General features: G+C 61.8%; 56 protein-coding genes (2 of these 56 cut by a window edge). 22 read left to right on the top strand and 34 right to left on the bottom strand.

Annotated features, from left to right (window positions below):
* The 6 genes from exbB to JNA92_RS22560 form a co-directional block, all read left to right on the top strand.
* On the top strand, positions 1–819 hold the 3' portion of the coding sequence (gene exbB, locus JNA92_RS22585; RefSeq protein ID WP_241806742.1) for a tonB-system energizer ExbB. Its footprint begins 153 nt before the window's first position; only the last 819 of its 972 coding nucleotides appear in the window; the start codon falls outside the window, past its left edge; the stop codon is at positions 817–819.
* Between the two features lie 3 nt (positions 820–822).
* Positions 823–1,251: a TonB system transport protein ExbD gene (exbD, locus tag JNA92_RS22580; RefSeq protein ID WP_241806741.1), complete on the top strand. Its 429-nt coding sequence runs from the start codon at positions 823–825 to the stop codon at positions 1,249–1,251.
* A complete protein-coding gene (locus tag JNA92_RS22575; protein WP_241806740.1) occupies positions 1,248–1,982 on the top strand; it encodes an energy transducer TonB in 735 nt (244 codons plus the stop codon). The genes exbD and JNA92_RS22575 overlap by 4 nt, the downstream gene beginning before the upstream one ends.
* Before the next feature lie 94 nt (positions 1,983–2,076).
* Positions 2,077–3,003 (top strand): hydrogen peroxide-inducible genes activator, encoded by a 927-nt coding sequence (locus tag JNA92_RS22570; RefSeq protein ID WP_241806739.1) that lies wholly within the window; start codon positions 2,077–2,079, stop codon positions 3,001–3,003.
* Between the two features lie 3 nt (positions 3,004–3,006).
* Complete coding sequence (gene recG / locus JNA92_RS22565) at positions 3,007–5,085, top strand: ATP-dependent DNA helicase RecG (RefSeq protein ID WP_241806737.1); 2,079 nt, start codon at positions 3,007–3,009, stop codon at positions 5,083–5,085.
* Between the two features lie 78 nt (positions 5,086–5,163).
* A complete protein-coding gene (locus JNA92_RS22560) occupies positions 5,164–6,567 on the top strand; it encodes an aminoacyl-tRNA deacylase and HDOD domain-containing protein (protein ID WP_241806736.1) in 1,404 nt (467 codons plus the stop codon).
* 32 nt (positions 6,568–6,599) lie between these two features.
* On the opposite strand, the gene JNA92_RS22555 is transcribed toward JNA92_RS22560, so the two are convergent.
* The 4 genes from JNA92_RS22555 to JNA92_RS22540 form a co-directional block, all read right to left on the bottom strand.
* Complete coding sequence (locus tag JNA92_RS22555; RefSeq protein ID WP_241806734.1) at positions 6,600–6,977, bottom strand: helicase; 378 nt, start codon at positions 6,975–6,977, stop codon at positions 6,600–6,602.
* Between the two features lie 147 nt (positions 6,978–7,124).
* A complete protein-coding gene (locus JNA92_RS22550; RefSeq protein WP_241806733.1) occupies positions 7,125–7,424 on the bottom strand; it encodes an HU family DNA-binding protein in 300 nt (99 codons plus the stop codon).
* A gap of 188 nt (positions 7,425–7,612) precedes the next feature.
* Positions 7,613–8,761, bottom strand: coding sequence for an NAD(P)/FAD-dependent oxidoreductase (locus JNA92_RS22545; protein WP_241806732.1), 1,149 nt, complete (start codon positions 8,759–8,761; stop codon positions 7,613–7,615).
* Between the two features lie 34 nt (positions 8,762–8,795).
* Positions 8,796–8,963, bottom strand: coding sequence for a rubredoxin (locus tag JNA92_RS22540; RefSeq protein WP_012312109.1), 168 nt, complete (start codon positions 8,961–8,963; stop codon positions 8,796–8,798).
* A gap of 131 nt (positions 8,964–9,094) precedes the next feature.
* Here JNA92_RS22540 and JNA92_RS22535 point away from each other — a divergent pair, with 131 nt between their 5' ends.
* A complete protein-coding gene (locus JNA92_RS22535; RefSeq protein WP_241806731.1) occupies positions 9,095–9,652 on the top strand; it encodes a chorismate--pyruvate lyase family protein in 558 nt (185 codons plus the stop codon).
* Entirely contained in the window at positions 9,652–10,542 is an 891-nt protein-coding gene (ubiA, locus tag JNA92_RS22530) for a 4-hydroxybenzoate octaprenyltransferase (RefSeq protein WP_241806730.1), read from the top strand. The genes JNA92_RS22535 and ubiA overlap by 1 nt, the downstream gene beginning before the upstream one ends.
* A 72-nt stretch (positions 10,543–10,614) precedes the next feature.
* Here ubiA and JNA92_RS22525 read toward each other — a convergent pair whose 3' ends face one another.
* Positions 10,615–10,986 (bottom strand): COG4315 family predicted lipoprotein, encoded by a 372-nt coding sequence (locus JNA92_RS22525; protein ID WP_241806729.1) that lies wholly within the window; start codon positions 10,984–10,986, stop codon positions 10,615–10,617.
* A 175-nt stretch (positions 10,987–11,161) separates the two neighbouring features.
* Here JNA92_RS22525 and phoB point away from each other — a divergent pair, with 175 nt between their 5' ends.
* From phoB to JNA92_RS22510, 3 genes are all read left to right on the top strand, one after another.
* Positions 11,162–11,851 carry a phosphate regulon transcriptional regulator PhoB gene (gene phoB, locus JNA92_RS22520; RefSeq protein ID WP_012312105.1) on the top strand — a complete coding sequence of 230 codons (690 nt, stop codon included), beginning with the start codon at positions 11,162–11,164 and terminating at the stop codon, positions 11,849–11,851.
* A gap of 129 nt (positions 11,852–11,980) precedes the next feature.
* A complete protein-coding gene (phoR, locus tag JNA92_RS22515) occupies positions 11,981–13,288 on the top strand; it encodes a phosphate regulon sensor histidine kinase PhoR (protein WP_277818258.1) in 1,308 nt (435 codons plus the stop codon).
* Between the two features lie 117 nt (positions 13,289–13,405).
* The gene (locus JNA92_RS22510) at positions 13,406–14,746 is read left to right on the top strand and encodes a hemolysin family protein (RefSeq protein WP_241806728.1); all 1,341 of its coding nucleotides are present in this window, start codon (positions 13,406–13,408) and stop codon (positions 14,744–14,746) included.
* Between the two features lie 33 nt (positions 14,747–14,779).
* Here the strand turns inward: JNA92_RS22510 and JNA92_RS22505 are convergent, their stop codons facing one another.
* The 10 genes from JNA92_RS22505 to JNA92_RS22460 form a co-directional block, all read right to left on the bottom strand.
* Positions 14,780–15,679, bottom strand: a complete 900-nt coding sequence (locus tag JNA92_RS22505) for a M23 family metallopeptidase (RefSeq protein ID WP_241806726.1) — start codon at positions 15,677–15,679, stop codon at positions 14,780–14,782.
* 152 nt (positions 15,680–15,831) lie between these two features.
* Positions 15,832–16,743 carry a response regulator gene (locus JNA92_RS22500; RefSeq protein ID WP_241806725.1) on the bottom strand — a complete coding sequence of 304 codons (912 nt, stop codon included), beginning with the start codon at positions 16,741–16,743 and terminating at the stop codon, positions 15,832–15,834.
* A gap of 165 nt (positions 16,744–16,908) precedes the next feature.
* On the bottom strand, positions 16,909–17,679 hold the full coding sequence (gene phoU / locus JNA92_RS22495; RefSeq protein ID WP_241806724.1) for a phosphate signaling complex protein PhoU: 771 nt from the start codon (positions 17,677–17,679) through the stop codon (positions 16,909–16,911).
* 167 nt (positions 17,680–17,846) lie between these two features.
* Positions 17,847–18,680, bottom strand: coding sequence for a phosphate ABC transporter ATP-binding protein PstB (gene pstB, locus JNA92_RS22490; RefSeq protein WP_241806722.1), 834 nt, complete (start codon positions 18,678–18,680; stop codon positions 17,847–17,849).
* 102 nt (positions 18,681–18,782) lie between these two features.
* Complete coding sequence (gene pstA, locus JNA92_RS22485; RefSeq protein WP_241806721.1) at positions 18,783–20,453, bottom strand: phosphate ABC transporter permease PstA; 1,671 nt, start codon at positions 20,451–20,453, stop codon at positions 18,783–18,785.
* 17 nt (positions 20,454–20,470) lie between these two features.
* Entirely contained in the window at positions 20,471–22,759 is a 2,289-nt protein-coding gene (locus JNA92_RS22480; protein WP_241806720.1) for an ABC transporter permease subunit, read from the bottom strand.
* Positions 22,760–22,897: 138 nt separating this feature from the next.
* Complete coding sequence (locus JNA92_RS22475; protein ID WP_241806719.1) at positions 22,898–23,896, bottom strand: phosphate ABC transporter substrate-binding protein PstS; 999 nt, start codon at positions 23,894–23,896, stop codon at positions 22,898–22,900.
* A 158-nt stretch (positions 23,897–24,054) separates the two neighbouring features.
* Entirely contained in the window at positions 24,055–25,140 is a 1,086-nt protein-coding gene (locus JNA92_RS22470; protein WP_241806718.1) for a bacteriocin immunity protein, read from the bottom strand.
* Positions 25,130–25,603, bottom strand: a complete 474-nt coding sequence (locus tag JNA92_RS22465) for a hypothetical protein (RefSeq protein ID WP_241806717.1) — start codon at positions 25,601–25,603, stop codon at positions 25,130–25,132. The genes JNA92_RS22470 and JNA92_RS22465 overlap by 11 nt, the downstream gene beginning before the upstream one ends.
* A 1,215-nt stretch (positions 25,604–26,818) precedes the next feature.
* Positions 26,819–28,108, bottom strand: a complete 1,290-nt coding sequence (locus tag JNA92_RS22460) for an MFS transporter (RefSeq protein WP_241806716.1) — start codon at positions 28,106–28,108, stop codon at positions 26,819–26,821.
* Positions 28,109–28,464: 356 nt separating this feature from the next.
* On the opposite strand from JNA92_RS22460, the gene JNA92_RS22455 reads away from it, so the two are divergent.
* Together JNA92_RS22455 and JNA92_RS22450 are read left to right on the top strand one after the other, a co-directional pair.
* Complete coding sequence (locus tag JNA92_RS22455) at positions 28,465–28,863, top strand: acyl-CoA thioesterase (RefSeq protein ID WP_003253317.1); 399 nt, start codon at positions 28,465–28,467, stop codon at positions 28,861–28,863.
* A 71-nt stretch (positions 28,864–28,934) separates the two neighbouring features.
* On the top strand, positions 28,935–29,831 hold the full coding sequence (locus JNA92_RS22450; protein ID WP_241806715.1) for a D-hexose-6-phosphate mutarotase: 897 nt from the start codon (positions 28,935–28,937) through the stop codon (positions 29,829–29,831).
* 109 nt (positions 29,832–29,940) lie between these two features.
* Here JNA92_RS22450 and JNA92_RS22445 read toward each other — a convergent pair whose 3' ends face one another.
* The 4 genes from JNA92_RS22445 to purE all read right to left on the bottom strand — a co-directional run bounded on the left by JNA92_RS22445 (position 29,941) and on the right by purE (position 32,461).
* The gene (locus JNA92_RS22445) at positions 29,941–30,474 is read right to left on the bottom strand and encodes a DUF3299 domain-containing protein (protein WP_418942026.1); all 534 of its coding nucleotides are present in this window, start codon (positions 30,472–30,474) and stop codon (positions 29,941–29,943) included.
* A 48-nt stretch (positions 30,475–30,522) separates the two neighbouring features.
* Positions 30,523–30,768 carry a GlsB/YeaQ/YmgE family stress response membrane protein gene (locus JNA92_RS22440; protein WP_241806713.1) on the bottom strand — a complete coding sequence of 82 codons (246 nt, stop codon included), beginning with the start codon at positions 30,766–30,768 and terminating at the stop codon, positions 30,523–30,525.
* A gap of 108 nt (positions 30,769–30,876) precedes the next feature.
* Positions 30,877–31,959 (bottom strand): 5-(carboxyamino)imidazole ribonucleotide synthase, encoded by a 1,083-nt coding sequence (locus JNA92_RS22435; RefSeq protein ID WP_241806712.1) that lies wholly within the window; start codon positions 31,957–31,959, stop codon positions 30,877–30,879.
* 10 nt (positions 31,960–31,969) lie between these two features.
* The gene (gene purE / locus JNA92_RS22430; protein ID WP_125924414.1) at positions 31,970–32,461 is read right to left on the bottom strand and encodes a 5-(carboxyamino)imidazole ribonucleotide mutase; all 492 of its coding nucleotides are present in this window, start codon (positions 32,459–32,461) and stop codon (positions 31,970–31,972) included.
* A 270-nt stretch (positions 32,462–32,731) separates the two neighbouring features.
* Here purE and JNA92_RS22425 point away from each other — a divergent pair, with 270 nt between their 5' ends.
* Positions 32,732–33,352, top strand: coding sequence for a hypothetical protein (locus tag JNA92_RS22425; protein ID WP_241806711.1), 621 nt, complete (start codon positions 32,732–32,734; stop codon positions 33,350–33,352).
* Here JNA92_RS22425 and JNA92_RS22420 read toward each other — a convergent pair.
* A complete protein-coding gene (locus tag JNA92_RS22420) occupies positions 33,344–34,261 on the bottom strand; it encodes a LysR substrate-binding domain-containing protein (RefSeq protein ID WP_241806710.1) in 918 nt (305 codons plus the stop codon). The genes JNA92_RS22425 and JNA92_RS22420 overlap by 9 nt on opposite strands.
* 182 nt (positions 34,262–34,443) lie before the next feature.
* On the opposite strand from JNA92_RS22420, the gene aspA reads away from it, so the two are divergent.
* From aspA to JNA92_RS22400, 4 genes are all read left to right on the top strand, one after another.
* Positions 34,444–35,868, top strand: coding sequence for an aspartate ammonia-lyase (gene aspA, locus JNA92_RS22415; protein WP_241806709.1), 1,425 nt, complete (start codon positions 34,444–34,446; stop codon positions 35,866–35,868).
* A 156-nt stretch (positions 35,869–36,024) separates the two neighbouring features.
* Entirely contained in the window at positions 36,025–37,017 is a 993-nt protein-coding gene (locus JNA92_RS22410) for an AraC family transcriptional regulator (protein WP_241806708.1), read from the top strand.
* Between the two features lie 111 nt (positions 37,018–37,128).
* Complete coding sequence (locus JNA92_RS22405) at positions 37,129–38,172, top strand: histone deacetylase family protein (RefSeq protein ID WP_241806707.1); 1,044 nt, start codon at positions 37,129–37,131, stop codon at positions 38,170–38,172.
* Positions 38,172–39,275 carry a polyamine ABC transporter substrate-binding protein gene (locus tag JNA92_RS22400; protein WP_241806706.1) on the top strand — a complete coding sequence of 368 codons (1,104 nt, stop codon included), beginning with the start codon at positions 38,172–38,174 and terminating at the stop codon, positions 39,273–39,275. Before JNA92_RS22405 ends, JNA92_RS22400 begins: the two co-directional genes overlap by 1 nt.
* Before the next feature lie 97 nt (positions 39,276–39,372).
* On the opposite strand, the gene JNA92_RS22395 is transcribed toward JNA92_RS22400, so the two are convergent.
* Genes JNA92_RS22395 through JNA92_RS22375 form a run of 5 tightly spaced genes read right to left on the bottom strand, consistent with a single transcriptional unit; the run spans position 39,373 to position 43,254 of the window.
* On the bottom strand, positions 39,373–40,005 hold the full coding sequence (locus JNA92_RS22395) for an SCO family protein (protein ID WP_241806705.1): 633 nt from the start codon (positions 40,003–40,005) through the stop codon (positions 39,373–39,375).
* Positions 40,002–40,895, bottom strand: a complete 894-nt coding sequence (gene cyoE / locus JNA92_RS22390) for a heme o synthase (protein WP_241806704.1) — start codon at positions 40,893–40,895, stop codon at positions 40,002–40,004. The genes JNA92_RS22395 and cyoE overlap by 4 nt, the downstream gene beginning before the upstream one ends.
* Positions 40,880–41,953: a COX15/CtaA family protein gene (locus JNA92_RS22385; protein ID WP_241806703.1), complete on the bottom strand. Its 1,074-nt coding sequence runs from the start codon at positions 41,951–41,953 to the stop codon at positions 40,880–40,882. Before JNA92_RS22385 ends, cyoE begins: the two co-directional genes overlap by 16 nt.
* Before the next feature lie 10 nt (positions 41,954–41,963).
* On the bottom strand, positions 41,964–42,548 hold the full coding sequence (locus tag JNA92_RS22380) for a hypothetical protein (protein WP_241806702.1): 585 nt from the start codon (positions 42,546–42,548) through the stop codon (positions 41,964–41,966).
* Positions 42,514–43,254 carry an SURF1 family protein gene (locus tag JNA92_RS22375; RefSeq protein ID WP_241806701.1) on the bottom strand — a complete coding sequence of 247 codons (741 nt, stop codon included), beginning with the start codon at positions 43,252–43,254 and terminating at the stop codon, positions 42,514–42,516. Before JNA92_RS22375 ends, JNA92_RS22380 begins: the two co-directional genes overlap by 35 nt.
* 51 nt (positions 43,255–43,305) lie before the next feature.
* Between JNA92_RS22375 and JNA92_RS22370 the strand changes: the two genes are divergently transcribed.
* On the top strand, positions 43,306–43,509 hold the full coding sequence (locus tag JNA92_RS22370) for a twin transmembrane helix small protein (protein WP_241806700.1): 204 nt from the start codon (positions 43,306–43,308) through the stop codon (positions 43,507–43,509).
* A 57-nt stretch (positions 43,510–43,566) separates the two neighbouring features.
* Here the strand turns inward: JNA92_RS22370 and JNA92_RS22365 are convergent, their stop codons facing one another.
* From JNA92_RS22365 to coxB, 4 genes are read right to left on the bottom strand one after another with little or no spacing between them, the layout of a single operon-like run.
* Complete coding sequence (locus tag JNA92_RS22365; RefSeq protein ID WP_241806699.1) at positions 43,567–44,454, bottom strand: cytochrome c oxidase subunit 3; 888 nt, start codon at positions 44,452–44,454, stop codon at positions 43,567–43,569.
* 16 nt (positions 44,455–44,470) lie between these two features.
* Positions 44,471–45,037: a cytochrome c oxidase assembly protein gene (locus JNA92_RS22360; protein ID WP_241806698.1), complete on the bottom strand. Its 567-nt coding sequence runs from the start codon at positions 45,035–45,037 to the stop codon at positions 44,471–44,473.
* A 10-nt stretch (positions 45,038–45,047) separates the two neighbouring features.
* Complete coding sequence (gene ctaD / locus JNA92_RS22355) at positions 45,048–46,637, bottom strand: cytochrome c oxidase subunit I (RefSeq protein ID WP_012312075.1); 1,590 nt, start codon at positions 46,635–46,637, stop codon at positions 45,048–45,050.
* Between the two features lie 43 nt (positions 46,638–46,680).
* Complete coding sequence (coxB, locus tag JNA92_RS22350) at positions 46,681–47,808, bottom strand: cytochrome c oxidase subunit II (RefSeq protein ID WP_241806697.1); 1,128 nt, start codon at positions 47,806–47,808, stop codon at positions 46,681–46,683.
* Between the two features lie 369 nt (positions 47,809–48,177).
* Between coxB and JNA92_RS22345 the strand changes: the two genes are divergently transcribed.
* Positions 48,178–48,819 carry a hypothetical protein gene (locus tag JNA92_RS22345; RefSeq protein WP_241806696.1) on the top strand — a complete coding sequence of 214 codons (642 nt, stop codon included), beginning with the start codon at positions 48,178–48,180 and terminating at the stop codon, positions 48,817–48,819.
* A gap of 117 nt (positions 48,820–48,936) precedes the next feature.
* A complete protein-coding gene (locus tag JNA92_RS22340) occupies positions 48,937–50,025 on the top strand; it encodes a hypothetical protein (RefSeq protein ID WP_241806695.1) in 1,089 nt (362 codons plus the stop codon).
* A 2-nt stretch (positions 50,026–50,027) separates the two neighbouring features.
* Here the strand turns inward: JNA92_RS22340 and JNA92_RS22335 are convergent, their stop codons facing one another.
* The 5 genes from JNA92_RS22335 to prlC all read right to left on the bottom strand — a co-directional run bounded on the left by JNA92_RS22335 (position 50,028) and on the right by prlC (position 56,374).
* Positions 50,028–51,554, bottom strand: a complete 1,527-nt coding sequence (locus JNA92_RS22335) for a SulP family inorganic anion transporter (RefSeq protein WP_241806694.1) — start codon at positions 51,552–51,554, stop codon at positions 50,028–50,030.
* Positions 51,555–51,746: 192 nt separating this feature from the next.
* Positions 51,747–52,466, bottom strand: coding sequence for a carbonic anhydrase (locus JNA92_RS22330; protein WP_241806693.1), 720 nt, complete (start codon positions 52,464–52,466; stop codon positions 51,747–51,749).
* A gap of 271 nt (positions 52,467–52,737) precedes the next feature.
* On the bottom strand, positions 52,738–53,796 hold the full coding sequence (locus JNA92_RS22325; protein ID WP_241806692.1) for a PA0069 family radical SAM protein: 1,059 nt from the start codon (positions 53,794–53,796) through the stop codon (positions 52,738–52,740).
* A gap of 212 nt (positions 53,797–54,008) precedes the next feature.
* Positions 54,009–54,290, bottom strand: a complete 282-nt coding sequence (locus JNA92_RS22320) for a YheV family putative zinc ribbon protein (RefSeq protein ID WP_012312067.1) — start codon at positions 54,288–54,290, stop codon at positions 54,009–54,011.
* Complete coding sequence (gene prlC, locus JNA92_RS22315; protein WP_241806691.1) at positions 54,287–56,374, bottom strand: oligopeptidase A; 2,088 nt, start codon at positions 56,372–56,374, stop codon at positions 54,287–54,289. The genes JNA92_RS22320 and prlC overlap by 4 nt, the downstream gene beginning before the upstream one ends.
* 66 nt (positions 56,375–56,440) lie before the next feature.
* On the opposite strand from prlC, the gene JNA92_RS22310 reads away from it, so the two are divergent.
* Positions 56,441–56,593, top strand: partial view of a gamma carbonic anhydrase family protein gene (locus JNA92_RS22310; RefSeq protein ID WP_039603776.1) — the beginning only. It continues 396 nt past the right edge of the window; only the first 153 of its 549 coding nucleotides appear in the window; the start codon lies at positions 56,441–56,443; the stop codon falls past the right edge of the window.

The raw sequence follows: 56,593 nt of genomic DNA, 5'->3' as shown, positions 1-56,593 counted from the left end.
ACCCCTGCCAGCGAAGGCCAGGCCCCTGCTGGCGACGCTCAGGTCGCTACACCGGTCGATGCGCCGGCAGCGGCAGCCCCGAGCACCGAAGCGGTGGTTGAGGACACTTCGCTGGGCATGGCCCATGACCTGTCGCCGTGGGGCATGTACAAGAACGCCGACGTGGTGGTGAAAGCGGTCATGATCGGCCTGGCCATCGCCTCGATCATCACCTGGACCATCTGGATCGCCAAGGGCTTCGAGTTGATGGGCGCCAAGCGTCGTCTGCGCGGCGAAATCGCCCAGCTGAAGAAGTCTGCCAGCCTCAAGGAAGCCAGCGACGTCTCCAACAAGGAAGGTACTCTGGCCCACACGCTGGTCCACGATGCCCTGGAAGAAATGCGCCTGTCGGCCAACGCCCGCGAAAAAGAGGGCATCAAGGAACGCGTCAGCTTCCGCCTGGAGCGCCTGGTGCATGCCAGCGGCCGCAACATGAGCAGCGGCACCGGCGTGCTCGCCACCATCGGTTCCACTGCGCCTTTCGTCGGCCTGTTCGGTACCGTGTGGGGCATCATGAACAGCTTCATCGGCATTGCCAAAACCCAGACCACCAACCTGGCCGTCGTTGCCCCCGGTATCGCCGAAGCCCTGCTGGCCACCGCCCTGGGCCTGGTCGCCGCGATTCCGGCCGTAGTCATCTACAACGTCTTCGCCCGCTCCATCGCCGGCTACAAAGCCCAGGTTTCCGATGCTTCGGCGCAGGTCCTGCTGCTGGTCAGCCGTGACCTGGACCACCAGGGTGGCGAGCGCGTCGCCCCGCACATGGTGAAAGTGGGGTAAGCCATGGGCCTGCATCTCAACGAAGGTGGCGACGACCTCGCCGAAAACCACGAAATCAACGTCACGCCGTTCATCGACGTGATGCTGGTACTGCTGATCATCTTCATGGTGGCCGCGCCGCTGGCCACGGTCGACATCAAGGTCGACCTGCCGGCCTCGACCGCCAAGCCGGCACCGAGGCCGGAGAAACCCGTGTTCGTCAGCGTCAAGGCCGACCAGAAGCTGTATGTCGGTGACGATCAGGTGCCTGCACCCAACCAGCTTGGCCCGATGCTCGACGCCAAGACCAAGGGCGACAAGGAAACCACCATCTTCTTCCAGGCCGACAAAGGTGTGGATTACGGTGACCTGATGGAAGTGATGAACAACATGCGCGCGGCCGGCTACCTCAAAGTCGGTCTGGTAGGTCTCGAGACGGCAGCCAAGAAATGACGAAGACGCGGCACAATCTGGCGCGTTACAGCGGCAGCCTGGTACTTGTGCTGGGTGTCCATGCCGTCGCTGTGCTGCTCACGCTCAACTGGTCGGTGCCCCAGGCCGTCGAGCTGCCCCCGGCAGCCATGATGGTCGAGCTGGCACCGCTGCCCGAGCCGGCACCGCCACCACCACCGAAGGCCGCTCCACAGCCGCCGGCACCGGTCGAAGAACCGCCGTTGCCCAAGGTGGCTGAAGCGCCCAAACCAAAGATCGCCATCGCCAAGCCGCCCAAGCCCAAACCCAAGCCTCAACCTCCGAAGCCTGTGAAAAAGCCTGAGCCGCCGAAGGATGAGCCACCGACCAAAGAACAGGTCGTGGACACGCCGCCAACCAATACGCCACCGCAGAAGTCGGCGGCACCGGCACCAAGCATTGCCGCGAACAGCAAGGCGCTGCCGACGTGGCAGAGCGACCTGCTGCGCCACCTGGCGAAGTACAAGCGCTACCCGGAAGATGCTCGCCGCCGGGGCCTTCAGGGCATCAACCGCCTGCGCTTCGTGGTCGATGCAGACGGCAAGGTGCTCTCGTACTCGATGGCAGGGGGTTCGGGCAGCGCAGCGCTGGACCGGGCAACCATGGAAATGATCCGCAGGGCTGGCAAGGTGCCCAAGCCGCCAGCGGAATTGCTGAACAATGGCACGATTGAAGTCGTAGCGCCGTTCGTCTACTCGCTGGACCGTCGCTGAGACTTTTGTTTCTGTCACACATCGGCAAGTCTGATAACGTGCGTCTATCGATTGCAGCCGCTATGCTGGGCTCGCAACTTCATGGACGCACGTTATGACCCTCACAGAATTACGCTACATCGTCACGCTCGCCCAGGAGCAGCACTTCGGCCACGCCGCCGAGCGTTGCCATGTCAGCCAGCCCACCCTGTCCGTCGGTGTTAAAAAACTTGAGGACGAGCTTGGCGTGCTGATCTTCGAGCGCAGCAAGAGCGCGGTGCGCCTGACGCCAGTCGGTGAAAGCATCGTCGCCCAGGCGCAGAAGGTACTGGAGCAGGCGCAGGGCATCCGCGAGCTGGCCCAAGCCGGCAAGAACCAGCTCACCGCCCCGCTGAAGGTCGGTGCGATCTATACCGTCGGCCCTTACCTCTTCCCGCACCTGATCCCGCAGCTGCACCGCGTGGCCCCGCAGATGCCGCTGTACATCGAAGAGAACTTCACCCACGTGCTGCGCGAAAAACTGCGCAACGGTGAACTCGACGCGGTGATCATCGCCCTGCCGTTCAACGAAGCCGACGTGCTGACCCTGCCACTGTACGATGAGCCATTCTGCGCCCTGATGCCCGCCGACCATCCCTGGACCGCGAAAAAGACCATCGACACCGCCATGCTCAACGACAAGAGCCTGCTGCTGCTCGGCGAGGGCCACTGCTTCCGCGACCAGGTTCTGGAAGCCTGCCCGACGCTGAACAAAGGCGGTGAAGGCGCCAAGCACACCACGGTGGAGTCCAGCTCGCTGGAAACCATCCGCCACATGGTCGCTTCGGGCCTGGGCGTGTCGATCCTGCCGCTTTCGGCGGTGCACAGCCACCATTACGCACCGGGGGTCATCGAAGTGCGCCCGCTTACCGCGCCGACACCCTTCCGCACCGTAGCCATCGCCTGGCGCGCAAGCTTCCCGCGGCCCAAGGCCATCGAGATCCTTGCTGACTCGATTCGCCTCTGCTCGGTAGCCAAGCCCGCTGTGGAACAACCGGCCTGAGTCATGACTGAGTTGTCGAAGGTCTCGGTCACCGCGCTCAAGGGCGTAGGCGAAGCCATGGCGCAGAAGCTCGCCAAGGTCGGCCTGGAAAACCTGCAAGACGTGTTGTTCCACCTGCCGCTGCGCTATCAGGACCGCACCCGTGTGGTGCCTATCGGCGCCTTGCGCCCCGGCCAGGACGCAGTGATCGAAGGCGTGGTCAGTGGCGCCGATGTGACCATGGGCAAGCGCCGCAGCCTGGTCGTGCGCCTGGGTGATGGCAGCGGCGTGCTCAGCCTGCGCTTCTATCACTTCAGCAATGCGCAGAAGGAAGGCCTCAAGCGCGGGACGCACCTGCGCTGCTATGGCGAGGCCCGCCCCGGCGCCTCGGGCCTGGAGATCTACCACCCGGAGTACCGCGCACTCAATGGCGACGAGCCGCCACCGCCGGTCGAGCAGACCCTGACGCCGATCTACCCGTCCACCGAAGGCCTCACCCAGCAGCGCCTGCGCCTGCTCTGCCAGCAAAGCCTGGGTATGCTCGGCCCGCGCAGCCTACCGGACTGGCTACCGGACGAACTGGCCCGGGACTACCACCTGGCACCGCTGGATGATGCCATCCGCTACCTGCACAACCCGCCGGCTGATGCCGACCTTGATGAACTCGCCGAAGGCCAGCACTGGGCCCAGCACCGCCTTGCCTTCGAAGAGCTGCTTACCCACCAACTGTCGCAACAACGGCTGCGGGAAAGCCTGCGCAGCTTGCGCGCCCCCGTTCTGCCCAAGGCCAAGCGCCTGCAGGTGCAATACCTGGCCAACCTGGGCTTCACGCCGACCGGCGCACAGCAGCGGGTAGCCGATGAAATCGCCTACGACCTGAGCCAGGCCGAGCCGATGATGCGCCTGGTACAGGGCGATGTCGGCGCCGGCAAGACGGTGGTTGCCGCACTGGCGGCGCTGCAAGCACTGGAGGCGGGCTACCAGGTGGCGCTGATGGCGCCCACCGAGATTCTCGCCGAGCAGCACTACATCACCTTCAAGCGCTGGCTGGAGCCGCTGGGCCTGGAAGTCGCCTGGCTGGCGGGCAAGCTCAAGGGCAAGGCCCGCGCCAGCGCCCTGGAACAGATCGCCAACGGTGCACCGATGGTGGTGGGGACCCACGCGTTGTTCCAGGAAGAAGTGCACTTCAAGCACCTGGCCCTGGCGATCATCGACGAACAACACCGTTTTGGGGTGCAACAACGTCTGGCCCTGCGCAAGAAGGGTGTTGCAGGCGAACTGTGCCCGCACCAGCTGATCATGACTGCCACCCCGATCCCGCGCACGCTGGCGATGAGCGCCTACGCCGACCTCGACACCTCGGTGCTCGACGAGCTGCCGCCAGGTCGCACACCGGTGAACACCGTGCTGGTCGCCGATAGCCGGCGTTTCGAAGTGGTGGAGCGGGTACGCGCCGCTTGTGCCGAAGGGCGCCAGGCCTATTGGGTCTGCACGCTGATCGAAGAATCCGAAGAACTGACCTGCCAGGCAGCCGAGAGCACCTTCGAGGAACTGGGCAGCGCCTTGGGCGAACTGCGCGTAGGCCTGATTCACGGGCGCATGAAGCCTGCGGAAAAAGCCGCGGTGATGGCCGAATTCAAGCAAGGCGACCTGCAACTGCTGGTCGCGACCACGGTGATCGAGGTGGGTGTGGACGTGCCCAATGCCAGCCTGATGATCATCGAGAACCCTGAACGCCTGGGCCTTGCTCAATTGCACCAGTTGCGCGGCAGGGTGGGCCGGGGCAGCGCGGTGAGCCACTGCGTGCTGCTGTATCACCCGCCGCTGTCGCAGATTGGCCGCGAACGCCTGGGGATCATGCGCGAAACCAATGATGGCTTCGTGATTGCCGAGAAGGACCTGGAACTGCGCGGCCCGGGCGAGATGCTCGGGACGCGTCAGACCGGCTTGTTACAATTCAAGGTCGCCGACCTGATGCGTGATGCCGACCTGTTACCCGCCGTGCGCGATGCCGCACAGGCCCTCATCGCACGCTGGCCCGAGCACGTGAGTCCCCTGCTCGACCGCTGGCTGCGCCACGGCCAGCAATATGGCCAAGTGTGACGCCAGTACCAGAATGGATCCAGCTTTGCGACCAGACTGGTTATACTTCGCGTTTAAAAGAATCAGTGGATACGGACCATGACTGAAGCTGCCCTGGACACCGCAACCCCACACGCACCCTCTGTCATCCGGCTGTTGCTCGAAAAACTGGGCATTGCCTATCGCGAGGTGCCTGAGCATACGCAACTGCCGGCTGCTTCACGGGTACAGGCGATCCTGCTCGATGACGAGATCGGCGCATTGATGGTGCTGTTCCCGCATAGCAAGCTGCTGGACCTCAATCGTCTGGAAGAGCTGACGGGGCGCAAGCTCAAGGCCGTGCCGTTACAGCGCCTGAAGCAGATGCTCGACAAGCATCATCTCAAGGCCTTGCCTGCGATTCCGGCCTTGACCAGTTCGCCCTGCCTCTATGAGGGCAAGTTGCTCGATGCCGACCGCCTGCTGATCCAGTCTGGTGAAGCCGGGCTGCTGCTGGAAATCCAGCGTGATGACTTCAAGCGCATGATGCACAAGGCCAGCGCTGGCACTTTCGGCCAACCCGTCAGGGAAATCCGCCCCAATCTCGACCGCCCGGATGATGACTCCAGGGAGATTACCCTGGCAGTGCAGGCCTTCACCGCCCGCCGCATCCAGAAGCGCCTGGAAGAAACCATCGAGATTCCGCCACTGGCCGATACGGCGCAGAAAATCATCAAGCTGCGGGTCGACCCCAACGCCAGCATCGATGACATCACCGGCGTGGTCGAAACCGACCCGGCCCTGGCCGCCCAAGTCGTCAGCTGGGCAGCCTCGCCCTATTACGCCTCTCCAGGCAAGATCCGCTCGGTGGAAGATGCCATCGTCCGCGTCCTGGGCTTCGATCTGGTGATCAACCTGGCCCTGGGCCTGGCATTGGGCAAGACCTTGAGCCTGCCCAAGGACCACCCGCAACAGGCGACGCCGTACTGGCAGCAGTCGATCTACACCGCGGCGATCATCGAAGGCCTGACCCGGGCCATGCCCCGGGCCGAACGCCCTGAGGCCGGCCTGACTTACCTGGCCGGGCTGCTGCACAACTTCGGCTACTTACTGCTGGCCCATGTGTTCCCGCCGCACTTCTCGCTGATCTGCCGTCATCTGGAGGTCAACCCGCACCTCTGCCACACCTATGTGGAGCAGCACCTGCTGGGTATCAGCCGGGAGCAGATCGGCGCCTGGCTGATGAAGCTGTGGGACATGCCCGAAGAGCTGTCGACCGCGCTGCGGTTCCAGCACGATCCTGCCTATGACGGCGAATACTCGGCGTACCCCAACCTGGTGTGCCTGGCGACCCGCCTGCTGCGCTGCCGCGGCATCGGCTCGGGGCCGCAGGAGGCGATCCCTGACGAGTTGCTGGAGCGCCTGGGCGTCAGCCGGGAGAAGGCGGAGGACGTGGTGAACAAGGTGCTCGAGGCCGAGAGCTTGCTGCGCGAACTGGCGTCGCAGTTCAACGCACCGCACTGAATACGTTGGGGCTGTTCGGCAGCCCCAGCCATTCAGCCTTTTTTCTTCTTCGGTTTCAGGTATTTCATCAAACCCTGGAACCACATCACCAGCGCCGGATTGCCCTTGATCTGGATGCTTTTGTCCTGGATGCCCTGCATGAACGCCAGCTGCTTGTTGCTCGCCTGCATCGTGGCGAAGCCGTAGGCGGCGTCCTTGAACGCAATGGCAAAGGCTGGCTGTGCATGAGCGCCACCTTTGCTGCTGATGCGTTCGCCACTGACGATGAAGTGCCGGGCAACCTTGCCATCGAGCGTCTGCATCTGGAACACCAGGTCCTTGCCCACGAGTTGCTGCTGAAATGCCGGGTTGTTACGGCTGGCCCTGGCCATCAACAGCCCCATGGCCCAGAGCAGAAAGCGGAACTTCATCAACGCGCCTCGAATATAATGTGACCGAAGCTCGCAGTTTATCCGTTTCCTGGACAATTTACGCAAATTCGCAGCGTCATGCGTTCAGAAAGCGCAACGGGCGCACTGAGGCGCCCGTTTGAACAGAGGCTGCACGTCAAACGTCGATCATTTGGCTTTCTTGCCTGGCTTGGCAGACACATTGACGCTGTCACGCAGGTTTTTACCAGGCTTGAAGGCCACTGTATTGCTGGCCTTGATTTTCACCGGCTCACCCGTCTGAGGGTTCTTGCCGGTACGGGCGCCGCGATGGCGTTTTTCAAACGTACCGAAGCCCACGAGCGTCACGGTGTCTTTGTCCAGCGCACCGGTGATGCTGTCGAGAATGGCGTTGAGCACCTGGTTGGCCTTTTCCTTGGTCAGATCGGCCTTTTCGGCGATGACGGCGGCGAGTTCTGGTTTACGCATAATGAAGCCTCTTTGACGGGAATTCTTGTTGTTATTGCCGTGCTGCCCGTGAAGCAGCGTTCAAGGCACCGCAGGCTCTAATCTGCGGCAGACGGAAGTGAGAATGGCACGCCGACCGGGGCCGCGCCAGTATCTGGGCGGCCATTGTGCGGTCAACTACAGGATAAATCCGACAGAACGCCCGCTGTTTATGCCATCAGCGCGGGCAGCTGCCGGTTCAACGCCAGTTTTTCCGTCACAGCGCTGCCCGTCAGGGCATAGCCGAGCAACTGGCCGTCAGCGGCGTGACAGAGCACTTTCAGGTCACTGCCCTGCCCTTGCACCTGCCAGCTTCCCTCACAGCCAGGCGGCGGCGGCGAAACCACCAATGGGCAGGCCGGTGTTTTCACGGTGATGGGCATCGGCCCGTAACTGACCTGCGCCGGGTTGCCTGTCAACGTCTGGGCCAGGGCTCGCGCACAGGCCATCAGGGGCATCACATAGAGCAGGTTGATACCTTCGACTTCAGCACAGTCGCCCAGGGCGAAAATGTTGCCGTGGGAGGTGCGCAGCTGGCGGTCCACGACTACACCGCGGTTGGTCTGCAGGCCGGCTGCCGCAGCCAGGTCGGTGCGCGGGCGCAGGCCGATGGCCGACACCACCAGGTCGCAGGCGATCACGCTGCCATCGGACAGATGCGCCTCAAGGCCTTCGCTCACCTGCTGCAGGCGAGTGAGTATGGGGCCCAGGTGAAAGCGCACGCCCAGCCCTTGCAAGCCACCTTGAACAGCAGCGGCAGCGGCAGGATGCAACAGGGTCGGCATGACCTGCTCGCAGGGCGCCACCACATCGACCTCAAAACCACCCAGGCGCATGTCATTGGCGAACTCACAGCCGATCAGGCCGGCGCCGAGGATCAAGACACGCTGCTTGCCAGCCGCAGCAGCACGAAAACGTGCGTAGTCTTCCAGATCATTGATCGGGAACACATGATCAGCCCCGTCACCCTCGACCGGCACCTGCACCGTCTGCGCGCCCCAAGCCAGCACCAGGTCGCGGTACTCCACCGCTTCTTCGCCAATCCACAGGCGCTTGTGGCCAGGGTCGATACCGCTGATGCGCGTGTGGGTGCGGATCACCGCCTTGAGTTGCTCGGCCATGGCCCCCGGCTCGGCCATGCACAGGCCATCGGCGTCCTTTTGCTTGGCGAAGCCGGTGGAAAGCATGGGCTTGGAATAGGAGCGACCGTCGTCGGCCGTAATCAGCAGCAGCGGCGTCTCGCCATCGAGCTTGCGAAACTCACGGGCCAGGTTGTAACCGGCCAGGCCGGTTCCGATGATGACCACGGGGGACGTCATGTCGTGCTTTCCTCTTGGTTGAACAGCATTGCGATCAGCCGATGGCGATCATTTCAAAGTCGCTTTTGCCAACGCCGCAATCGGGGCACAGCCAATCTTGTGGCACATCCTCCCAGCGCGTACCCGGCGCGATGCCGTCATCCGGCCACCCTTGGGCCTCGTCGTAGATCAGGCCACAGACAATACACTGCCACTTCTTCATGATTTGTCGTTCCTCGCTGCAGGCTCAGGCTTTGTCATTCGGGCTCAGGGCCCTTACGCGGGCATTATGCAAGCAGTTGGGGCAATCATGCTAAGCTCGCCGCCTCTCTGGCTGTAATCAAGCATACCGACGTGTCGTACGAATCCCCGCAAGCAGCCGCTGTCGCGTGGCTGGCGTCTTCACAGCTGGCGACCGATATCGACCAGCACACCCACGACTGGCTGTTCGATGAAGGTTCTCTGACTCGCCGCCTGACCCGCCTGTCCAGCGGCCAATTCAGCGTTACCCCCCTGTTCGAAGGCTGGCAGCCACTGCGCGATGACGAGTGCCTGGCACTGGGCATCGCCCCAGGCGCCGAAGGCTGGGTACGCGAGGTGTACCTGCGCGGCCATGGCCTGCCTTGGGTGTTCGCCCGCAGCGTGGCCAGCCGTCAGGCGCTAGAGCGCGGCGGCCTGGACCTGGAAACCCTCGGCAGCCGGTCGCTGGGGGAATTGCTGTTCTGCGACCAGGCGTTCATCCGCCATCCTATCGAAGTGGGTAGTTATCCACAGGCCTGGCTGCCCGCCGAGGTTGCCCATGACGGCCTGTGGGGGCGACGTTCGCGCTTTGAACGCGACGGCCTCGACCTGCTGGTGGCCGAAGTATTCCTGCCGGCACTGTGGCAAGCAGCCAAGGAGGAAAACCGCTGATGTACCTGCAACTGCTCAAGTCGCTCAACCGCGTGCACCCGCGCGCGTGGGACTTCATCCAGCTCAGCCGCATGGACCGGCCGATCGGCATCTACCTGCTGCTGTGGCCTACCCTGACGGCGGTGTGGATCGCAGGGCTGGGTTCGCCAACCTTGGCCAACGTACTTATCTTCGGCCTGGGCGTCGTACTGATGCGTGCCGCTGGCTGCTGCATCAATGACTTCGCTGACCGCAAGGTCGATGGCCACGTCAAACGTACCGCCGACAGGCCACTGGCCAGTGGCCGGGTCACGCCACGCGAAGCCCTGGCGCTGTTTGCGATCCTGGTGGCAGTGAGCTTCCTGCTGGTGCTTTGCACCAACAGCAGGACCGTGTGGCTGTCATTCGGTGCAGTGGCGTTGGCGTCCTGTTACCCGTTCATGAAGCGCTACACCTATTACCCGCAGGTGGTGCTGGGGGCCGCGTATTCCTGGGGCATCCCCATGGCCTTCACCGCCGCCGGCGGCGAGTTGCCGGCCAGCGCCTGGCTGCTGTACATCGCCAACCTGCTGTGGACGGTGGGCTACGATACCTACTACGCCATGGTCGACCGGGACGATGACCTGAAAATCGGGGTGAAATCGACTGCGATCCTGTTCGGCGAATCCGACCGGGTGATCATTCTGACCCTGCAGATGCTGTCGCTGGGCTGCCTGTTACTGGCGGGGAGCCGCTTCGAGCTAGGTGGCTGGTTCCACCTCGGGCTGCTGGGGGCCGCACTGTGCTTTGCCTGGGAATACTGGTCGACGCGCAAGCTGGACAGGGAGTCGTGCTTTAAGGCGTTTCTGCACAACCACTGGGCGGGGCTGCTGGTGTTCATGGGCGTGGTGCTCGATTACGCCCTGCGCTGACCACAACCCCGGCAAGCCACCCTGTGCGAGCCGGCTTGCCGACGATTGGGCCGCAACGCGGCCCTGGCGGTCTCAAGGCTTGGCGACGTGCCAGACGTCTTTCAAACCATCACCGGTCATGTCTCCAGCCTTCTTGTCCTTGACGAAGGTATACAGGGGCTTGCCGTCATACGCCCACTGCTTCTTGCCATCGTCGCGCATCACCACCGACCACTTGCCCTTGGCAGGCTCGTCGTCGGCCTTGACCAGCAGCGGCGGCCAGTTGCTAGCGCACTCGCCATTGCACATCGACTTGCCGCCAGCATCCTTGTCGAAGGTGTACAGCGTCATGCCCGCGTGATCGACCCACATGCCGTCCTTTTCCATGGCATGGTGGGCCGACGCTACTCCGGGCAGTGCCAGCGCAGCGCAGAGGGCCATCCAGCTCAGCGTGTGTCGTGTCATTGGAATCACCTTGTATTCGGGGGGTGGAATGAGTTCGCACAGCCGCCGCAGCGGCCTCTGCAAGCCTAGTCCAGTCATGCGAAGTCGCCAGAATGGCCAACGCCCTGTCACACAGCTGCAATAATTCCGTTATCTAATGCGGGCCAGCCCCGAAATTCCAGGAGAGGTTCAAAGCATGGTTGGCAGAAACATTCTGATCGTCGACGACGAAGCGCCCATTCGCGAGATGATCGCCGTTGCATTGGAAATGGCCGGCTATGACTGCCTGGAAGCCGAGAACTCGCAACAGGCCCACGCAATCATCGTCGACCGTAAACCGGACCTGATCCTGCTCGACTGGATGCTCCCGGGCACTTCCGGCATCGAGTTGGCGCGCCGCCTCAAGCGCGATGAACTCACCGGCGATATTCCGATCATCATGCTCACCGCCAAAGGCGAAGAGGACAACAAGATCCAGGGCCTGGAAGTCGGCGCCGACGACTACATCACCAAACCTTTTTCGCCTCGCGAGCTGGTAGCACGCCTGAAAGCCGTGCTGCGTCGTGCCGGCCCGAGCGACAGCGAGGCCCCTATCGAAGTCGGCGGCCTGCTGCTGGACCCGATCAGCCACCGCGTGACCATCGACGGCAAGCCGGCCGAGATGGGCCCCACCGAATACCGCCTGCTGCAGTTCTTCATGACCCACCAGGAACGCGCCTACACCCGGGGCCAGTTGCTCGACCAGGTCTGGGGCGGCAACGTCTATGTCGAGGAACGCACCGTGGATGTGCACATCCGCCGCCTGCGCAAGGCACTGGGTGAAGCCTACGAAAATCTGGTACAAACCGTCCGGGGCACTGGCTACCGCTTCTCGACCAAGAGCTAGCTGCAAGCTGCAAGCTGCAAGCAAAAGCGAGCAGCTTCCAGGCTAGAAAAGGACTATCAGCATCACCGATCCGCTTCTTCTTGCAGCTTGTAGCTTGCAGCTTGCAGCTGGATCCGAAGGATCTGTCAATTGAACCAGAACTGGCACGCAACCCTGATTCGCCACCTGCTGCTGATGATCACTGTCTGCCTGATAGGCGGCCTGGTCAGTGGTTATTACGGCTGGAGCCTGGCCATTGGCCTGGGCCTTTACCTGGGCTGGACCCTCAAACAGTTGCTGCGCCTGCACGACTGGCTGCGCAACCATCAGCCCGACGAAGCGCCCCCCGACGGCTACGGCCTGTGGGGCGAAGTGTTCGACAGCATCTATCACCTGCAACGCCGCGACCAGCGCGTACGCGGCCGCTTGCAGGCAGTGATCGACCGGGTGCAGGAGTCAACGGCCGCCCTGCGCGACGCGGTGATCATGCTCGACAGCGACGGCAACCTGGAATGGTGGAACCGCGCCGCAGAAACCCTGCTGGGCTTCAAGACCCCGCAAGATGGCGGCCAACCGGTCACCAACCTCGTACGCCACCCACGCTTCAAGGAATACTTCGAGTCGCATAACTTCGCCGAACCGCTGGAAATTCCCTCCCCCATCAATGACCGCATGCGCGTGCAGCTGCACCTCACACGCTACGGCAACAATGAGCACCTGATGCTGGTGCGCGACGTTACCCGCATCCATCAACTCGAACAGATGCGCAAAGACTTCGTGGCCAACGTATCGCACGAGTTGCGTACACCCCTGACGGTGATTGCAGGGTACCTGGAAACCCTGCTGGATAACGTCGAAGACGTGAACCCGCGCTGGAACCGGGCGCTGCAGCAGATGAGCCAGCAAGGCTCGCGCATGCAGGCCCTGCTCAACGACCTGCTGCTGCTGGCCAAGCTGGAAGCCACCGATTATCCATCGGACAACCAGCCGGTGGCAGTCGACGCACTGCTCGGTGCGATCATGAGCGACGCCCAGGCGCTGTCCGGGCCACGCAACCAGCACATTACCCTGGAGGCCACGCCGGGCCTGCGCCTCAAAGGCAGCGAGTCGGAGTTGCGCAGCGCTTTCTCCAACCTGGTGTTCAACGCGGTGAAGTACACCCAGGACGAAGGCAAGATTCGTATCCGTTGGTGGGCCGACGCCGAGGGCGCTCACCTGACGGTGCAGGACTCGGGTGTCGGAATAGACGCCAAGCACCTGCCGCGCCTGACCGAACGTTTTTATCGCGTCGACTCCAGCCGCGCCTCCACCACAGGAGGCACGGGCCTGGGGCTGGCGATCGTCAAGCATGTGCTCATGCGCCATCGCGGGCGCCTTGAGATCAGCAGCGTACCGGGCCATGGCAGCACCTTCACCTGCCACTTCGCCCCTGCACAACTGGCTGACGCTCACGCGTGATTCCAAGGGCCACTTTGCTTTTGCTGCCCCAGCCGCTACATTGAGCCCCCTGTGCCAGCAAAAGCTGGCACTTTTTTTCTAACCTTTCCCAAAGACGGACCCCGTAAAAAATCCATCATGGACCCTTCCCCTGGTATCAGCCTCACCTCGTTATTCGCCGATTTCGGCATGATTCTCTTCGCCCTGTTCCTGGTGCTGCTCAACGGCTTCTTCGTAGCCGCCGAGTTCGCCATGGTCAAGCTGCGCTCCACCCGTGTCGAATCCATTGCCGAGCAGCACGGCTGGCGTGGCAGCATCCTGCGCAAGGTACACAACCAGCTCGACGCCTACCTGTCGGCCTGCCAGCTGGGTATCACCCTCGCCTCCCTGGGCCTTGGCTGGGTCGGTGAGCCGGCATTCGCCCACCTGCTCGAGCCGTTGCTGGCGTACCTGGGCGTGGACACGCCCGAGTTGATCAAGGGTGTTTCGTTCTTCGTCGCCTTCTTCGTCATTTCGTACCTGCACATCGTGGTCGGTGAGCTTGCGCCCAAATCCTGGGCGATCCGCAAGCCCGAACTGCTGTCGCTGTGGACTGCGGTACCGCTTTACCTGTTCTACTGGTTGATGTACCCGGCCATCTACCTGCTCAATGCCAGTGCCAACACCATCCTGCGCTTTGCCGGCCAGGGCGAGCCTGGCCCGCACCACGAGCACCATTACAGCCGTGAAGAGCTCAAGCTGATCCTGCACTCCAGCCGTGGCCAGGACCCGAGCGACCAAGGCATGCGTGTGCTGGCCTCGGCCGTGGAGATGGGCGAGCTGGAAGTGGTCGACTGGGCCAACTCGCGCGAAGACATGATCAGCATCGACGCCCATGCGCCACTCAAGGAAATCCTGGCCCTGGTGCGCCGCCACAAGTTCAGCCGTTATCCACTGTACGATGCCGAACGTGAGGAGTTCACCGGGCTTTTGCACATCAAGGACCTGCTGCTGGAACTGGCCGAACTCGAGCACCTGCCCGAAACCGTGGACCTCGAAGACTTGGCGCGCCCGCTGGAGCGTGTATCGCGGCACATGCCGTTGTCTCAGTTGCTGGAGCAGTTCCGCAAGGGCGGCGCGCACTTCGTGCTGGTCGAGGAAGCCGATGGCAAGGTGATCGGCTACCTGACCATGGAGGACGTGCTGGAAGTGCTGGTGGGCGACATTCAGGACGAACACCGCAAGACCGAGCGCGGCATCCTGGCCTACCAGCCAGGCAAGCTGCTGGTGCGTGGCGATACGCCGCTGTTCAAGGTGGAGCGTCTGCTGGGTATCGACCTTGACCACATCGAAGCGGAAACCCTGGCCGGGCTTGTCTATGAAACGCTCAAGCGTGTGCCTGAGGAAGAGGAAGTGCTGGAAGTCGAAGGCCTGCGCATCATCATCAAGAAGATGAAAGGGCCCAAGATCGTGCTGGCCAAGGTGATCAAGCTCGATTGAGCCTGTCGGGGCCGCTTTGCGGCCCCGACACTTTCATGGATTGCCTGCAGTAAAGTTCGGCAAACCGCCAATCGGCCGGTCGAACTGGAAAGGGATCGACTCCAGCGCCAAGCCGACATTGCGCTGCACCACGAAATGCAGGTGCGGGCCCGTGCTGTTGCCGGTATTGCCCGACTTGGCCAACGCCTGCCCCAACGCCACCTGCTGCCCCTCAGCCACGACCACTGAACCGCGCATCAGGTGCAGATACACTCCCATCGTGCCGTCCGGGTGAAGAATGCGCACGAAATTGCCCGAGGGGTTGGGCCCCCGCCCGCTCTGGCTGTTCTCGATCTTCACTACCTTCCCACCCCTGGCCGCGATGATCGGGGTGCCCTCCGGCATGGCGATGTCCATGGCAAAACGGCCCTTGGGGCCGTAATGGCTGAAGCGCCCATTGGGGCCTTGAGTCAGGCGGAAAGGGCCGCCCTTCCAAGGGAACGGGTAGCGGTAAGCCTGCGTACGCTGGCCGGGATCACCCATGGCGTACTGAAATTTGCTGGCGTACCTTAGCGGCCCGCCGGGTGCCGCCAATACAGAACTGAGCACCTTAGTCGAGCGTGGCCCGACTACGGCCCGCACGATCCGCGGTCCGTTACCGCCAAAGGCATTAGCCAACTGGTCGATACGCAATTCAACCTGCATGGGCACATACAGCTCATTACGCACCAGGAAGCGAACGCCGCCGGGGAATGGCTCGGTTTGCAGGCGTACCCGACCCTCCACCTGCTCGAACATCGGCTCGCCCAGCTCCAGCGCCTTGGCACCTGGGCTGGGCCGCTCGGAGTAGGACGCCACGCCGAAATTGTCGGTGGTCTTGTAGATGGTCATGCCCAGGCTCGACGCCGAGGCCGTGAGCAAGGTACAGAGCAGCAGCAAGCGGGCAGCAGGCATGATAGTGGCTTTTTGACAGTTACCGTCTGTCGAAGCCTAGCAGCCGGATCTGGGAGCGGTATGACAGTTGGTCGGATGACCGCCGCAGTTCTGTAATGACGGCCATGCGCCGCGAAAGGGCCGCGCAGCGGCCCAGGGCGTTGTACGAGGCACTAAGCGCCGGGAGTGAAGTGCTTCTGCGCGGTGCCGCGGGCAATCAGCCGCGACAGGTAGTCGAGCTTCTGCGCATCCTGGTCGACGAACTTGAAGGTCAGTTGCAGCCAGTCGCTCTCAGGTTTCGGCTCCAATGCTGCAATGGCATGCAGGTAACCGTTCAGGCGAGCGACTTCAGCGCTCTCGCCCTGCTCCAGGTCCAGCACAGCGCCTTCGAGCACCTGTGGCAGCACGGCACTGCGACGCACCACCAGCAGCGCCTCTTTGAGGCTCAACGCCTTGATCACACAAGGCTGAGTACCACTGGAAAGGCGCAGCTGGCCTTGACCACGCCCGGTCTGCGCGGCGGCCGCAGCAGCCGTCTGCGGTTTGGGTGCATTGATCAATGGCTTGGCCGGCGCAGCGGCAGCAGCGGCAGCAGGCGTGGCCTTGACCGCTTCAGGTTTGCCCCCGGTCAGCGCGCTCAACGAATCGTTGGCGAACGCCGAATTCACCCGCGCCTGACCACCGGCTACCAAGCTTTCAAGCTTGCCGATCTTGGTCAGGGCCTTCTTCACTTTGGTCAGCAGCTGTTCGTTGGTGAACGGCTTACCGACAAAATCGGAGACGCCCGCCTGGATGGCCTGGATGACGTTTTCCTTGTCGCCGCGGCTGGTCACCATGATGAACTGCAGGCTCTTCATCTCTGGCTGCTGGCGGCACCAGGTCAGCAGCTCAAGGCCGGACATCTCGGGCATTTCCCAGTCGCACAGCACCAGGTCGAAGGTTTCCTTGGCCAGCATGGCCATGGCCTTGCGGCCGTTCACCGCATCTTCGATGACCATGCCCGGGAAGGCATTACGCAGGCACTTCCTCACCAGATCACGGATGAACGGGGCGTCATCCACGACCAGCACATTGACTTTACTCATCGATACTCCTCTTGAATCCCGACTAGCCTACCGCCGATTGGTGGCCATTTGCCAACACCTGGATCACGCCGGGACTTCTTTGCATCGTTCGCGGGTGCCTGCTGACTGCTCAAGCGCAAACGAAAACGCCCGGCAAAAGCCGGGCGTCGATGCTCGGGAGCAATCTTATTTATCGTCAGGTTGAGCCGGAACATTAGCAATTTCGGCCTCATCACCCGCCGTTCCCTGAACTTCGGCTTTCATGCGCTTGAGGCCCAGGTGGCGGACGTCGGTACCGCGCACCAGGTAGATCACCAGTTCCGAGATGTTGCGCGCGTGGTCGCCGATGCGCTCCAGCGAACGCAGGGCCCAGATGACGCTCAATACCCGCGAGATCGAGCGCGGGTCTTCCATCATGTAGGTCACCAGTTCACGCAGGGCGGTCTTGTACTCGCGGTCGATGGTCTTGTCGTACTGGGCCACCGACAGGGCCAGGTCGGCATCGAAGCGGGCGAAGGCATCCAGTGCGTCGCGCACCATGTTGCGTACCTGGTCGCCAATGTGGCGCACTTCGACGTAGCCACGCGGCGACTCGCCTTCTTCGCACAACTGGATGGCGCGGCGGGCGATCTTGGTCGATTCGTCACCAATGCGCTCCAGGTCGATCACCGACTTGGAAATGCTGATGATCAGGCGCAGGTCAGAGGCCGCGGGCTGGCGACGGGCGAGGATGCGCACGCACTCCTCGTCGATGTTGCGTTCCATCTGGTTGATCTGCTCGTCGACTTCACGCACCTGCTGGGCAAGGCCGGAGTCGGCCTCGATCAGCGCGGTAACCGCGTCATTGACCTGTTTCTCGACCAGCCCGCCCATGGCCAGGAGGTGGCTGCGCACCTCTTCGAGTTCGGCGTTGAACTGCTGGGAAATGTGGTGCGTCAGGCTTTCTTTGTTGATCATCGTTTCGCTCCGGGAAGCTGCGGCAGCTGCAAGCTGCAAGCTGCAAGCTTCAAGTAGTTCGTATCGTTCCTGGCCCCGCGCTAACTGCTCTTGCTTCTGCTTGAAGCTTGAAGCTTGAAGCTTGAAGCTCGCAGCTCGCAGCTCGCAGCTCGCCGCTCAAGGCGCCGTTAGCCGTAGCGACCGGTGATGTAGTCTTCGGTCTGCTTCTTCGCCGGGTTGGTGAACAGGGTGTCGGTATCACCGAATTCGACCAGTTTGCCCATGTACATGAACGCGGTGTAGTCCGAAACACGGGCCGCCTGTTGCATGTTGTGGGTCACGATAACGATGGTGTACTTGGATTTCAGTTCGTAGATCAGCTCTTCGACCTTCAGCGTCGAGATCGGGTCCAGTGCCGAGCAAGGCTCATCGAGCAGCAGTACTTCAGGCTCGACGGCGATGGTACGGGCGATCACCAGACGCTGCTGCTGGCCGCCGGACAAGCCCAGCGCCGAGTCGTGCAAACGGTCTTTCACCTCATCCCACAGTGCGGCGCCCTTGAGCGCCCACTCGACCGCCTCGTCCAGCACACGCTTCTTGTTGATGCCCTGGATACGCAGGCCATATACCACGTTCTCGTAGATGGTCTTGGGGAACGGGTTTGGCTTCTGGAACACCATGCCCACACGGCGGCGCAGCTCGGCCACGTCCTCGCCCTTGCGGTAGATGTTGTTGCCGTACAGGTTGATGGCACCTTCGACACGGCAACCGTCCACCAGGTCGTTCATGCGGTTGAAGGTGCGCAGCAGGGTCGACTTGCCGCAGCCCGAAGGGCCGATGAAAGCCGTCACGCGTTGCTTGGGGATGTTCATGCTGACGTCGAACAACGCCTGCTTGTCGCCGTAGTACAGGCTCAAGCCGGGTACTTCGATGGCCACGGTCTCTTCGGCCAGGCGCAGGCTCTGCTTGTCGCGGCCCAGGGCAGCCATGTCGATGCCGTGGGTGTGGGATTCTTGCTGCATGGTCTCACTCCGTTTGTAGCTGCATGCGTTGAGCTGCAAGCTGCAAGTTAGGGCAAAGCGGCAATCCTCTTGGGGCTTGCCGCTTGTGGCTTAAAGCTTCAATCAGTGGTCGAGGGCCTTGTACTTCTCGCGCAGGTGGTTACGGATCCACACCGCCGAGAGGTTGAGGGTGGCGATCACCATCACCAGCAGCAGCGCAGTGGCGTACACCAGCGGCCGCGCCGCCTCGACGTTGGGGCTCTGGAAGCCGACGTCGTAGATGTGGAAGCCCAGGTGCATGATCTTCTGGTCCAGGTGCAGGTACGGATAGTTGCCGTCCAGCGGCAACGACGGCGCCAGCTTGACCACACCCACCAGCATCAGCGGCGCTACTTCACCCGCGGCTCGGGCCACGGCGAGGATCATGCCGGTCATCATTGCCGGGCTGGCCATTGGCAGCACGATTTTCCACAAGGTCTCGGCCTTGGTCGCGCCAAGCGCCAGCGAGCCCTCACGCACGGTGCGTGGAATACGCGCCAGGCCTTCCTCGGTAGCCACGATCACCACCGGTACGGCCAGCAGCGCCAGGGTCAGCGATGCCCACAGCAGGCCTGGCGTGCCCAGGGTCGGTGCCGGCAGCGATTCGGGGAAGAACAGACGGTCGATCGAACCACCCAGCACGTAGACGAAGAAGCCCAGGCCGAACACGCCGTAGACGATGGCCGGAACGCCCGCCAGGTTGTTCACGGCGATGCGGATCAGGCGCGTGACCGGGCCTTGCTTGGCGTATTCGCGCAGGTAGACCGCCGCCAGCACGCCGAACGGGGTGACGATCACGGCCATGATCAGGGTCATCATCACGGTACCGAAAATGGCCGGGAAGATACCGCCTTCGGTGTTGGCTTCACGAGGATCGTCGCTGAGGAACTCCCAGACCTTGGTGAAATAGGTGCCCATCTTGGTAAAGCCGGACATGGCGTTGGGCTGGATGGCGTGCACCACCTTGCTCAGGTTGATCTCCACTTCGCGGCCGTTGCCGTCGCGAGCGACCAGGCTGTCGCGGGCGAAGGCCTGATGCAGGCTGGTGAGGCGGTCTTCGATGGCCTTGTAGCGGCTGTTCAACTCGGCACGTTCGGCATCCATGTCGGCCTGGGCGGTAGCGTCCAGCTTGCCTTCCAGCTCCAGCTTGCGGCCTTGCAGGCGCAGCCGCTCCAAGCCATGGTTGATGGCACCGATGTCTTTTTTCTCAAGCTGCTGCAGCTCGCTGTTGAGCTGGTTGGCGCGTTTGAGACGTGCCTGCAGCTCATTCCAGGCGCCAGCGCCTTCGGCGACCACGCGGCCTTGTTCCTTGACGCTCACCAGATAGCCGTAGAAGTTGCCCCATTCGCGGCGCTCCAGGGCGATCAGGTCGACCGGACGCTGCTCGTCGACCAACCATTCACCGACCACCCAGGTGAAATCACTGCCGTTGAGGTCACGGTTACCCACCTTGATCAGCTCACGGGTCATGAACTCGGGGCCTTCGTCAGGCACCGGCAAGCCGGCACCCTTGAGGCGGGCGCGAGGTACTTCTTCTTTCTGAACCACTTCACCGACGATGACGTGGTCACCCTGGCCCGGCACCTTGTAGGTGGCCTGGACCAGGTCGGCGGGCCAGAAGTGACCCAGGCCGCGTACGGCGATCACGGCCAGCAGGCCGACGGTCATGATGACCGCCATGGCAACCGCGCCACCGCTGATCCAGACGCCTGGGGCGCCGCTCTTGAACCAGCCTTTGAGGGAATCCTTTTTCACGGATCTCTACCTTTCTATCAAAGCGACGAGTATTTCTTGCGCAGACGCTGGCGAATCAGCTCGGCCAAGGTGTTCATGATGAAGGTGAACATCAGCAGCACGAGAGCGGCGAGGAACAGCACACGGTAATGGCTGCCACCGACTTCGGATTCGGGCATCTCCACCGCCACGTTGGCGGCCAAGGTACGCATGCCTTCGAACAGGTTCAGCTCCATCACCGGAGTGTTGCCGGTGGCCATGAGCACGATCATGGTCTCGCCCACCGCTCGGCCCATGCCGATCATCAACGCCGAGAAGATACCCGGGCTGGCAGTGAGGATGACCACGCGAGTCAAGGTCTGCCACGGCGTCGCACCCAGGGCCAGGGAGCCCAGGGTCAGGCTGCGCGGCACGCTGAACACGGCGTCTTCGGCGATCGAGTAGATGTTCGGGATGACCGCAAAGCCCATGGCGATACCGACTACCAAGGCGTTGCGCTGGTCATAGGTGATACCCAGATCATTGGTTATCCACAGGCGCATATCGCCACCGAAGAACCAGGTTTCCAGGTACGGGCTCATGGTCAGGGCGAACCAGCCGGTGAACAGGATCACCGGGATCAGGATCGCGGCCTCCCAACCATCCGGAACGCGCAGGCGAACCGACTCAGGCAGCCGGCTCCAGGTGAAACCTGCCAGCAGAATGCCGAACGGCATCAGCAGGAACAGGCTGAACACACCTGGCAGGTGCCCTTCCAGGTACGGCGCGAGGAACAGGCCAGCGAAGAAGCCGAGGATCACCGTCGGCATCGCCTCCATCAGTTCGATCACCGGCTTGACCTTGCGGCGCATACCCGGGGCCATGAAGTAAGCGGTGTAGATAGCGGCGGCGATGGCCAGCGGGGCCGCCAGGATCATCGCGTAGAACGCGGCCTTGAGGGTACCGAAGGTCAGCGGCGACAGGCTCAGCTTAGGCTCGAAGTCGGTGTTCGAAGCCGTCGACTGCCAGACGTACTTGGGCTCGTCGTAGTTCTCGTACCAGACCTTGCCCCACAGCGCGCTGAAGGAAATTTCCGGGTGCGGGTTCTTCAGCCTCAGTGGCAGCAGCTTGCCGCCCTCTTCGATGAAGATGCGGTTGGCACGCGGTGACAGGGCCATGATACCTGGGCCTTCGGCAGCAGGCTCGACCAGCAGGGTGCGGTGCGCGGTGCTGTGGAAGACGCCCAGCTTGCCCTCGGCGTCCAGGGCGATGAAGCCCTTGCGGCGCTCTTCGGCATCGATCTGGACGATCGGCGCCTTGCCCATCTGGAAGGTACGGATCTGCTTGAAGCGCAATTCGCCATCCGCGTCACGCGCCATGAACCATTGCGCCAGGCCGCCTTTGGAGTCACCGAAGATCAGCGAAATGCCGCCGACCAGTTGCGCAGTAGCGGTAATCTCGGTATCAGCGCTCTCAGACAGCTTGTAGCGGCCATTGAGGCTCTTGTCGCGCAGGCTGAAGACATCCGCGGTGGCTCGGCCGTTGATCACGTACAGCCACTGCTGGCGCGGGTCGATGAAGATGTTCTTCACCGCCTCGGTCATTTGCGGCAGCTCGATGCGGTTCTGCTCGGTGGTGACCTCTTCGGTCATCAGGTTTTCGGTGCGCGTCAGCTCGATCACCTGCAGGTGCGCGCCAGTGGAACCGGCAAGCATCAGGGTGTCGCCGTTGACGTTGACGCTGACGTGCTCCAGCGCGCGGCCCTGGTCATCCAGCACGTACGGCTCTTGGCCATATGGATAGTCGATGCCGGGGGTAATGGTCTTTTTGTTGTCTGGGTAGGTGATCTTGTAGGTGTGGTGGAACACCAGCGCCTGCCCATTGGACAAGCCCAGCACCACCAGTGGGCTACCCGGCTGGTCGGTGCTGATCGAGCTGACCTGGGTGCCTGCCGGCAGCGGCAGGTCGACGCGGTTGAGCTCGTTACCGGTCTTGGTATCGAAGAACAGTGCCTGCCCCTTGTCCGAAACACGCATGCCGACCAGGTTCTGCTCTTCGAGCGCGATCATCAGCGGCTTGCCGGCATCCTGCTGCAGCCAGGTCGGCTCCAGGGCCTTCTTGCTGGTCAGCTCGGCGCCCTGGAACAGCGGCAGCACCACATAGGCCAGATAGAAGAAGATCAGCGTGATGGCTGCCAGCACAGCAAGCCCGCCTACCAGTACATACCAGCGGGTCAGGCGGTCCTTGAGCGCGCGCATGCGGCGCTTGCGTTGCAACTCGGGCGTATTGAAATCAATCCGCTCGGGAGGGGATTTTTGGGTCATGGTGGAGTTGGCCAGATCATTCATGCGCACACCCTAGCGGTCCCGTATGACAAAAACATGACAGTGCGTTGACGCAAAAAAGCCCGCCGCTCAGGAGCCCTGGCTTCGGACCGAGAATTCGTGGAAAAGGCCGGCTCAATTGCCGGCCTTTTCCTCAGTTACTTACTTCTTTGCAACGTTACCGGCGTGGGACAGACCCAGGTCAGCGAGGGTCTTGTCGACCACTTTCGATGGCAACGGAATGTAGCCGTCCTTCACCACGACCTGCTGCCCGGCCTGCGACAGCACCAGTTTGACGAACTCAGCTTCCAGCGGGGCCAGAGGCTTGTTCGGGGCCTTGTTGACGTAGACGTACAGGAAGCGCGACAGCGGGTAGGTGCCGTTCAGGGCATTGGCCTCGTTGTCTTCGATGAACTCGCCGCCTTCTTTCTTGGCCAGGGCTACGGTCTTGACGCTGGCAGTCTTGTAGCCGATACCCGAGTAGCCGATGCCGTTCAACGAGGAGCTGATCGACTGCACGACCGACGCCGAGCCTGGCTGTTCGTTGACGTTAGGCTTGAAGTCACCTTTGCACAGGGCCTCTTCCTTGAAGTAGCCGTAGGTACCCGATACCGAGTTACGACCGAACAGCTGCACTGGCTTGTTGGCCAGGTCGCCAGTCACGCCCAGGTCGCCCCAGGTCTTGACGTCGGCCTTGGCACCGCACAGGCGAGTGGAAGAGAAGATCGCGTCGACCTGAGCCATGGTCAGGCCCTTGATCGGGTTGTCCTTGTGTACGAATACGGCCAGGGCGTCGACAGCGACCGGAATGGCGGTCGGCTTGTAGCCGTACTTCTGCTCGAAGGCCTGCAGCTCGACGTCCTTCATCTTGCGGCTCATCGGGCCAAGGTTGGCGGTCCCTTCGGTCAGCGCGGGTGGCGCGGTGGAGGAGCCGGCAGCCTGGATCTGGATGTTGACGTTCGGATATTCCTTCTTGTAGGCCTCGGCCCACAGGGTCATGAGGTTCGCGAGGGTGTCGGAACCGACGCTGGAGAGGTTGCCCGAAACACCGGTGGTCTTGGTGTAGGTCGGGATCGCAGGGTCGACGGCGGCTACCGCGTTGGCGGTTGCAACGCCAGCGGCGGCAAAGGTGAGGGCCGCCATCAAACGCTTAAGTTTCATGCCTTGCTCCTAGCAGGAATATTTGGGGTGTTGGATGGATCGGGCCCAAGTATCAGCAGGCCGCATGAAGACGATATGACTTCAATATGACAATTGGATGAAAGGCCATCACTGGATACCCAGGATGGCCTTTGCAAGATGTTGCAGGAAAGTAGGGGCTACCCTAAAGCTGCCCAGTCCATCCGCTCGCTGTCGAGCATTTCAACCAGCGGCACCGTTACGGCAAAGCGCGGATCGTCGCTGGGGGTACTCAACACGAACTCGACAACATCCGCATACGTGCCGGGGTGATCGCCCTGCAGCGACGTTGCCTGCCAATCCAGTTCCGCTACAGCGGAACGAAAGGTCTTGATCAGATGATGCTGCTGTTGGGCTACTTCACGGCTCAAGCCTTGCGCTGTCAGCAATGCAGGATGCAGGCTTGCTGCATGGGCCGCGGCCTTTAACGTCAAAGGCCCATGCCCCGGGCTGGTCGCCGTGGCCTTGGCCAACTGGGCGATACGTGCTTCCAGGCTTTCGATCAGCTTCACGCCACGGCCGTACAAGGCGGGATGACGCGCCTGGGCCGTAGCCAACGCCGCGGCATGACGCTGGCTACCTGCGGTGATTTCACGCAGCACGACGGCCTGGATTGCAGCGTTTAGAAACGGGCTGGAGGCGTCGCGCTTTGCGCCATCGAGTGCAAACTTGACTGACATCTGCAAGCGCTTGAGCTGGTCGACGGCGGCCTTGGCTTGATGCTGGGCCAGTTCCAGGGCACGCAGCGCGGCGAGGCTGGCAGCCAGTTGCTGCGCAGGCGCGCCGACGCCTGGGCTGCGAGCCAATTGCTGTTCCAACGCGGTCAGCTTCAGTTTGCCCTGCTGCTCGGCTGCCTGGATCTCAGCTACCAGTTTGCGCACTTTTTCCAGGTTGCGGGTGGAAGACTGGCTGGCTCGCTGCGCGGGGGTCAGCGTTTGGCGAACCGGTGGTGGTTGCAAGGTCTGGCCTTTGAAGGCTGCGCGGCCTTTTTGCTGATGCCAGGATTTTATCGTTGCAACAATGTGGTCAGGGGAGTTGATGCTGCCGGTTTCGTCAACGGTTGAGTAGAACAGGAGGTCGCTGCCGGCGGGGTGGCCGATTATCTGGTCGAAATGGGCGATGAATGAGTTATGTTCAGACCTCTTGCCTTCGACATCCCAGATATTTTTGACGAGCAATAAGAACGAATGCTCATCGTAGTCTTGCAATCGTTTCTCAAGCTTCATCTTCCTTAGCCCTCAAGACAACCCCGGAAACTTTAAAATCCGTAGTATAATTATATGTTAATTCGACACTCGCAAACCCCTGGGAGGAAAGCTCATAAATATCCCATCCACCCGTTTTGCCTATGGGTTGCGGCATCGCCATAGGACCTCGTGAACTAATGGGATTTCCCCATGTCGCCCGAACAGCATCCTTATCCCGACAACCATAGGGTTGCGAAAGAAGATCCTTAAACTCTGGCTCAAGCTCAACGCGCCTGATAATTGTAACAATCACCGCTTGCAATACTTTAGTTTCCGTATCAAGTCTATAGCTAACCCCAGGCTCTGGCTCAAGGTACAGCTCTGTTGCACCAGAATAGAGTTTTATGAAAGGGAGATCTGGATCAAGCCCAAGACCAAGCAACGTGGCATGAGTTTCACCTAGGGACTTCAACCAATGCTCGACTTCTACAATTCTTGTCATGATCACACCATTTCAATAAATTTTTTAAGCAAATAAGTAAGCTCCGCCTTGATTCCTTCAACTCGCTCAGTCGGAAGACCTGGCCTTAGCGCATCGACGTTGCTACGCACAGCCTCAAACAGGTCAGCAGCGTCTAGCTTTTGCTTCGCTTTGGTGTTCCGTCCACCCTATGTCTCACTGTACCGCCTATGCACATGTGTAGGGATAACGACAGCAGGGGCTCGCCTGGTAAGCGCTCTGACTTGATAGGGTGACAAATACGGAACATTATTCTCAAGCCAAAGTTTTATCGCGCCTTGAGCAGGTATATGATCAACATCCATATCGTCTCTTATACTTCTGCGCTCCAAATCACCATACGCTCCAGTTTCAGTCTCTTCTGCTGGCTCGTTATTAACCAGGCCCGGCGCTGGTAGATCGTCCTCTCCACCGAACCCAGGAATTATGGCCCCTGTCTCTCCAGGATTCTCGCCTGGAAGTATTTCAAGACTTGGCCCCACTGGAACAGTCGACGTCCCCGGAAGAATGCCCGGCAGTAACGGAGCCTCGGGCAAAGGCGTCGGTCCCAGTATCTCCGATCCAGGTGCCACCAGTGGCGTCCAGGTGCGCGGGGGCTGGCCTTCCACAATCGCGGCGTCGAACGCCAAGGCTACACGAGCTCATCCTGAAGCGCCTGTGCCAGGCCTCTCGACTGTTTTGCGAAGTGAGCATCAAGCTGCGCACGTCGACCTTCATGTGCCTGGCTGTACGTACCAACCCGCTGGTGATGCGCAAGCGCCAATGCCTCGGCACGAGCCGGGAGTGATGACAACATCACCCGTTGAATTATCGTTCAGTGTGTTTTGAGCCATACAGAGTCTCCTTATCTGCATGGCTCAAGTTGCCCATTTGATGTCGGGCAACTGCACTACATATCTCTCTACGGGCGGAAGTTTCCAATTTGCAGAATGGTACAAAGACGCCTTGGCTTAAATTTTTGCCGATAGGAAACATCCCGCATAATTTGAAGGAAGCAATGATACAAGAGGCCTATTTACAGGGCGCGCTGAACGCCCTGGCAAGGGCAAGCGCCACTGAGGCCTGCATGGCGGGCTGGGTAAAGCTTTTAGATTTTGAATAAGGCTGTGACGCCCACATGTACAGCACCGTTACTGAAACTGTGCTGTACATGTGGGAGTCACCTTGCCGACGATAAAGCCGGTGAGGGCCAGCCGATCAGCGCCTGTTAGCGACCAGGTAAATGCCCACGATCAGACCAACTGCACACAGACCCGCTACATAATAGGCAGGCGCCATTGGGCTCACCTTGAGCAGTGCGGTCACCACCATCGGCGTCAAGCCGCCAAAGATGGCGTAGGCCACGTTGTAGGAGAACGAGAGGCCACTGAAGCGCACCGCCGCCGGGAACGCCTTGACCATCACATAGGGCACCGCGCCGATCACCCCCACGCACAGGCCGGTGATGGCATACAGTGGGAACAGCAGCTGCGGGTGGGTCGGCAGGCTGTGGTAGAAGGTCCAGGACGTCACCAGCAGCAGCAGGCTGCCGATGACGAACACGCGGCCTGCACCAAAGCGGTCGGCCAGGCTGCCGGAGCCGATGCAGCCAAGGCTGAGCAGCACGATCGCCAGGCTGTTGGCCTTGAGCGAGTCGGTGGGGCTGATGTGGTAGATGCTCTGCAACAGCGCCGGTGTCATCAGGATGACCACTACGATGCCGGCAGAAAGCATCCAGGTCAGCAGCATCGACAGGATGATCGGGCCACGGTGATCACGCAGCACCGCGCGCAGCGGCAGCTCTTCGGCCAGTGCCTTGCGTTGCTGCATCTCAGCGAATACCGGGGTTTCATGCAGCCAGCGGCGCAGGTACACCGAAAACAGGCCGAATACGCCGCCAAGCAGGAAAGGGATACGCCAGGCGTAGTCGGCGACTTCTTCAACGCTGTAAACCGTGTTGATCAGCGTTGCCACCAGCGAGCCAAGCAGAATGCCAGCGGTCAGGCCGGCGGTCAGGGTGCCGCAGGCATAGCCGGTGTTGCGTGCAGGCACATGCTCGGACACGAACACCCAGGCGCCAGGCACTTCACCCCCGATCGCTGCCCCCTGTATCACGCGCATCAGCAGCAGCAGGATCGGTGCCCACAGGCCAATCTGGGCATAGGTGGGCAGCAGGCCCATGATCAGCGTTGGCAGGGCCATCATGAAAATGCTCAGGGTGAACATCTTCTTGCGCCCAAGCAGGTCGCCGAAGTGGGCCATGATGATGCCGCCCAGGGGCCTGGCCAGGTAGCCGGCGGCGAAAATGCCGAAGGTCTGCATCAGGCGCAGCCACTCGGGCATGTCGGCCGGAAAGAACAGCTTGCCGACCACAGTGGCGAAAAACACGAAAATGATGAAGTCGTAGAACTCTAGGGCTCCGCCTAGCGCGGACAGTGAGAGGGTCTTGTAGTCACTGCGGGTCAGCGGCCGCGAGGGCTGCTCGATACTGCTCGGCACGGAGGTCATTGCTTGTTCTTCTCTTGTAGGGCATGCAGGCCGCTTGGCACGCGGCTTCTGGCGGTGACAGGCGAAGATAGCAAATTGCCGGGGCCTGCTGAAAGCGATACAAAATCCATACAGATATTCATGACTGCACGGTCGTCGCTGAGCGTTTGGCTATATATACTGCCCGTTCGTAGGAAAACGTTGCCGCCACGATGGGATGTTGTGCGAAAACGCCGGTCTTTATGTCAGGCGGTTTCGCAGAGTTTCCCTACGGCCGTCCAGCGAAACGAAATCGGCGTAGTATGTTTCAAGCTGAATCGTTTACTCGGCCTTTGCGCCACACCAACGAAAGCGTCACGGGTCAGAGGCCCCACCGCATGATTGAGCTCGAACAAGAAGATCCTATCCCGCAAGGCGACCTGGCCCTGCAAATCACTGCGTTGCCCCGCGAAACCAACGGTTTTGGCGATATCTTTGGCGGCTGGCTGGTCGCCCAGATGGACCTGGCAGGCACTGCCATGGCGAGCCGCGTCGCGGGTGGCCGGGTGGCAACGGTCGCCATTGACCGTATGGCCTTCCTGGTGCCAGTGGCCGTGGGCGCACAACTGTCGTTCTATACCCAGACGCTGGAAATCGGCCGCAGCTCGATCCAGATGATGGTCGAAGTGTGGAGCGACGACCCGCTGTCGAGCGAATGGCGCAAAGTCACGGAAGCAGTGTTCGTCTTCGTCGCCATCGATGGCAGCGGCCGCACCCGTTCAGTGCCTCGTCGCTAAGCCACGCGAGCGGTAAACTCATTGCAAGGCAGCGGGTCGAAGGCCCACAGGCAATCAATGAGACAAGCGCAATGGCTACCTACCAGGTCGTAAACGAGCAACACGGCGAACTCAACTGCTGGCGTATCACCAGCGACCGTGCCGAACTACTGATCGCCCAACAGGGTGCGCAGATCCTCAGCTACCAGCACGTTGGCGAGCCGCCGCTGCTGTGGCTGAGTGACCAGGCCATATTCCGCCAGGGCAAGTCGGTGCGCGCAGGTGTGCCGGTGTGCTGGCCGTGGTTCGGCAACCTGCAGCGCAACCCCGAAGCTGTTCAAGGCATGTTCCATGGCACGCAGGCGCCGGCCCATGGCCTGGCCCGCACGCGTGACTGGAAACTGTTGGCCATCGAAGAGGCGGCCAGCGCGCTGCGCATCGAATTCGAACTGCCAGAAGCCCAGGGCGATCTGCCGCACTGGCCGCATGACGTCGAGCTGAAACTGCTGATCGTCATGGGTGATGCGCTTGAGCTGACCCTGACCAGCCGTAACAGGGGCAACAGCTCAGTCACCATCAGCCAGGCCCTGCACAGCTACTTTGCCGTCAGCGATGTGCGTGAGGCGCGGGTCGAGGGTGTCGAAGGGCTGGACTACATCGAGACCCTGGCTGACTGGGAGCAGCGCCAGCAACAGGGTGCGCTGACGTTTGCCGGTGAGACCGATCGCATCTACCTGAATACGCCTGGGCAACTGAGCATTGTTGATCCGCACTGGAATCGGCGCATTACCCTGAACAGCCGTGGTTCACGTTCAGCGGTGATCTGGAACCCTTGGACCGACAGAGCCCAGGCATTGCCTGACATGGCCGATGATGGCTGGCAGCGAATGCTGTGCATCGAAACGGCGAATGTCTGGGACGATGTGGTGGAGTTGAAGCCTGGGGCGGTTCATGCCCTGCACGTGGCGATTGGCAGCGAAGGGCTTTGATTCCACTGCCGGGACCGTTTTGCGGTCCTTTCGCGATACGAAGCTCCTGCTACGCAGGCCGCACACGCCTGAGCGGCCTTGTTTCACGATGGGCTGCGAAGCAGCCCCTTCACAGGTCAGCGTCCTGCACCACCCTCACCTTCGCGGCGTCCAGCGCATACGCCGCATCGGCCATGTCGTTGCTGACCTTTTCAACCTTCAACGTACCGCTCACCCACAACGGCGTGTAGATGTCATCGATCTTCAACCCCTTCGGATAGCGCACCAGCACCAGCTGGTTGGGCGGCGGCGGCGGTACATGGATGCAGGCGCCCGGGTAAGGCACCAGGAAGAACAGCGTGTTATTACCCTTGGCATCGCTTTCAAGCGGCACCGGGTAACCGCCGAGACGAATTTCCTTGCCGTTCATCGCGGCCACGGTCTTGGTCGAATACATCACCGCTGGCAGGCCCTTGCTTTGCTTCAGGCCGCCCTTGTCGGTGAAGGTACCCATCGCCTCGGGCGAGTTATGGTCAATCTCTGGCATTTGCTCGAGGGCTTTCTGGTCCGACTTGGGCATCAGTTCGAGCCAGTCGGTTTCAGGCAGCTCGGCATGGGCCAGGGCGCTGGCCAGAAGCATGGGGATGAGAAAAAAGGCACGCATGAATATGCTCGGCAAATCGGATGAATTGCCGAGCATTCTAACCAGTATTCAGCGCTTCTTGATGAAGCCGAAGATAACCAGAAGGATGACGGCACCGACCAGCGCGCCGAAGAAGCCCGCTGCCTGCCCAGCCTGATAAATCCCCAGGGCCTGGCCGCCATAGGTGGCGATCAAGGAGCCGGCAATACCCAGCAGGATGGTCATGATCCAGCCCATGCTGTCGTCGCCGGGCTTGATGAAGCGCGCCAGCAGGCCAACGATCAGGCCGATGAAGATAGTTCCAATGATGCCCATGGCAATCCCTCTGCAGTGAAGATGGAGCAAGCCAAAGCCTAGACAGCGCTTTGGCTTGTTGCCATTTCAGAGGGCGAACCACTTGCAGAAGTTCGATCAGATGGCCTGTCAGTTGCTGATCAAGGCCTCTACCTCGGCAATCTTGCGCTCGAGGGTGGCCATATCCTGGCAACGCAGGGTGGCGTGGCCGACCTTGCGCCCGGCCTTGAAGGCCTTGCCATAGTGATGCAGGTGGCAGTCATCGATGGCGATGACCTTGTCCACTGCCGGCACCTCACCGATGAAGTTGAGCATGGCGCTCTCGCCTACCTTGGCAGTCGAACCCAGCGGCAGGCCGGCGACGGCGCGCAGGTGGTTTTCGAACTGGCTGCACTCGGCCCCTTCGATGGTCCAGTGCCCGGAGTTGTGCACACGCGGGGCAATCTCGTTGGCCTTGAGGCCACCGTCGACTTCGAAGAACTCGAAGGCCATCACACCCACATAGTCCAGCTGCTTGAGCACACGGCCGACGTAGTCTTCGGCCAGCGCCTGCAGCGGGTGTGCCTGGCTTGCCACGGACAGGCGCAGGATGCCGCTCTCGTGGGTGTTATGCACCAACGGGTAGAAGCGGGTTTCGCCATCGCGTGCTCGCACGGCCACCAGGGACACTTCGCCGGTGAACGGCACGAAGCCTTCCAGCAGGCACGGCACGCTGCCCAACTCAGCAAAGGTACCTAGCACATCCTCAGGGGTGCGCAGAACCTTCTGGCCCTTGCCGTCGTAGCCCAGGGTCCGGGTCTTGAGCACGGCCGGCAGGCCGATGCTGGCCACCGCTGCATCAAGGTCGGCCTGGGAAAGAATATCGGCGAAGGCCGGGGTGGGAATGCCCAAGTCGCGGAACATGCTCTTTTCGAACAGTCGGTCGCGGGCAATGCGCAGCGCTTCGGCGCTCGGGTACACCGGGACGAACTGCGAGAGGAAGGCGACGGTCTCGGCCGGGACGCTTTCGAACTCGAAGGTCACCAGGTCGACTTCGTCCGCCAGCTGGCGCAGGTGGTCCTGGTCGCCGTAGTCGGCACGCAGATGCTCGCCAAGAGCCGCAGCGCAGGCGTCCGGCGCCGGGTCGAGGAAGGCGAAGTTCATGCCCAGCGGGGTGCCCGCCAGAGCCAGCATGCGGCCCAGCTGGCCGCCACCGATAACACCGATCTTCATGGGTTCAGCCTCAAGCCTGACGTGGGTCTGGATTGTCCAGCACAGTGTCGGTCTGCTCGGTGCGGAACTGCTTGAGCGCCGCGTGATAGTGCGGGTATTTGGCGCCGAGGATGCTCGCCGACAGCAGCGCGGCGTTGACCGCACCGGCACGGCCGATGGCCAGGGTGGCAACGGGTACACCGGCAGGCATCTGGACGATCGACAGCAGCGAGTCGACACCCGACAGCATCGACGACTGTACCGGCACACCCAGCACCGGCAGGTGGGTCTTGGCGGCGCACATGCCTGGCAGGTGCGCTGCGCCACCCGCGCCAGCGATGATCACCTCGATGCCACGCCCTTCGGCCTCTTCGGCGTACTGGAACAGCAGATCCGGGGTGCGGTGGGCGGAAACCACCTTCACTTCGTAGGGAATGCCGAGTTTTTCCAGCATATCGGCGGTGTGGCTAAGGGTGGACCAATCGGACTTGGAGCCCATGATCACGCCAACCAGTGCACTCATCGTCGAGCCTCTCCTGCAAGCGCCTTCTGGCGCGCTAAAAGCAACAAGCCACGCAGGTGGACCGGCGTGGCTTGTCATACGGATTCTGAATCGACCAGGCTGGCCGAAGGCGCGGGATTGTAGCGTATTTCAAGTCGGCCCGCCCACCCCCACAAGCACATGTCGGATCAAAGGGCAAGCTGTCTCGTGGGACAACTTTTTCCGACTGCCGAGCGGCCTGCCAGGTGGTGACGATCGCGGCCACCCACTCGATCTACCTGGAGAACCGTAATGCCCAAGACCCTCACCCTCCTTTTCAGCCTCCTGCTGTCCCTGCAGTTGCCTTGCGCCGTAGCGGCCAAGTCGCTGGTCGTGACCGTTTATCTTCACGACGAGCTGGCCAGCATCAGCGACGAGCAAGTGCACAAGGATTACTTTCAGCACTGGATCGATGAGATGCGCAGTTTCACCGCCCACCCCACGGAACTGATCCTGCGACGCAACGTTCCGGGCATCACCGATATGGATTATCAAGGCAAGCCATCCAACGAGATTCTTGAGGCATTCACCCAAGGCGTGCAGGAACTGACCTCGGACCAACGCTTCTCTTTCATGCACAAGCACCTGCTGATGACGCAAAACAGCTATGACCACAGCGGGCTGAACTACAATGCGGGCCTGGCCTACTTCAAACAGAACACCGCCATCGCCTCAATGGCCGCGTACAGCAGCGCCGCCCATGAAATCGGCCATCTGCTTTCCGCCACGCATGAAGACGCCGAACTGAAGTTCAACGGCTGGGTCTGCGAAACCTATACGCACCGGCGAATCCCGGCGCGATCGAACTGCTACCGGTATAGCGACAAGAACCGGGCGAATATCGCCGACTATCTCAAGTACAACTCACACTGAGCCTTCGCCTTGCGCACCCGCGGACTCGAGCTTGCGCCATAGCAGGCGCACGTTGGCCTTGCGCACCAGAGCACAGCGATACAAGCGGATTTCCAGTGGCACATGCCACTGGGCCCCTGCGCAGATGACCAGCTCCCCTCGCTCCAGTTCGCCACGCATCGAAAGCCGGGGCACCCAGGCAACGCCCATGCCTTCCAAGGCCATGCTCTTCAAACTGTCGGCCATGGCTGTCTCGTACACCGTGGTATAGCGCAAATTGCGCTGGCGCAGCAGCAGGCTCACGGAACGGCCAAGGAAGGCGCCCGCACTGTATGCAAGCAACGGCACGCTGGCGTCGCCCTCAAGGTCGAACATGGGCTTTCCATCTGCCCCTACGGCGCACACGGGAAGCATTTCGGTGGTGCCCATGTGCAGCGAGGGAAAGATTTCGGCGTCCATCTGCAGCGCTGCATCCGGGTCATAGAAAGCCAGCATCAGATCGCAGCCACCTTCGCGCAACGCATGCACAGCATCACCGACGTTGGTGGCCACCAGCCGCGTGGCGATGTTCAAACCATCGTTACGCAGTTGCGCAACCCAGCGCGGGAAAAAGCCAGACGCCAGCGAGTGCGCCGCCGCCACCTGGATCACCTCGCCCTGGCCACCTTCAAGATGATGCAAATGGCGTAGAACTTCACTCAACTGGTCGACAACGGTACGCGCCGTTACGAGAAATAGCTGACCCGCCGCCGTCAGTTCGATGGGCGTGCGGGAACGATTCACCAGCGTCAGGCCGAGCGCCGCCTCCAGGCTGCGAATACGTCGGCTGAAGGCCGGTTGGGTGACGAAACGGCGCTCCGCTGCCTGGGAAAAACTGCGGGTGGCGGCCAGCGCACTGAAGTCTTCCAGCCATTTGCTTTCTAGGTTCACTAAACGAATCTCCCGGCATGCACCAAAATGGAACACGCTCGAATGTCAATCGGCGTCACATCAAACACTATGCCGTTTGTGCATAGGTTAGCGTGCAACAGCATTGGCCGCAAAATCCCCTTAAGGCCTAGCATTAGCGCCATTCCGGCAGGTGCCGGGTCAAAATCGAGATGATATCCATCATGTCCTCCGCTGCATCGTTCCGCGTCGAAAAAGATCTGCTTGGTACCCTTGAAGTCCCTGCCGATGCCTACTACGGCATCCAGACTCTGCGCGCTGCCAACAACTTCCATCTCTCCGGTGTTCCGCTGTCGCACTACCCGAAACTGGTCGTGGCACTTGCCATGGTCAAGCAGGCTGCTGCCGATGCCAACCGTGAGCTGGGGCACCTGAGCGATGCCAAGCACGCCGCCATCAGCGAGGCCTGCGCCCGCCTGATCCGCGGTGACTTCCACGACCAGTTCGTTGTGGACATGATTCAAGGTGGCGCTGGTACTTCCACCAACATGAACGCCAACGAGGTCATCGCCAACGTCGCGCTGGAGGCCATGGGCCACCAGAAGGGTGAGTACCAGTACCTGCACCCGAACAACGATGTGAACATGGCGCAGTCGACCAACGATGCTTACCCGACCGCCATCCGTCTGGGCCTGCTGCTGGGCCACGACGCGCTGCTGGCCAGCCTCGACAGCCTGATCCAGGCCTTCGCTGCCAAAGGTAAAGAGTTCGACCACGTACTGAAGATGGGCCGCACCCAGCTGCAGGACGCCGTGCCGATGACCCTGGGCCAGGAGTTCCGCGCCTTCGCCACCACCATGACCGAAGACCTGCAGCGTCTGCGCTCGCTGGCCCCGGAACTGCTGACCGAAATCAACCTGGGCGGTACCGCCATCGGCACCGGCATCAACGCCGACCCTGGCTACCAGGCCCTGGCCGTACAGCGTTTGGCGACCATCAGCGGCCAGCCGCTGGTACCGGCTGCCGACCTGATCGAAGCCACCTCGGACATGGGCGCCTTCGTGCTGTTCTCCGGCATGCTCAAGCGCACTGCGGTCAAGCTGTCGAAGATCTGCAACGACCTGCGCCTGCTGTCCAGCGGCCCACGTACCGGCATCAACGAAATCAACCTGCCAGCGCGCCAGCCAGGCAGCTCGATCATGCCAGGCAAGGTCAACCCGGTCATCCCGGAGGCCGTCAACCAGGTTGCCTTCGCCATCATGGGCAACGACCTGGCCCTGACCGTCGCCGCTGAAGGTGGCCAGCTGCAGTTGAACGTGATGGAGCCGCTGATCGCCTACAAGATCTTCGACTCGATCCGCCTGCTCCAGCGTGCCATGGACATGCTGCGCGAGCACTGCATCGTCGGCATCACCGCCAACGAACAGCGCTGCCGTGAACTGGTGGAGCACTCGATCGGCCTGGTCACCGCCCTGAACCCTTACATCGGCTACGAAAACGCCACCCGTATTGCCCGCGTAGCCCTGGAAACCGGCCGCGGCGTGCTGGAACTGGTACGCGAAGAACAGCTGCTGGACGAAGCGATGCTCAACGACATCCTGCGCCCGGAAAACATGATCGCTCCACGTCTGGTTCCGCTGAAGGCGTAACCCGGCTGCTGCAAACAGTCTCACCAGGTTTGAGGGACTAGACACCTCTCGACCTTTCAAGGGCCCGAGCGCACGCTACGGGCCCTTTTTTTCGCCCGCGCGATCCCGGCACACAACTTGCTCTGTAATGTTTCCCAGCCCACGGAAATACCGAGCATGCTGCACAGCCACATGACCACCCTCAACGCGGTTTCGCTGATCCTCAACCTGTTCCAGGAGCAAGGGTGCGAGGCTACGGCGCTGCTGGCTGGCAGCGGTATAGGCCTGGCAGACCTTGGCCATGCCGATGCGCGCATCACCACCCAGCAAGAGCTGCAGGTATGCGCCAATGCCGTGGCACGGCGTGAGGACATTGGCCTGGAACTGGGCCAGCGCATGCATGTGTCGTGCTACGGCATGCTGGGTTACGCGCTGCTCTCCAGTGCCACTTTGGGTGACGCCTTGCGCCTGGCTTTGCAGTATCCGGCACTGCTGGGAACAGTCTTTCGCTTACGCCTGATAGACGACGGCCAGCGCATCTGGCTTAGCGCCGACGAATATCGCGACCTCCCGGCGCTGGCCGCTTTCAATGCCGAGTTCTGCCTGGTGTCGCTCAAAGTCATCTGTGACGACCTGCTGGGCCGGCCACTGCCCCTGCTCGGCGCCCGTTTCGCGCATGCCCAGCCTGACTACCATCAGCGCTATAACGGTGTCTTTTCCTGCCCTCTGGGCTTCGACGCGAAGGACAACGCCTTTGCGTTCGATCGACACTGGTTGGACACGCCGCTGCCGCTTGCCGACCCGATCACGCACAAAGCCATGAGCGAACGCTGCCGGCGCCTGAACCTTGAATTCACAGGGCGCCAGGCCTGGCTGGGGCGGATTCGCCAGTTGCTGCTGCAGCAACTGGACGCTGCCCCCGGCCTTGAGGGCTTGGCGCGGCAGATGAACTGTTCGTCTCGCACCTTGCGCCGGCACTTGCAGGCGCTCGGCAGCAGTTATCAACAGCTGCTCGATGAGCTTCGATTCGAGCGAGCCAAGCAATTGCTCGCCGATGACAAGATGCCGATCTACCGGATTGCCGAGCGCCTGGGGTTCAGTGAGACGGCGAGCTTCCGGCATGCGTTCCAGCGGTGGAGCGGCGTTGCGCCCAGCCATTTCCGAGGTTGAGCGGGGCCTGCGAGCTTGGCCACATCGATCCCCTTTTGGCCGTTTGCGTCGTTCTCCCACACCCGGCAGCCCGTGAAAATGGGCCAACGCCAGTACCACCGGAGAACAACAATGCTGACGATCTATTCCGATGACCACCGCCTGCACCACGGCCGCTGCGAGCTGATCGACGGCAAACTGATGCCCTGCTTCGAAATGCCGTCGCGCGCTGACCATGTGCTCGAGCAGGTAAAAAAGCGCAACCTCGGTGCTGTCCAGGCCCCGACCGATTTCGGCCGTGCACCGCTGCAGCGCATCCACAGCGCCGACTATCTCGACTTCTTCGAAGGTGCCTGGGCGCGTTGGGCCGCGTTGGGTCAGGAAGGCGACCTGCTGCCCTTCACCTGGCCAGCCCGCACCTTGCGCCAGGTCAAACCCACCGGCCTGCATGGCGAACTGGGTTACTACAGTTTCGATGCCGGCGCGCCCATCACCGCGGGTACCTGGCAAGCCGCCTACAGCGCAGCACAGGTTGCCCTCACCGCCCAGGCTGCAATTGAGCAAGGCGCCCATGCGGCCTTCGCCCTGTGCCGCCCACCAGGGCATCACGCCGCCGCTGAGGTGATGGGAGGTTACTGCTACCTGAACAACGCCGCGATCGCAGCCCAAGCCTTCCTCGACCAAGGCAGGGCCAAGGTGGCTATCCTCGACGTCGACTACCACCATGGCAATGGCACCCAGGACATCTTCTACCACCGCGAAGACGTGTTCTTCGCCTCGATCCACGGCGACCCGCAAGACGAGTTCCCGTTCTTTTTGGGCTACGCGGACGAAACCGGCGCAGGTGCGGGCGCTGGCTGCAACATCAACTATCCGCTGCCAGCGGGCAGTGACTGGGCCGCCTGGAGCGCTGCGCTGGAGGATGCCTGCACGCGCATCGCCGGCTACGACGCTGACGTGCTTGTCATCTCACTGGGGGTGGATACCTTCAAGGATGACCCTATCTCTCAGTTCAAGCTGGACAGCCCGGACTACCTGGAAATGGGCAAGCGTATCGCCCAGCTCGGCAAGCCGACCTTGTTCGTGATGGAAGGCGGCTACGCAGTGGAAGAAATCGGTATCAACGCAGTCAATGTGCTGGAAGGTTTCCAGCTCGCCCAGCCAGGAGCCCGATAATGGCCAGACTCAAGCGCCTGCTCGCCCCACTCATCGCGGCCACCCTGTGCGCCGGCGCCCTTCAGGCGCAAGCCGAACAGCGCACCTTGCGCGTGTACAACTGGTTCGATTACATCACCCCGCAAACCTTGACCAGCTTCCAGAAGGACAGCGGCGTCAAGCTGGTCTACGACATTTTCGACACCAACGAAGCCCTGGAGGCGAAGCTGTTAACGGGTAACTCCGGCTACGACGTGGTAGTGCCGTCCAACGTGTTCCTCGCCAAGCAGATCGAGGCGGGGGTGTTCCAGCCACTGGACCGCAGCAAGCTGCCGAACTGGCAACACCTGGACCCGGCATTGATGAAGCTGATCGAGGCCAACGACCCGGGCAACAAGTTCGCCGTGCCTTACATGTACGGCACGGTGCTGATCGGTTTCAACCCAGACAAGGTCAAGGCAGTACTGGGCGACAAGGCTCCGGTGGACAGCTGGGACCTGCTCTTCAAGGAAGAGAACATCGCCAAGCTCAAGCAGTGCGGTGTAGCGCTGCTCGACTCGCCATCAGAGATCCTGCCTCTGGCGTTGCACTACCTCGGGCTGGACCCCAACAGCAGCAAGCCGGGTGACTACAAGCAAGCCCAAGCCCTGCTGCTGAAGATCCGCCCCTATATCACCTACTTCCACTCTTCCAAGTACATGGCGGACATCGCCAACGGCGATATCTGCGTTGCCGTTGGTTATTCCGGCAGTTTCTCCCAGGCCGCAAACCGCGCCCGGGATGCGAAGAACGGTGTGGTGGTGGACATGCGCCTGCCCAAAGAGGGCGCGCCGATCTGGTTCGACATGCTGGCGATTCCGAAAGGCGCCGCCAACCCGGAGGACGCGCATACGTTCATCAACTACCTGCTGCGCCCAGAGGTGATTGCGCCGATCAGCGACTTTGTCGGCTACCCGAACCCGAACAAGGATGCGACGGATCAGGTCAGCCCAGCGATTCGCAATAATCCCAACCTGTATCCGACCCCTGAGGCGATGGCCAAGCTGTACACGCTCAAGCCTTTGACGCGTGAGGCAGAGCGGGCGCGGACGCGGGCCTGGACCAGGATCAAGTCCGGGACTTGATACCGCCTTGTGTAAGCAAGACCGCGCGCGCCTGAAGGCGCGTGCGGTGCCTTGTCGAGCGGCCTTGTGCCGCGCTGGCCTAAGCAGGCCGGGAGTTTCAATCGCGCTTCACAAGCCCCGGCAACTGCGCCACCAGCTTCTGGTTGTTGAACGGCGCGCGGATAAACCCACGCTGACGACCGTCCGGCCCGACAATCGCCAGGTTTCCGCTGTGATCCACGGTATAACCGGGCTTGCTGGTATCGGCCGGGATGAACGGAATGCTCAAGGCATTGGCCAGCTTCTGGGTATCTTCGATCGACCCCGCCACGCCGACGAAATCCTTGTCGAAATAGCCCAGGTACTGCTTGAGCTGGTTCGGCGTGTCGCGGTTCGGATCGACACTCACCAGTACCACCTGCAGGCGGTCGACCGCTTCCTTGGGCAGCTCGCTCTTCACCTGCCGCAACTGGGCCAGGGTAGTAGGGCAGATATCCGGGCAATAGGTGTAGCCAAAGAACAGCAGCGACCATTTGCCCTTGAGCGCGTCCAGCTGCACCGGCTGGCCGTCCTGGTTGGTCATGGTCACGTCGGCGACCGTGCGGCTCTGCGGCAGGAGGATGATGCCGGCATCGATCAACTGCGTGGGGTTTGGCTGGTCACTGCCATTGAGCACCTTGTTGACGGTCAGGCCCATGATCAACGCGACCAGGGCAACGAGGATGAAGACGGTTTTCTGGGTTCGGGTCATAGGTTCAGCAACAGGTAGTGGTCAACAAGCAACGCGATGAACAGCGCGAACAGGTACCCGATAGAGTACTTGAAGGTGCCGATCGCCGCGTGCGGCCGGCTGCCACGGTACAACACCCAGGCCCATTGCAGGAAGCGCAGACCAAGGGCGAGGGCGCAGGCCAGATACAACGGGCCGCTCATGTGGATGGCGTAGGGCAGCAGGGTCACCGCCAGCAGGATCAGGGTGTAGAGCAAGATGTGCAGCTTGGTGTAGCGCTCGCCGTGGGTCACCGGCAGCATCGGGATATCGGCCTTGGCGTACTCCTGCTTGCGGTGAATGGCCAGGGCCCAGAAGTGTGGTGGCGTCCAGGCGAAGATGATCAGCATCAGCAACAAGGGCTCGGCACTGACATGGCCACTTACTGCCACCCAGCCAAGCAGCGGCGGGGCCGCGCCTGCCAGGCCTCCGATCACGATGTTCTGCGGGGTCGCACGCTTGAGAAAGCCGGTGTAGAGCACCGCATAGCCGAGCAGAGAGGCAAGCGTCAGCCAGGCGGCGAGGGCGTTGGTGAACACCAGCAACAGGGCCATACCCAGCAGCGCCAGGGCGAGGGCGAACAACAGCGCCGGCACCGGCGCGACCCGCCCCTCGGCCAGCGGCCGCTTGTGGGTGCGGGCCATCAGCGCATCGATGCGCCGGTCCAGCACATGGTTGACCGTCGCCGCGGCCCCCGCGCACAGGGCAATCCCCAGATTGCCGAACAGCAGCACACGCCAAGGCACCCCGGCACGGGTCGCCAGGAACATGCCTACCAGCGAAGTGATCAGCATCAGCACCACCACCTTGGGCTTGGTCAGCTCCAGATAGTCGCGCCAGCCCGCACGTTGGGCACTTAAAAGCGTCGCCACGAAGCGTTCCTCAAGTGATGGGGCGCGCCCACGCCTGTCACCGGCGTGAGGCGCCAGCCTTGGCCCACACGCACCTTGTCGACGACACGGATACGGTAGTTGACCAGCACCATGCTCAGCAGCAACAGTGCGCCGCCTGCGTTATGCGCCACCGCCACCGCCAGCGGCAGGTGCAACAGCACGTTGCTGATGCCCAGGCCTACCTGCAGCGCCAGCACCAGCAGTACCAGGCGCCCCAACCCAGACAAGCCACAGCGGTGCAGCTTCCAGCTGAGCATCAGCAAAACACCAGTGACCAGAAGGGCGCCCAGCCGATGGCTGATATGGATGGCCGTGCGCGCATCGCTGTCCAGTTGCCCGCCCAAGTAGTTGGGGCCCACGTGCTGGGTCAGGTGGAAGCCGTTGCTGAAGTCCGCTGCCGGCCACCACTGGCCATGGCAGGTCGGCAGGTCTATGCAGGCAACGGCCGCATAGTTGGAACTGACCCAGCCGCCCAGGGCAATCTGCCCGATCACTACCAGCAGCGCCAAGGCAGCGATCCGTCGCAAGCTCAGCGGTAGTTTCGGTAATGGCGCAAAGGCCCGAGATAGACGCAGCGATAGCAGGAACAGCAAGGCCAGGGTAGTGAAGCCACCCAGCAGATGTGCGGTGACGACCTGCGGCCACAGCTTGAGGGTTACGGTCCACATGCCGAATGCCGCCTGGGCCAGCACTACGCCCAGCAGCAGCACCGGCAGGCGGTAGGGCTGGCCGTCGCGTGAATGCCGGCGCACGGCTTGGAAGGCGAGCAGGGCGATCACCACGGCAAGCGTGCCGGCAAAGTAACGATGGACCATCTCGGCCCAGCCTTTGGCGACCTCCACCGGGTGCTCGGGGAAGTGCAGTTCGGCATGGGCCAGCTGCGCATCGGTTTTCGGCACACTGATGAAGCCATAGCAGCCAGGCCAGTCGGGGCAGCCGAGGCCAGCATGAGTCAGACGGGTATACGCACCGAGCAGTACGACCAGCAGTGCCAGCAGGGTGGCGAACACAGCGAGGCGGAATCCAGGTCTGGCCATGGCAAGGCTCCTAGCCGATGTTGGACAGCTTGAGCAGGTGGCGCAGGTCATCCATTACATGCTTGCCGCTGACCTTGCCGTCATAGCGCAGCACCAGATTGCCGTGCGGGTCGACGATCCACAGATGCGGCGCGGGGTCTCCTACCTTCTGCAGGTAGCGCTGGGTATCGAGTGGATAACGCTGCAATTGTGGGTACTCGCGCGCCAGCAAGGCCTGGTAGCCGGCGCTCAACGGTTGGGCAGCGGCCAAGGCATGGCTGGCACGGCTGGCGTCCCGGCCAAGGCCAATCTGGATCTGCCGCGCCAGGTAAACCAGACGCTGGCAGTCTTCAGCACAGTTTTCCGGGGCGCTGACCAGCAGTTGCCAACGGGCGTCCTCGCCAGCGATGCCGATATCGCCGCGGCTCTGGCCATTGCCGATCATCGTGCCGTGATAGCTTCGGCCTTCCGGCACCCAGAACTTGAGCTTGTACATGCTGGTGGCCAGGATCATCGGGCCGAGCACCACCAGCAGAATCAGGATCAGCTGCAAACGCCCGCGGGCTCTGGGTTTGCGACGTTCAGGCATGTCCAGTGGAGTGGTGGTGGCGGCCATGGCGGTTCTCCTTTTTGTTGTGCCAGCCAAAGTAGAGGTAGAGCAGCACCAGCGCGGTCGCCAGGGCGAACCATTGCACGGCATAGCCCAGGTGTTTTTCCGGCCCCATGGCCACCACTGGCCAGTCCAGGCGGTACGCCGCCGGGCCAGGCTGCAGGCGCAGTTCATGGGCGAAGCCGGCGCGCCGCAGCTGTTGCCACAGTTGCACGGGGTTCACCGCCGTCAGCAGGTGCGGCCACTGGCCGCCCACGGGGTCGGGGTGCAATTGAAAGGTGCTGCCCGGCGCTACGTATACCGAGGCATCCAGGGCCAGAGCCTGTGCAGGGGTGTCGAAGGGCACCGGCACACGGCGGTCGGGCCAGGGCAGCCACCCGCGGTTGACCCACAGCCACAGGCCGCTGGGCTGGTCGAGAAACGGCTGCAGCAACTCGACGCCGGCCTGGCCGTCGCGCATGCGGTTGTCCAGCAGCACGCTGTGCTCGGCATCGAAGCGGCCGTAGAGGTGTACACGGCGGAAGGCGGGGTCGTCGCTCAGCTGCAACTGGGCGGCGGAAAGCGGCGCGTCGACGCTACGCTCGGCATGGCTGGCCAGCAATGCGCGCTTTTCGGCGGCTCGGCCCAATTGCCAGCAGCCAAGGGCGATCAAGCCCGGCAGTAGCGCAAGCACTACCAGGGTGGGTACCCAGCCCGGGCGAAACAGCCTCACGGGCGCCTCGCTATACTTATCCACATCACCGCATCCCCCTGGAGAAACGCCATGCTCAAGGCCGCGATTGTCATGATGCTGTTGGCCACCATCGCCAGCCTGTTCAGCGGCCTGGTGTTTCTGGTCAAGGACGATGAGAACTCCACCCGCCTGCTCAAGGCACTGACCGTGCGTGTCACCTTGGCCTGCGTGACCATCGCCCTGGTGGCATATGGCTTCATCTCTGGCCAACTCGTCTCCCACGCGCCCTTCTAGGCCGTCAGCCGCCACCTGTAGGGGCGGCCTTGCGGCGCGAAAGGGCTGTGTCGCTCTTCACAGCACATACACAAAGATGAACAGCCCAACCCACACCACATCGACGAAGTGCCAGTACCAGCTGGCCGCCTCGAAGCCGAAGTGTTTGTCCGGGTTGAAGTGCCCCCGCAGGATGCGCACGAACATGACGATCAAAATGATCGTGCCCAAGGTCACGTGGGCACCGTGGAAGCCTGTGAGCATGAAGAAGGTCGCGCCGTAGATCCCCGAGCCCAGGGTCAGGCCCAACTGGGTGTAGGCCTCGAAGTATTCGTAGGCCTGCAGTGCGATAAAGCTCAGCCCCAACAGGATGGTGATGGCCATCCACAGCTTCAGCGGCCCACGGTGGCCACGTCGCAGCGCATGGTGGGCGATGGTGATGGTCACGCTCGAACTGACCAGCAAAATGGTGTTGATCAAAGGCAGGTGCCAAGGGTCGATGACGTCCTTGGGCGGCGGGAACAACTTGGGGTCCGGGGTGTTGAGCAGGGGCCAGGCGAACTCGAAACTGGGCCACAGCATGTGTGCGACACCTTTGGCGCCTTCTCCGCCGAGCCAGGGTCCGGCCAGTACCCGTACATAGAAAAGTGCGCCAAAAAACGCCAGGAAGAACATCACCTCGGAGAAGATGAACCAGCTCATGCCCCAACGGAACGAGCGGTCCAGCTGCGCGCTGTAGAGGCCGGCGCGGCTTTCCTTGACCACCGCACCGAACCAGCCGAACAGCATGTAGGCCAGCAACAGCGCACCGACGAAGAAAATCAGCGGCCCGTGGGAATCGGGGCGGCCAGCCTTGAGGTCGTTGAACCACGTGCCAAGGCCGAACACCGTGATGAACATTCCGATGGTGGCAATGATCGGCCACTTGCTCTGCGCAGGGACGTAGTAGTGTTCATGACTTGCCATTGCTGTTCTCCTTCCCTTAACGGGCGCCCTGAACGTCCTGGGGCGCGACATGCGCGACCGGCGGGTGGCGAGCGGTGATGTCGAACAAGGTGTAGGCCAGTGTCAGGTGCTTCACAGTGGCCGGCAGGTCCCGGTCGACGATGAAGCGCACGGGCATCTCGATACGTTCGCCGGGCTGCAGCACCTGCTGGGTAAAGCAGAAGCACTCGGTCTTGTGGAAATACGCCGCGGCCTCGGCCGGTGTGATGCTGGGTACGGCCTGGGCGGTCATCGGCCGGTCAGTGGTGTTGTGAGCCACGAAGATCATCTGGTTGACGGCCCCCGGGTTGACCGCGAGCTGGTCGGCAGTGGCATAGAAATCCCAGACCATGTCACCGGCATTGGTCGACATGAACTGCACCCGCACCGAACGCGTCGGATCGCTGACCTGGCTCCCTTCGTACTGCCCGCCCGTCTTGCCATTGATGCCGAAGGCCCTGCACATGACGTCGTAGATCGGCACCAGGGCAAAGCCGAAGGCGAACATCACCACCGTCAGCATCAACAGGCGCAGCACCAGGCGTTTGAGCGGTTGGCCGGTCATGGGCGGTTACCTATTTCACATCCGGTGGCGTCTGGAAGGTGTGATACGGCGCCGGCGAAGGCACCGACCACTCAAGCCCCTCGGCACCGTCCCAGGGTTTGGCCGGGGCCGGCGCGCCGCCGCGAATGCACTTGATGACGATGAACAGGAAGAAGATCTGCGTGGCACCGAACATGAATGCCCCGACCGATGACACCATGTTGAAGTCGGCGAACTGCAGGTTGTAGTCAGGAATGCGCCGCGGCATGCCGGCCAGGCCAACGAAGTGCATGGGGAAGAAGGCCAGGTTCATACCGATGAACGACAGCCAGAAATGCAGCTTGCCGAGGGTTTCGTCGTACATGTGGCCGGTCCACTTCGGCAGCCAGTAATAGGCCGAGGCGAAGATGCCGAAGATCGCCCCGGGCACCAGCACGTAGTGGAAGTGCGCCACCACGAAGTAGGTATCGTGGTACTGGAAGTCTGCCGGCGCGATAGCCAGCATCAACCCCGAGAACCCACCGATGGTGAACAGGATGACGAAGGCGATGGCGAACAGCATCGGCGTCTCGAAGGTCAGTGAGCCTTCCCACATGGTGCTGACCCAGTTGAACACCTTCACCCCGGTGGGCACGGCAATGAGCATGGTCGCGTACATGAAGAACAACTCGCCCACCACCGGGATGCCGACCACGAACATGTGGTGCGCCCAGACGATGAACGACAGGAAGGCGATGGCACCCGTGGCGTAGACCATCGAGGTGTAGCCGAACAGTGGCTTGCGCGAGAACGCCGGGATGATCGAGCTGACCGCGCCGAAGGCCGGCAGGATCATGATGTACACCTCGGGGTGGCCGAAGAACCAGAACACATGCTGGAACAGCACCGGGTCACCGCCACCGGCGGCACTGAAGAAGCTGGTGCCAAAGTGGATATCCATCAGCATCATGGTGACCACGCCGGCCAGCACCGGCATCACCGCGATCAGCAGGAAGGCCGTGATCAGCCAGGTCCAGACGAACAGCGGCATTTTCATCAGGGTCATGCCCGGTGCGCGCAGGTTGAGAATGGTGGCTATGACGTTGATGGCCCCCATGATCGAGCTGATACCCATCAAGTGGATGGCGAATATGAAGAACGTCACGCTGGCGGGGGCATAGGTGGTGGAAAGCGGAGCGTAGAACGTCCAGCCGAAATTCGGCCCGCCACCGGGGCTGAACAGGGTCGATACCAGCATCAGGAACGCTGCCGGCAGCAGCCAGAAACTGAAGTTGTTCATCCGCGGCAGGGCCATGTCCGGCGCGCCGATCATCAGTGGGATCATCCAGTTGGCCAAACCGACGAAGGCCGGCATCACCGCGCCGAACACCATGATCAGGCCGTGCATGGTGGTCATCTGGTTGAAAAATGCCGGCTCGACGATCTGCAGCCCGGGCTGGAACAGTTCGGCGCGTATCACCATGGCGAACGAACCGCCAAGCAGGAACATGATGAAGCTGAACCACAGGTACATCGTGCCGATGTCCTTGTGGTTGGTGGTCAGCACCCAGCGCATCAGGCCCTTGGCCGGGCCGTGGGCATGCTCATGGCCGTGGGCGTGGTCGTCGATCACTGCACTCATGTCCTGTCTCCTGCAGCCCACTGACTGCCGCGAGTAACCCGGTTCATTGCGCTTGTGCCTGCTTGAGCGCCAGCACGTCCTTCGGTGTCACCATGTCGCCTGTGTCATTGCCCCAGGCGTTGCGCTCGTAGGTGACCACGGCGGCGATATCGACTTCAGACAGCTGCTTGCCGAAGGCCGCCATGGCGGTACCCGGCTTGCCGTGGAAGACGATGTCCAGGTGGGCATCCTTGGGGCCGGTGGCGATCTTCGAGCCCTTGAGTGCCGGGAACATCGGCGGCAAGCCCTGGCCCTCGGCCTGGTGACAGGCCACGCAGGTGGTGTGGTAAACCTTGTCGCCACGGGCGACCAACTCTTCAAGGGTCCATTCCTTGCTGGTCAGCTCTTTGAGTTTGGCCGCCTCGGCCTTGCGCTCGCCGAGCCAGGTGTCGTAGTCGGCCTTGGACTTGACCTCCACCACCACCGGCATGAAACCGTGGTCCTTGCCACACAGCTCGGTGCATTGGCCGCGGTAGATGCCGGGCTTCTCGACCCGGGTCCAGGCTTCATTGACGAAGCCAGGGATGGCGTCGCGCTTGACCGCGAAAGCCGGTACCCACCAGGAATGGATCACGTCGGCGGCGGTCACCAGAAAGCGCACTTTCGCGCCCACCGGCAGCACGAGCGGCTGGTCCACCTCAAGCAGGTAGTGCTCGTCCTTGGGCGCCTTGTTCTGGATCTGGTCGGCAGGGGTGGCCAGGTTGCTGAAGAACTCCACATCCTGGCCCAGGTATTTGTAGTGCCATTTCCACTGATAGCCCGTAACCTGGATATCAATGTCCGATTCGCTGGCGTCGTAGATGTCAATCAGCGTCTTGGTGGCGGGGATGGCCATGGCCACCAGGATCAGCAAGGGGACCACGGTCCACAGGATTTCTACCCAGGTGTGCTCGTGGAAATGCGCAGCTTGCTGGCCGGTGGAACGGCGGTGGATGACCATGGACCAGAACATCGCGCCGAACACCACGACGCCGATGATCACGCAGATCCAGAAGATGGTCATGTGCAGGTCGAACACGGCGTTGGAGACTTCCGTCGCCCCCGGCGCCATGTTTACGGTCCAGGCGGCGTTCGCCTGACCGAAAACCGTCCACAACAGGAGGCCCATCCAGACGGGTGGATGTCGCATCATTGCGGGTTCCCCTTCTAATTCTTGTTGTCCCGGAGGCATGGCCTGCGGCAAGAGGGAACGGCGGTCAAGACTGCCTGGCTTCGACGACCGAGCCCCTGCGATAAGCAGTCGGGCCTCATCAGCGAATCACGTTCAACCCGAGTATAGACAGCGACCAATGGCACGCAACGGCGCAGGTGAAATGATCTTCACGAAATCGTGAAAACGCCTGTAAAGCCTGCCCTAGACGCTAAGTGGCATAATGATGGCGCTCGCATATACCCAACAGCGCACACGTTTGCGTGGTTTATAACAAATGCGTCTTAGGTATTCTGTATACCGAGCTAATTTACTGTCTTCCGTTTGAAACGTATTGTCCCTGGAGTTGTCATGAACATCGCTGCTGTACGCGAGCAAATAAGCCAAGCCAACGATCACGAACGCCAGACCGGCCAACTGAAAGAGCGTCTCGAGCTGCAACTGCCCCATCTGCACCCCTCGATCCAGCTGCCTGAGCAGGATGCCCAGGGTACGTTGGCGCGCTTCGTCAGCGCCTATATCGACCAGGTGCCCGAGTTGCTCGAAGCTGCCCACGCGGTGGCGCTGGAGGCCGGTATCGAGTCGCAGATCAAACCCGTGCTGAAGATCGCTGAGGCCTATTTCCTGCAGCCGCCGAGCGTTATGCAGGGGCACGTGGGCCTGGACTGCCTGCTGGATGAAGCCTACCTGGCGCACCGTTTGGTGGAGGAGGTGAACGATCTTTATATCCGCCACTTCCAGCAACCCCTGATCCCCTTCGATACCACCATGGCCAACCTGATTGCCCATCAACTGATCGGAGAGACCTTCGCCAACCAGCTCGATGAGGTGGTGCACCACTCGGTGGATGAAATGCTGGACGAGGAAAGCTTCGCTACCGAATCCGTGGAAGCCTACCGGGACACCTTGAGCAGCCCGAAGACTGGCGAGGCCTGGAAACGCTGGCCATGCCTGTCGCGCCAGCTGGGGGTCGAACTGGGCCAACCCGCCTGACCGCTGTCTGCAGCCCAATGGGAACAGGCTCCAACTGATCGGCTGTACCGCGCACGGATAGATTCTTCCCGCCTCCTTACGGGGTAGGCACTGACCTAACAAGGCGAGGAAGAAACCATGAGCATCAAATGGAACAGGCTTTACACGGACCTGTTACGTGGCAGCCGCTCCACCCTTTGGGGCAACTGGGCCCTCAACCCAGTCATCAAACCCGGAGCGGTGGGTATCATCGACCCGGCGTCCGGCGATTTCACCCTGGTCAACGAAGCGTTGCCCACCGTACAGATTTCCAATGTCGAGCAAGGGCGCCGCTGGGCCATCAGCTCCAAGGACGTCTCCCGCAGGGAGACCAAGGCCAATGTTTCAGGGACCGTGATCGACCCAGCCACCGGGGCTCAGGTCAAGCCAGACCTGACGCTGGAGTGGAACTTCGGTAAAGAGGAGTCGATCGCTTCGGAGTTTGCCCTCCATGGAGAGCAACGTCTGAATGACCTTGCCCTGATCCACGACCAATACGATTGGCTGTACGCGCAGGCACAGAAGGTCGGCATGGCCAGCGACGGCCGGATTGCAGAGGGCTTTGGCGTGGTAACGAGCGTCATTCTGGCCGATAGCGGCGTGAATGCCGGCGCCAAGAGCAAGAATGCCAAATTCTCCCTTTCGGGTTCGGCCAGCGGCCTGAACACCTTGCTGGGCGAAAACGGTATTTCAGGCAAAGGCGGAGCAACGTTCATTTCCACCCGCGATACCGCGTCGGTGGAATCGCATACCCTACCTGCGCAAGATGGCCAGGTTGCCACCCTCCCACTGCCTGTAGCTTACAGCTTTGCCTCCTTTGGCCCGGACAGGATGATCATTCCGATCTGGGTGCGCAAAATTGGCAGCTTGCAACTGCATGTCGACAGCAAGGCCACCTCGGCCACCACCTACATCACCAAGGTATCGATTGCCTATGATCTTCCAGGCGAGCGCCGCACCACGGTTGGCCCGATGACCATTTCCGGTGGCCTGTCGCATAACTTCACCCTTCCGCTGGGCGCCAGAAATCTCGACTTCAGTGCCGAATTCGTCAACGTAGGCGCCAATCAAACGTTGACGCGGCACTGGACAACGCCCCTCAGCCAGTGGGTTGGCGGCAGCCGGACCATCAACCTGTATGGTACGTGGCCCGGCTCGCCCTCCGTGCGTGTCGTCGAGGAAGACTGAGCTCAACACTCTGCCGCAGTGCGCAAGCCCCCCTCAATACGCCGCTTGAGCCCACGCGGCTCGATGAGCAGGCGTGAACCGGCGCTGCGCTGCGTACGCCCCCAGTCTTCCAGTAACTCCAGCACCGAATGGTCGATGTAACTCAGGTTGGCCAGCGGTACGTGCAACTGTGTGCCAGCGGGCACCGTTTCCAGCACCTGGGTCAGTGCCGGCACCTTGAGGAAGGTGGCGGCGCCGGTGAGCCTAAGCTCCATGTGCCCCGGCCGGTCCAGGCTGAGCAGGTTGATCTTCAGGCGGGCCGCTTTGAGTGCCAACTTCAGCAGCGTCAGGGCAAAGCCCAGCAGCACACCGGTCAGCAGGTCAGTGAAGATGATCGCCAGCGCTGTTGCTGCGTAGGTGAACATCGGCATGCGACCGTAGCGGCCAAGCCCGCGAAAGGCTTTGAAGTCCACCAACTTGATACCGGTGTACACCAGCACCCCCGCCAGGCTCGCCACCGGGATCTGCTGCAGCACACTGCTCAAGGCCACCACGAACGCCAACAACCACAAGCCATGGAAGATCGCCGATGCGCGGGTTTGCGCGCCGGCCTGCACATTGGCCGAACTGCGCACGATCACGCCGGTCATGGGCAGGGCGCCCAATACACCGCACAGCATGTTGCCGATACCCTGCGCGGAGAGTTCCCGGTCAAAGTCCGAGCGCTGGCCGCTGTGCATGCGGTCCACCGCTGCGGCAGACAACAGGGTTTCGGCACTGGCGATGAACGCCAGCGCGAAGGCGGCCACCAGCAAGGTCGGATCAGCCAATTGCAGCAGATCTTCGGGGCGCAGCCAGTCGATGGCCTCGGACAAGTCGGCCGGCACCTGCACACGATTGACTGGCAGTGCCAGCCACAGGCTGAGCAGCGTCATCCCCCCCACACCGAGCAAGGCGCCAGGTAAAAACCGCAGCCGCTGTGGCCGAAAACGCTCCCAGCCCCACATCACGGCGATGGTGCCCAAACCGAGCAGGCCGGCCTGCCAGCCGCTGCCGGCACTTTCAAAGGGCAGGGCGCTAGCCACCGTGGCGGGGAAGCCGATCAGGTTCTGCAAGCCCGAAGGCTGTGGCGCCGTGTCGAACATCACATGCACCTGTGACAGCACGATCAGTACACCGATACCAGCCAGCATGCCATACACCACCGCCGGGGCAGTGACGCGGAACCAGCAGCCCAGGCGCAAGCGCCCGGCCAGCAATTGCAACAACCCCGCCAGCAGCAGGATCGGCCCGAGCATCGCCACGCCGTGCTGGCGCACCAACTCGAACACCAGTACGGCCAAGCCGGCGGCAGGGCCACTGACCTGCAGTGGCGAACCGGCTAGAAAGCCCACCACGATACCGCCGATGATGCCGGTTATCAGGCCTTTGGCCGGTGGCATGCCCGAAGCGATCGCAATGCCCATGCACAAGGGCAGGGCTACCAGGAAGACCACAACCGACGCCAGCAACTCTCGCGGCAAGGCCGCTTTCAACTGTGTAATGTTCACCGTGTTTCTCCTTTCTCTGTCACATGGCCTTTCCTCTGGCCATGGGCACATTTGGCCCCTGACAAACGCGCAGGCGCGGGCCGCCAGCGAGCATGCCGGCAGGGCAGTCAGGGAATTCAAGGCAGCCGAAGGCCGCGCCACACCCCTGCGGGGTGCAGCCGGCTATCAAGGTTCTAGCGTTGGATGGGTCGCTTAGTAGCGGCCTCTCGGAGTCGCGCAGGGCACCGGCTCACCGGCGGCCAGGGGCATGAAGCTGTCGCTGGCGGCATCGTAGGCTTCGATCCGGCTGGTCTCGATGTCATAGACCCAACCATGGATGTACAGCTCGCCAGCCGCAAGGCGCGAGGCCACCGACGGGTGGGTGCGCAGGTGGTGCAACTGGGCAATGACGTTTTCCCGCGTCAGCACCTGCATGGTTTCGTGCTCGCTGCCGCAGGCGCAGTTGTTCTCGACCACGGTACGCGCCACTTCGGCATGCCGCAGCCAGGCGGAAACGGTCGGCATCTTGGTCAGCGATTGCGGGTTGAGTACCGCTCGCATCGCGCCGCAGTCGGAGTGGCCACAGATGATGATGTGGTGCACGCCCAGCGCCGACACGGCGTACTCGATGGCGCTGGAAACACCACCGTTCATCTGGCCATACGGCGGAACCACGTTGCCGACGTTACGGGTAACGAACAGGTCGCCTGGCGAGCTCTGGGTGATCAGCTCAGGGACGATGCGCGAGTCGGCACAGGTGATGAACATGGCGCGCGGCGTTTGCGCGGTGGCGAGCTTCTTGAACAGCTCTTGCTGCTCAGGGAAGACGTCATGGTGGAAACGCAGGAAGCCGTCGACGATGTGCTTGAGGGCGGCATCGGCGCTCTCCGCGGGGGCCTGCGGAACGACCTTGGATGGGTCCTTGACGGGCATGATTCATCCTCTTGACGGTGAGTTGGTAAATCCATTTTACCGGTGAAAGATTCTGGCTATGCGAGGAATTAGATGACACGCACAGGCCATAGATCACAGTCTTCGTGGACTGGTTTCCTACGCTAGCGGGGAAAACTTAACTGAAACTTAATTCGGAGGCTCTAGAACGGGCGTTCCAGATAGATAAGGCGGGAATTGGATAATAGCAAAAACACATCAAATGCCAAGACCTCCGAATAAGATTATGTGCTTGGATTAGTCCCATTAAGGGTCAAAACAATGCCATTTGCCCACCGGGCGGACAGAACGCCGAGCAATCCAGCATTTGCCCCTGCCGCCCCTCCAAATCCAACTTGCGCATGGCCTTGGCAAAGCGTTGCGCCAGCAGCTCTGCGAAAACGCCCTCACCACGCATGCGCGCGCCAAAGCGGCTGTCATACAACTCGCCACCCCGGCTCTGGCGAATCAGGCTCAACACATGGCTGGCGCGCTGCGGGTAGTGGTCCTGCAGCCATTGCTCGAACAGCGGTGCCACTTCCAGGGGCAGGCGCAGCATCATGTAGGCTGCGCTCTGCGCGCCAGCCTCCTTGGCGGCTTGCAAAAGGTGCTCCAGTTCGCTGTCGTTGATCATGGGAATCATCGGCGAACACAACACGCCCACCGGTACACCCGCCTCGCGCAGTACTCGGATTGCCCGCAGCCTGGCCTTGGGCGAGGCCGCACGCGGTTCGAGCACCCGCTTGAGGCCATCGTCCAGCGTGGTCAGGCTGATCATCACCCGCACCAACCGCTGGCTGGCCATTTCGGCCAGCAAATCGAGGTCACGCACTATCAGCGAACCTTTGGTGACGATGGTCACCGGGTGGCGAAAACGTAACAGCACTTCCAGCACGCGCCGGGTCAATTGGTGCTCACGTTCGATCGGCTGGTAGGGGTCTGTGTTGGCACCCAGGTTGATGGGGGCGCACACATAGCCAGGCTTGCTCAGTTGCTCGGCAAGTACCTCGGCAGCGTTGGTCTTGGCGATCAGTTTGGTTTCGAAATCCAACCCTGGGGACAAGTCCCAGTAGGCGTGCGAGGGCCTGGCATAGCAGTAGATGCAACCATGCTCGCAGCCTCGGTAGGGATTGATGGAGCGATCGAAGGGCAGGTCGGGTGACGTGTTGCGGCTGATGATCGTCTTGGCCGTCTCAACCCGCACCTCGGTGCCTTGGGTAAGTGGAACCTCAAGGTACCAGCCGTCATCCTCCGCCACCGAATGGCTCGGCGCGAAGCGGTTGTGTGGATTGTGCGCCGTCCCACGGCCTTTGGGTGGTGCTGGAAGATTCATCGCCAAACCCTATACTGTATAGATGAACAGTATAGGGGCAAGGCTCAACTTGCCAGCACCTCTGGTCAGGCCAGCCCGTGCCAACTCAGGTAGGTGGCATGGCTTGGGGTGCGGCCAATATTGCCTGCCTCATGGGCGAGCGGGCGAGCATGCCTGCCTGGCGGAGCGGTAGAGCCTTGATCTTCTACCACCCCGACACAGGCGGGCGAGCCTTAGTCAGCCGGTTTCTTCAGCTTGGGATTGGGGAAGAACTGCACCGTCTGTACCTTGGCCGGCGCCGCCTTGGGCGCCAAGTGGTTGACCCGCGTCCCCAGCTCCTTGGGTACCGACAGCCCCTGTTCATTCAAGGTGTCGGTGAAGCCGCAGGCCACGCACTCTCGGTGCGGCACGTCGTCTTCGCTCCACATCATCAACTTGTCCGGCTCGCTGCACGCCGGGCAGACCGCCCCAGCGATGAAGCGCTTCTTGGTCTTGTTCACAGCTACCTCGCTCATGCCGCCGCGTCCTCGCTCAGCCCGCAGTGGCGCAGCAATGCATCAATGGAAGGCTCACGGCCACGGAAGTCGACGAACAGCACCATCGGCTCGCGCGAGCCGCCTCGGGCCAGAATGGCCTCGCGGAAGGCGCGGCCTGTCTCGGCGTTGAGCACGCCTTCTTCCTCGAACCGTGAGAAGGCATCAGCCGACAGTACTTCGGCCCATTTGTAGCTGTAGTAGCCCGCCGCGTAACCGCCCGCGAAGATGTGCGCAAAGCTGTTCGGGAAGCGGTTGTACGCCGGTGGGCGCATGACCGTCACCTCGTCGCGCACGCCTTCAAGCACCTGCAGCACACTGCGGCCATCGCCGTGGCTGGCGTGCAGCTCGAAGTCGAACAACGAGAACTCCAGCTGGCGCACCATCATCATGCCGGACTGGAAGTTCTTCGCCGCCAGCATCTTGTCCAGCAGGTCCTGGGGCAGGGCAGCCCCCGTTTCGTAATGGCCGGAAATCAGTGCAAGGCCTTCCGGCTCCCAGCACCAGTTTTCCATGAACTGGCTCGGCAACTCGACTGCATCCCAAGCCACGCCATTGATGCCCGACACGCCAGCATGCTCGATACGGGTCAGCAGGTGGTGCAGGCCGTGGCCAAATTCGTGGAACAGGGTTGTCACTTCATCGTGGGTCAGCAACGCAGGCTTGCCAGGCGCAGCGGGCGTGAAGTTGCACACCAGGTTGGCCACCGGGCTTTGCAGCTCACCACCCGCGGTACGGCGGCGGTCGCGGGCACCATCCATCCAGGCACCGCCACGCTTGTTGGCGCGGGCATAGAGGTCGAAGAAGAAGCGGCCGACGTGCTGGCCGTTTTCCTTGATCTCGAACAGGCGTACGTCCGGGTGCCAGGTATCAAAGCCTTTGAGCTCGGCGATTTCGATGCCGTACAGGCGCTGGACGATGCTGAACAGGCCGGACAGTACCTTGTCGATCGGGAAGTAGGCGCGCAAGGTTTCCTGGGACACGCTGTAGCGCTGCTCGCGCAGCTTTTCACCGAAGTAGCCGGCGTCCCAACTGGCCAGCTCGGGGCAACCTTGCTCGGCAGCATAGGCCTTGAGCTGCTCCAGGTCCTGCACGGCGAACGGCTTGGAACGCTTGGCCAGGTCGCGCAGGAAGCTCAGCACCTGGTCGCTGGACTCAGCCATCTTGGTGGCCAGGCTCAGCTCGGCGTAGTTCTTGTAGCCCAGCAGCCCGGCCAGTTCCTGGCGCAGGTCGAGGATCTCGCGCATCACCGGGCCGTTGTCGAACTGGCCGGCATTCGGGCCCTGGTCAGAGGCGCGCGTGCAGTAGGCGGCGTACAGCTCTTCACGCAGGGCGCGGTCACTGGCGTAGGTCATCACCGCATAGTAGCTGGGGAATTCCAGAGTGATCAGCCAGCCATCGAGGCCTTTGGCCTGGGCGGCAGCCGCCATCTGCGCCTTGGCCGAATCGGTCAGGCCGGCAAGCGCGGCTTCGTCGGTAACGTGCTTGGTCCAGGCCTGGGTGGCGTCGAGCAATTGGTTGGAGAAGCGGCTGCCCAATTCGCTGAGCTTGCTCTGCACTTCGGCGTAACGCTGCTGCTGGGCAGGTGGCAGGTCGATGCCCGACAGACGGAAGTCGCGCAGTGCATGCTCGAGGATGGTTTTTTGCGCCACATCGAAACCTGCGGCCTCAGGGCTGTTGACCAGAGCCTCATAGGCCTCGAACAGCGCGCGGTTCTGGCCCAGTTCGGTAGAGTAGGCACTGAGCGCCGGCAGGCAGGACTCGTAGGCCTCACGCAGCTCTTTGCTGTTGCACACCGCATTGAGGTGGCTGACCGGGCTCCAGGCAGCGCCCAGGCGGTCGTTGAGCTCGTCCATGGCCAGCACCAGGCCGGCCCAGGTGGGGTTCTTGCCTTGCTTTTCGAGGATCTGGGCAATGGCTTTACGGTTATCGGCCAGGATCTCTTCGATCGCCGGCAGCACGTGTTCGGCACGGATCGCCGAGAAGGGCGGCAGATCATAAGACTGCAGAAGCGGGTTGTTCGCACTCACGGTTTGGCTACCTTGGCAGAAGAAACACTGCCCCATCTTAATTACAATCGACGCCGACCGCAGCAGGCAGCCTGCCTATCGGCACAGATGAGAGACCCTATCATGGCCATTCGTAGCTTCCAGCAACACACTCCGAAAGTTGGGCCACGGGCCTTCGTCGACCGCTCGGCGGTAGTGCTGGGCGATGTGGAAATCGGTGAAGACAGCTCTGTTTGGCCGTTGACGGTGATTCGCGGCGACATGCACCGCATCCGC

Origin of the sequence: Pseudomonas putida (genome assembly GCF_022627325.1) — a bacterium.
GTDB lineage: Bacteria > Pseudomonadota > Gammaproteobacteria > Pseudomonadales > Pseudomonadaceae > Aquipseudomonas > Aquipseudomonas putida_X.
This window is presented reverse-complemented; position numbering and strand designations above follow the sequence as displayed.

Coding starts and splice junctions, on each gene's coding strand:
- exbD (WP_241806741.1), top strand. CDS start 823: ATGGGCCTGCATCTCAACGAAGGTGGCGACGACCTCGCCGAAAACCAC.
- JNA92_RS22550 (WP_241806733.1), bottom strand. CDS start 7,424: ATGCGTAAACCAGAACTCGCCGCCGTCATCGCCGAAAAGGCCGATCTG.
- JNA92_RS22470 (WP_241806718.1), bottom strand. CDS start 25,140: ATGAAGCTTGAGAAACGATTGCAAGACTACGATGAGCATTCGTTCTTA.
- JNA92_RS22525 (WP_241806729.1), bottom strand. CDS start 10,986: ATGACACGACACACGCTGAGCTGGATGGCCCTCTGCGCTGCGCTGGCA.
- JNA92_RS22370 (WP_241806700.1), top strand. CDS start 43,306: ATGCTCAAGGCCGCGATTGTCATGATGCTGTTGGCCACCATCGCCAGC.
- JNA92_RS22360 (WP_241806698.1), bottom strand. CDS start 45,037: ATGACCGGCCAACCGCTCAAACGCCTGGTGCTGCGCCTGTTGATGCTG.
- ctaD (WP_012312075.1), bottom strand. CDS start 46,637: ATGAGTGCAGTGATCGACGACCACGCCCACGGCCATGAGCATGCCCAC.
- JNA92_RS22475 (WP_241806719.1), bottom strand. CDS start 23,896: ATGAAACTTAAGCGTTTGATGGCGGCCCTCACCTTTGCCGCCGCTGGC.
- JNA92_RS22410 (WP_241806708.1), top strand. CDS start 36,025: ATGCTGCACAGCCACATGACCACCCTCAACGCGGTTTCGCTGATCCTC.
- JNA92_RS22395 (WP_241806705.1), bottom strand. CDS start 40,005: ATGACCCGAACCCAGAAAACCGTCTTCATCCTCGTTGCCCTGGTCGCG.
- JNA92_RS22425 (WP_241806711.1), top strand. CDS start 32,732: ATGCCCAAGACCCTCACCCTCCTTTTCAGCCTCCTGCTGTCCCTGCAG.
- JNA92_RS22505 (WP_241806726.1), bottom strand. CDS start 15,679: ATGCCTGCTGCCCGCTTGCTGCTGCTCTGTACCTTGCTCACGGCCTCG.
- JNA92_RS22575 (WP_241806740.1), top strand. CDS start 1,248: ATGACGAAGACGCGGCACAATCTGGCGCGTTACAGCGGCAGCCTGGTA.
- JNA92_RS22440 (WP_241806713.1), bottom strand. CDS start 30,768: ATGGGCATCATTGGAACTATCTTCATCGGCCTGATCGTTGGCCTGCTG.
- JNA92_RS22345 (WP_241806696.1), top strand. CDS start 48,178: ATGAACATCGCTGCTGTACGCGAGCAAATAAGCCAAGCCAACGATCAC.
- JNA92_RS22330 (WP_241806693.1), bottom strand. CDS start 52,466: ATGCCCGTCAAGGACCCATCCAAGGTCGTTCCGCAGGCCCCCGCGGAG.
- coxB (WP_241806697.1), bottom strand. CDS start 47,808: ATGATGCGACATCCACCCGTCTGGATGGGCCTCCTGTTGTGGACGGTT.
- JNA92_RS22365 (WP_241806699.1), bottom strand. CDS start 44,454: ATGGCAAGTCATGAACACTACTACGTCCCTGCGCAGAGCAAGTGGCCG.
- JNA92_RS22455 (WP_003253317.1), top strand. CDS start 28,465: ATGATTGAGCTCGAACAAGAAGATCCTATCCCGCAAGGCGACCTGGCC.
- phoB (WP_012312105.1), top strand. CDS start 11,162: ATGGTTGGCAGAAACATTCTGATCGTCGACGACGAAGCGCCCATTCGC.
- phoU (WP_241806724.1), bottom strand. CDS start 17,679: ATGATCAACAAAGAAAGCCTGACGCACCACATTTCCCAGCAGTTCAAC.
- JNA92_RS22320 (WP_012312067.1), bottom strand. CDS start 54,290: ATGAGCGAGGTAGCTGTGAACAAGACCAAGAAGCGCTTCATCGCTGGG.
- JNA92_RS22450 (WP_241806715.1), top strand. CDS start 28,935: ATGGCTACCTACCAGGTCGTAAACGAGCAACACGGCGAACTCAACTGC.
- purE (WP_125924414.1), bottom strand. CDS start 32,461: ATGAGTGCACTGGTTGGCGTGATCATGGGCTCCAAGTCCGATTGGTCC.
- aspA (WP_241806709.1), top strand. CDS start 34,444: ATGTCCTCCGCTGCATCGTTCCGCGTCGAAAAAGATCTGCTTGGTACC.
- JNA92_RS22460 (WP_241806716.1), bottom strand. CDS start 28,108: ATGACCTCCGTGCCGAGCAGTATCGAGCAGCCCTCGCGGCCGCTGACC.
- JNA92_RS22405 (WP_241806707.1), top strand. CDS start 37,129: ATGCTGACGATCTATTCCGATGACCACCGCCTGCACCACGGCCGCTGC.
- JNA92_RS22380 (WP_241806702.1), bottom strand. CDS start 42,548: ATGGCCGCCACCACCACTCCACTGGACATGCCTGAACGTCGCAAACCC.
- JNA92_RS22445 (WP_418942026.1), bottom strand. CDS start 30,474: ATGCGTGCCTTTTTTCTCATCCCCATGCTTCTGGCCAGCGCCCTGGCC.
- prlC (WP_241806691.1), bottom strand. CDS start 56,374: ATGGGGCAGTGTTTCTTCTGCCAAGGTAGCCAAACCGTGAGTGCGAAC.
- JNA92_RS22435 (WP_241806712.1), bottom strand. CDS start 31,959: ATGAAGATCGGTGTTATCGGTGGCGGCCAGCTGGGCCGCATGCTGGCT.
- JNA92_RS22500 (WP_241806725.1), bottom strand. CDS start 16,743: ATGAGTAAAGTCAATGTGCTGGTCGTGGATGACGCCCCGTTCATCCGT.
- JNA92_RS22385 (WP_241806703.1), bottom strand. CDS start 41,953: ATGGCCAGACCTGGATTCCGCCTCGCTGTGTTCGCCACCCTGCTGGCA.
- JNA92_RS22325 (WP_241806692.1), bottom strand. CDS start 53,796: ATGAATCTTCCAGCACCACCCAAAGGCCGTGGGACGGCGCACAATCCA.
- JNA92_RS22545 (WP_241806732.1), bottom strand. CDS start 8,761: ATGACGTCCCCCGTGGTCATCATCGGAACCGGCCTGGCCGGTTACAAC.
- JNA92_RS22465 (WP_241806717.1), bottom strand. CDS start 25,603: ATGACAAGAATTGTAGAAGTCGAGCATTGGTTGAAGTCCCTAGGTGAA.
- JNA92_RS22570 (WP_241806739.1), top strand. CDS start 2,077: ATGACCCTCACAGAATTACGCTACATCGTCACGCTCGCCCAGGAGCAG.
- pstB (WP_241806722.1), bottom strand. CDS start 18,680: ATGCAGCAAGAATCCCACACCCACGGCATCGACATGGCTGCCCTGGGC.
- JNA92_RS22510 (WP_241806728.1), top strand. CDS start 13,406: ATGGACCCTTCCCCTGGTATCAGCCTCACCTCGTTATTCGCCGATTTC.
- recG (WP_241806737.1), top strand. CDS start 3,007: ATGACTGAGTTGTCGAAGGTCTCGGTCACCGCGCTCAAGGGCGTAGGC.
- JNA92_RS22480 (WP_241806720.1), bottom strand. CDS start 22,759: ATGAATGATCTGGCCAACTCCACCATGACCCAAAAATCCCCTCCCGAG.
- JNA92_RS22560 (WP_241806736.1), top strand. CDS start 5,164: ATGACTGAAGCTGCCCTGGACACCGCAACCCCACACGCACCCTCTGTC.
- ubiA (WP_241806730.1), top strand. CDS start 9,652: ATGTACCTGCAACTGCTCAAGTCGCTCAACCGCGTGCACCCGCGCGCG.
- JNA92_RS22555 (WP_241806734.1), bottom strand. CDS start 6,977: ATGAAGTTCCGCTTTCTGCTCTGGGCCATGGGGCTGTTGATGGCCAGG.
- JNA92_RS22340 (WP_241806695.1), top strand. CDS start 48,937: ATGAGCATCAAATGGAACAGGCTTTACACGGACCTGTTACGTGGCAGC.
- JNA92_RS22540 (WP_012312109.1), bottom strand. CDS start 8,963: ATGAAGAAGTGGCAGTGTATTGTCTGTGGCCTGATCTACGACGAGGCC.
- JNA92_RS22400 (WP_241806706.1), top strand. CDS start 38,172: ATGGCCAGACTCAAGCGCCTGCTCGCCCCACTCATCGCGGCCACCCTG.